Source organism: Hydrogenophaga intermedia (assembly GCF_000723405.1).
GTDB classification, from domain to species: domain Bacteria; phylum Pseudomonadota; class Gammaproteobacteria; order Burkholderiales; family Burkholderiaceae_C; genus Hydrogenophaga; species Hydrogenophaga intermedia.
On the sequence record NZ_CCAE010000021.1, the window covers coordinates 1 to 57,671 of the forward strand.

The following is a 57,671-nucleotide window of genomic DNA, read 5'->3' on the forward strand; positions in this document are numbered from 1 at the left end:
GGCGGCGGTGGCGGGGGCTTCAACAGCTCGATCTGCTGCACCGCCCGCTTCTTCGCCCCCTCGGCAGGCGAAGAAAACAGCTGGTACAGCCAGACCGCCAGCGAGATCAGCAGCGCCGCCAGCAGCGCGACGAGCGCCACACGGGCGATCAGCGCGTAGCGCCTGGGTCCTTCGGACATCGCTTGCTCGCTCAGGGGTTCGAGCGCTGGGTGACGAGGCCGATCTGGTTGAGATCGATCCGGCCCAGCAAGTCCAGCACCTGCACGACCTTTTCGTACTGCACGGCCGAATCGCCTTTCACGACCACCGGAAACTCGGGCGTGTTGGCCTTGAACTGCAGCAGCCTGGCTTCCAGGTCGGCCAGCGTGGCCATGGGGTAGGCGTCCAGGTAGAGCGCGCCGGTCTCGGTGATGGTGATGGCGCGCGTGGCCGGCTTGGCCAGGCTGGGCGTGTTGCTCGCGCGCGGCAGGTTCACCTTGATGCCCTGCACCGAGGCGGTCGTCATCAGGATGAAGATCACCAGCAGCACGTACGCCAGATCCAGCATCGGGGTGATGTTGATGTCGTCGTAGACCGCGCCGTCGTCCTGAACCTTGGCCATCTCAGTCTCCGTAGGTCTCGGCCATGCGCGTGACGAACTCGTCGACAAAGACGGTCATGTCGTTCGACAGCGTCTTGATCTTCGTCTGCAGGTAGTTGTAGCCAAACAGCGCGGGGATGGCGACGCCCAGGCCGGCCACCGTGGCCACCAGCGCGGCCGCGATGCCGGGTGCGATGGCGTTCACGTTCACGTCGCCGGCCGCGGCAATTGCCGCGAAGGTGATCATCACGCCCACCACCGTGCCCAGCAGGCCCAGGAACGGGCCGCCCGAGATGGCGATGGTCAGCAGCACCATGCCGCTGTCCAGGCGCGCGCGCTCGCGCGTCATCTGCGCGTCCAGCGCGGCGCGCACGGCCAGCATGGCGCGCTCGCTCACCGACGGCGCGACCACGCCGTCGTGCTGCACGGTGGCGGTGTTCGCCTCGCCCAGGTGAAAGCGCGACTTGAGTTCCTTCGCGCCCACTTCGTAGATGCGCATGAGCGGCGAGTGGCGGTACTGCGGCGCCTGCGCGGCAAGGCCGTCGAGCCGGCTGGCGTGTTCCTTCGCGCTGGCGTTGAGCGAGCGCAGTTGCGCGCTGAGCTGCTGGAACGCCTCGTTGAAACGCGGGTTGCTCTTCTCCACGCGCGACAGCAGCATGGCCTTGGCCCACATCACGTAGATGGCCACGAACAGCATGAGCACGCAGATGATGGTCACCACCCAGCCGTCCACCGTCAGGTTGTTCATGGTGGCCATGAAGTAACCCGTCTCGGCACCGCCTTCGGTGCTCTCCTCCTCGCCCTGGCGCACGAGCTTCGTGGCCATGCCCTGGTTGTCCACGAGCGCGGCCACCCAGGCGGCGGGGCGAGCGACGGTGGACACCTGCACCTCGTCGATCTCGCCCACCAGGCCAGCGCCGAGCGTGAGCGCCGGTGCGGCGGCGAAAGGCGCGGCGGCCGTGGCCACCGGCTGGCCGTTCACGTACAGCGTGAGCGCGGCGGCGTCCCAGCTCAACGCAATGTGGTGCCAGGCGTTGAGCGACAGCGGCGTGGGCGCGGCGGCGCGCGCGCTGCCCACGGTGACCACGGGCGTGCCTTGCGCGAGCGCGAGCGTGAGGCCGCCATAGGCCAGCAACTGGCCATCGATCTGTTCGGGCTTGATCCACGCCGACAGCGTGAAACCATTGCCCGCGGCCAGCGTGGGCGCGCCGGCCTGCAGGCCGCCGTCACCGGCCAGGCGCGCCGAGCCACCGATGAGACCGGCGGGCACGAAGCTCACGGTGCCACCACTCACGTGGTTGCCGGCGCTCGCGCTGTCCTGCGGCAGCCCGGTCTCTTCGGCCATTGACCACACGGCCCATTGCGACTCGGCGTACACCGGCATGGCTTGCGCGGGCGGCGCCGCGTCGTTGCCGTAGTACAGCCAAACGTGCTGGGCCGCGTTGCCAGCGGCCACGCGGGGCACGCGCACCCACACGAAGGCCAGTTCGTTGAGCGAGTCGAAGCGCTCGATGCGGTGCGCGAGCACGGTCTTGTCGTCTTCGGCGACGAAGCGCAGGTCGCTGCCATCTTCCTTGGCGCTGAGGAAATCGAAGCCGGCGGTGGACAGGCGCACGAGCACGGGCAGGTCCGTCAACTCGGCGTTGATACCGGCGGCCTGGGTGTCCAGCGTGATCTTTTTGCGCACGGTCCAGTCCTCGTTCCACCAGGCGTGGGCGGACAGGGGGAGCAGCATCGCGAGCGCGAACAGGGCGAAAAGGCGTTTCATGGTCGTGCGAAACAGAACCGCCGTGCGGCGGAAAAACGAAGAAGGTACGAAGGGATGGCGGCGGGCTTGTGTCAGAACGAAGGCATCACCCGATCGGACTATTCAGATGGGGGGCTCCTTCTCGGGTGGCTCCGGTCGGCGGTGATCGGGTGTCCGGCTCCGCGACTGTCCCCCGGAGCGGATCGCTGGCGCGCTCCGCTCCTCCTCCTTTATGTCGCTGCGCCGGACACCCGATCACCGCCGACCTCGTTGGCACTCGTCTGTTGGCGCGCCACCGCTTCTTTGGCTCGCGGACGCTGGGTGCCTTGTGTAGCGAAATAAAGGAGGAGGACGGCGCAGCCGTCCGGGGGACATTCGCGGAACAAGGCACCCAGCGTCCGCGAGCCCGCGAGGTGCAACGCACCAAACTTGCGAAGCGCCACCCGATGGCAAGCGTCCGTTCACTCTCCAAACCCCAGCACCTCGACGCGAACAACGGAAGGCCGCAGCGAGCTGGCGAGCTCTTGCGCGGCCCTGGCCGATTCGGCAGCGGCCTGATTGAGCGACTCCACCACGTCCGCGGCGTCGTTGCCACCACTGGTGGCGCCGGACGAGGCCGCCGTGACGGCGCTCGTGTCGGCCACCGGCGTGCCGGTGCTGGTGCCGCTCACCGAGATGTTGTCGGCCCCCAGCACCACCTGCGCGGCGATGTTGAGGTTGCCCGCGCGGATGCCCGCGTCGCCCGCGTTCACCGTGCCCTTGGGCGCGATCAGGTCGACGTCGCCGGCCTCGACTCCGGGGCTCTCGAGCGCGCCGATGCCCGAGCCCGAGGCGGCGCCCACCAGCTCCTGCGTCACCGTCCCCGTGCTCGGATCGACCTTGACGATCGGCGGCGGCACGGCCGAAGCCGTCTTCGCGCCCCGACCCGCGTCGATGTCGCCCTCGCTCGACCACAGCAGCACGTCGCCACCGCCCACGGTGAGCACGCGCGACTGGTTCACCAGCACGTCCTCGCGCGCCATGGCGCGCACATCACCCTCGGCCGCGGCGACGATGCCCAGCACGTTGTTGCCCACGTTGACGAGATTGGCCGGCGTGTTGGCCAGGCCCACCACGATGCCGCCGCCCGGCACCATGATGTCGATGTCGCCGCCGCGCTCGGTCTTGATGCGGCTGGCGAACAGGTTCAGATCGCCCTGGTAGGTGCCGTCGGTGCCGATGCCGGGGAACACCAGCTCGAGCGCGGCGTAGCCACGCGCGAAGTCGCCGGCGAAGCCGCTGCTGGCGTCGTTGGCGTCGCGACCGGTGGTGCGCAGCGCGGTGAACACGAATTCGCGCACGCGGTCGTGGCGCTGGTCGTCCGGCAGCCCGGCCACGGCCGCCACGGCGGCGGCGGCGCTGCCGCCCGTCAGCGAAGCGTCTCCCGTCAGCCAGCGCGCCAGCGCCAGATCGGTCTCGCTCGGCGAGCCAGAGGCCAGGCGCTGCTGCAAGCGGGCCAACGCGCCGTCCACGTCGAAGCCCTTGGGCCCCAGGCCGGCGAAGACCGCCAGATCCGCGCCGGTGGCCGGCAGGTTGGCGTTGTCCAGGTCGCCGCGGCTCAGGATGCCGCCCGAGGTGCCCAGGCTGATGTTGCGGCCGGCGGCCACGGTCATGCGGCCCTGGCCGGCAACGCGAAGGCCATCTGCATCGGAGCGAAGACCGCCATCGGCGTAGCGGATGTCGCGGCCGGCCTCCACCACGCTGCGGTCGCTGGTGTTGGCATGCTGCACCGCCAGGTTCAGGTTGACCACGTCGCGGCCCGCACGTACCTCGGCAGACTTGGCCAGGTCCAGTGAAATGTTCTGTCCGTCGGACTGCGACACGCCGCGCACGTCGCCCTGCACCGCATAGACCTTGGCCGTGCTGCTGTCGCCGGTGTGCACGGGCGTGTTGGCATGGCGCTGGCCCACCGTGGGCGACAGCACCGTCCCCGGCAGGTTCGTCGGCCGCCATGCACTGGCCACCTGCGAGGGATCGTTGTCGCTCATGACGAGGTTCACGTTGACGAGCACCGACTCCTGCGCCATCAACTCAAGCTGCCCGGTGGTCGACGGCATCATCGTGCGCTCGCTGCTCACCGCGGTCCTGGACAGCACCACGTCGCCATTGAACGCGGTCATGCTCATCGATGGCGGCAGGTAGCCCAGCAGGTTGCGATAGGCCTCGCGGTCGGTGATCTGCACCGTATCGCCATAGAGCGAGTAGGCCCGATACAGGGCGGAGACACCGTCGGTCGAACTGCCGGCGAGGTCGTGCAGCACGGTGTCGCCGTTGAGGCTGCTCACGCGCACGGCGCTGTCGCTGCCATAGGTGGAGAAGACCGATTCCCGCTGCGCGCCCTGGGCGTTGGAACGCACGTTGAAGTTGTCGTTGGCGCCATAAGACTGGATGACGAGCTGCGGGTTGATCACGCCGTGAAGGTTCACATCGCCCGTGGCGCGCACCTCGGCCGATGCATTGCCCAGCGCGATCACCGGATAGACCTTGCCGGTCAGCACGGTCTGGCCGCTGTCGATCGCGCCACCCGCGACCACGCGCACGGAGCCCTCGTCGGCCATGTACTGGCCACCCAGCACGTCGCCACCGGCCTCCACCGTCACATGGCCGCCGCCGGTCTTCACCAGCGCGGCCGCGTCGGGCGTGCCGGACGCCATGCGACCCTGCGTGGGCGCGCTGGCGGACACGTTGTTCACATTGCCCCCGGCGCGCAGGGACACGTCGCCGCCGCCCAGCGCGCCCACGCCCTGCGCGAACTGATCGAAGCGCACCCACCACGCCGGGGTTCCCTGCTGGCCGGTGAGGTAGCCGCTGCCATCCGCGTTCAGCCGGCCCTGGCGGAACAGCCACTCCGAGTAGAGCTGCGACGAGGCCACGCCGGTGATGTCGCGCCCCGCTTGCAAGGACACATCGCCGCCGCCTTGCGTGAAGTAGGCGCGCTGCAAGGTGATCGGTGGGGTGAAACCATCCAGCGCGGGCGAGAGCCTGCCCGCGGTGTAGATCGCCGAGGAGTTCGAGGCCAGCTTGATGTCCCGGCCCGCCGCCACGTCGATGTGGCCCGTGCCGGTGCGCACCACCTTGCCCGCCGCCACCGTCACGTCGCCCACGCCCGCGCGCGTCGACAGGGGATCGGCCGCGCTGGCGTCGGCCCCGGCCACCAGGCGGTAGGACCAGGAACGGCCGCCGCGCACGGTGTCGGGCAGCAGCGTGGACGGCGTGGTGCCGGTGATGGGCGCCGCGTTGGTGAAGCCGTCGGACAGGTGGCCATTGACCTGCAGGTTGCCCTGCGCGCGCATCGTGAGCACGCCTGGCTCATCGCCGGCCGTGGCGCTGGCCAGGTTCCAGTCGTTGGCCACCGTCAGGTCGCCGCTGGAACGCACCTCGGTGCCCGAGACGATGTGCACCGCCGGGTTGCCGTCCTGACCCAGGCGGGTCTTGATCGCGCCGTGGTTCGCGGCGTAGGCCGTGTTGTCGGCGTTGATGGACGTCAGGCTCAGGGTGCTGCCGCTGCTGCCGCCCGTGGCGTTGAGCGTGGTGATGCCCTCGTAGACGCGAACGGCTTCGATGTCGACCGTGCCCGCGCCCAGGATGGCGCTGTCCAGCGCGGTGACGGCCACGTCGTTGCCCGTGCGCATGGCGCGCAGGTTCACGCGCCCCGCCTCGCCACCTGCGCCAGCGCGCACGTCGATCGTCGCCCCCGCCGCGAGGTCCAGTGCGCCGCCGCTGCCGGTGCCCAGCTCCACGCGCCCGCCGTCGCCGCCGGCCTGCGTGGCCGAGGCTTCCAGGCGCGCGCCGCCGCGCAGCGTGAGCGAGTCGCCCGCATAGGCGCTGATGTGGCCGCCGTCCACGCCGTTCGCGTTCAGCGTGCCGAGGATGTCGATGGAGCCCGCGTCGGCCGACAGCGCGATGCGCTCGGCGCGCATGGTCTGGCCGGCGCCGATGCTCAGGTCGCCAGTGCGCGCGCGCAGCGAGCGTTCGCCGGTGAAGCCGTTGCCCAGGGCGGTGTTGATGGCGTCCGCATTGGCCAGGGTGTGTGCGTCAATACGCGCCACCGCCCCCTTGCCGGTCTTGCCTTGCGCGTCGGCCACGGTCTCGCCGCGCAGCGTGCCGGTGGGCAGGCTCACCGTGCCGTTCACGGCGGACACGTTCAGCGTGCCGCCGTCGGCGCCCGCCGCGCCCGATACATCGATGCGGGACGCCGCGTCCAGGGCCACGTTGCCGCTGTCGCTGCGCAGCGTGACCTGGCCACCCCAGGTGCCACGCTTCTCATCGAAGAAGGCCACCTCGCGGCCGGCCACGTTCACGTCGGCGCGATCGCCCAGTTGCACGTCACCGGTACGCGCGTGCAGCTCCAGCGAGCCGCTGGCCAGTTGCGCGCGTGTGTCGAAATCGATCGCGTCGGCGCGCAGCGTCCAGCTCGCGCCCAGGCCACCGGCCGCACCGGTGGGCGCGGCAGCGCCGCCGTCGCTCAGCGCCAGCGTGCCCAGACCGGCCGCCAGTTCGAGCGTCTGCTTCGCACCGGCCTCGCCCGTCAGGCGCGCGGTGGTCACTGTCGTGGCGGTGTCCAGGCGTGTGGTGCCCGCGCCCGAGGCGTTCAGGGTGTTGGCGTCGATGGCCACGCCCGAGAAGCCGCCAATGGTCTTGTCGCCCACGCCCAGAGTCAGCGTGTCCGCCTGCAGCGTGAGCGTGCCCGTGCCCGCCGCAGTGCCGGGGTTGTAGGCCGCGCCGGCCTGATTGCTCAGACTCAGTTCGCGCGCGGCAAGACGCACCTGGTCGCCCGCGCCGCCCGCGCCCGCGATGCCACCGCCCTGCAGGCTCAGGCGCTGCAGCGTGGGCTCACCGTTCGGATCGCGACCGCCCACGTCCACGCTGCCGTAGATGTCGAAGGTGGTGTAGCTGGACAGCGTGAGGCTGCGCAGGCCCAACAGGTCGTCGAGGTCGTCCTGCGAGAACGTGATGCCTTCCACGGCGCCGACGGGCGAGCCCAGGTTCACGCGCGCCGCGCCTACCGCGAGCTCGCCGGCCACCGGCTGGCCCTTGCGCGAAAAGCGCGTTTCGCCCGCAAAAGCGTTGTCGCGCGTGGCGTCGAGGTTGATCGAGCGCGCCGCCTGAACGACCGCGCTTTGTGCGGCGTTGAGCGTGCCCTGGCTGCGGTCCGGCGAGCCGGTGCGAGAGAAGGTGGCCGCGCTCGATGAGGCGCGCACGAAGGCGCCGTTGCCCGCGGTGGTGTAGTGGCCCGCGTCGCCATCGGCGCCCTGCGCGTCGATCGCGCTGCCTTCGGCCAGCGTGAGCGTGTCGCGCGCCGCCAGCATCACCTCGGGCCCGCGCAGCGCGGACGCGCCGCCAATGGCCAGCGTCAGGTCTTCGCTGTGCACGGTCAGCGTGGTGGTGTTGCCGCCGCGTTCGCGCGTGGCGCCCAGCAGCAGGCTCTCGGCACCCAGGGCATTGAGGTCGTCCACGTTCAGGCGCGTGGCGGTGGGATCGATGCCGGTCGCGTTGGCCCCGGCGATCACCAGGTTCGGCGCGGCGATGTCCACCGCCGCGCCCCGTCCACCGGCGGCCGGCGAGCCGATCAGGCGGCCGTCGAGTTCGAGCTGGCCCTGCGTGAGCATGGACAGGCGCCCGGCGTCCTGCGGCCGCAGCGTGTCGGTGCCAAAGAAGCCGGAGGCGCGCGCGAGCGTGAACTCCGAGCGCGCGCGCACCTGGTCCTGTGTGAGCACGTCGATGGCGCGCCAGCCGCCTTCGCGCGTGGCGCCCGCGCGGCTGTCGGTGAGGTAGCCCGAGGTGACCTGGATGCCGTCCTGGCGCGTGAAGGCCTCGGGGCGCACGGCCACGCTCTCACCCAGGCGAACCGCCATGGCGCCCGGCAGCAGCGCGTAGTGGGCGGGCAGCAGGGTGTAGGTGCCCGCGGGCAGGCCGGGCACACCCGACAGGTAGACCGTGGTGCCCACGGCCCGGTTCATGCCTTCCTGCGGATCGCCCGGCGCGAAGCCGCCCGCGTAACCCGGCACGATGGCGTAGGTGTTCGCAGCACCGAGGATGTCGCGCGAGCCGCCCGGGCCGACGGAGAATTCATAGCCCTGCACGTCGCCGCCGCCGGCCACGTTGATCGTCGCCCCCTCCTTCACCTGCACCGATCCACCGGACAGATTGACCGCCTTCTCGGGCAGCGCGTCCAGTTCCAGCTGACCGCCCGGCACGTCGGCCGGGTTGAGGTTGACCACCCACTGCGTGCCGTTCTGGATCTGACCCAGCGGCAGCACCTGGCCCGCGTCCGCCGCGACCGAGGTGAGGCTGCCCGCTTCAAGCTTGAGCTCGTTCTGCGCCACCAGGTCGATGCTGCCCAGCGGCGCGATGACGCGGCCGGCCTGCGTGATGTTCTGCGCCTCCACGCGCAGGCTGCCGGCGGCCGACCACACCGGCGCCGCCACGCCGGTGCTCTCGAAGCGCACGTCGCGGCCGGTGGCCTGGATCCTCACATCGGCGAAGCTGGTGGGCGAGACCGAACCGCCGCGCAGGGTGAGATCGCCGGTGGTGGCGATGGTGGCGCTGTGTTCATAGGCGCCAGCGGCGTCCAGGCGCGTCACGCCCGCCAGTTGCACGCGCTCGCTGCCGGTGAGCTCGCTGCGCTGCATGCCGCGCAGGCGGACGTTGCCCGCCAGCTCCAGCAGGTGCGCGTCGGCGCGCAGCACGCCGTTGTTCGCGCTGCTGCCTTCGGTACCCACGCGGCCGCGGTTGCTCGCGTCCCAATTGCCCAGTCGCACCGCGTCGGCCACCAAGTGGGCGTCGCCGCGCGTCTCGATGCGCGCCGCGTCGAGCTGGATCTCGCGCAGCGGCACCGCGCGGCCATCGCCCAGCGCCAGGCCCTGCTCGAGCACGATGCCGTCGCGGCTGGAAAAGCGCAGTTGCTCGAAGCCCGCGGCCTCCAGCGCATCGGTGCCGATGCTGGCGCGCACCTCGCCCGTGAGCGGCACGGAATCGCCGAAGTCGAGGCCCGCCGTCTGCGGCGCCACGGTGTTGGACAGGACCATGGCGCGCGCCAGGCTGTCGTAGCCGGTCTGCCCCTCCACGCGCGCGTTCTTCGACAGCGTCACCGACAGGGCGCCGCCCTGGTAGTCGGGCGCGCCGCCGCGCGCGGCCAGCGTGGCGTCGAACAGCAGGCCCTCCTCGGCGAACAGGTTCACCTGGCCCGCGCCACTGCCCACGGATTCGACGTGCACGCCACGCGCGTCGCGCGACACGTAGGCCACGGGCGCGCTGCCCGACACGTCGATCGTGGCTCCTTGCTCGGCCACCAGGTAGCCGGTGCGTGCATCGAGCTTGACCGTACCGCCGGCCAGCACCTCACCCTGCGTGAGGCCCTGGTCGTTGGTGGTGATGCGGGGCGTGCCACTGGCGTCCAGGCGCGCGTTGGCGCCCAACCAGAGGGTGTTGGTCTCGAGCGAGCCCGAGGAGAACCCCGAACTCCGGTCCAGGGTGAGGTCGATGGTGCCACCGCGCGCCACCAGCGCCCCCTCGACCTCGATGCTGTTGCGCGCCTCCAGTTCGATGAGGCCCCCCGGGTCCACATTGACCCGCGCGCCCTCACCGATGCGCAGCTCGCCGGTGCCCGCGCCCGAATCCCCGGCGCTCAAGGCGATCGAGGCCGCCGGCCGCTCCCAGGCATCGCGCGTGACCGGCGTGCCGATGGACGCCAGCGCGCTGCCCGTGGGCCGCGTGAGCGCGTCCGTGTCCGGATCGATCTGCTGCACACGCACGTCCACCTGCGCGCCGTCGACCACGTCCAGGCGCTGCAGGCCGCGGATGTCGTACTGCGCGAAGCCGCCGCGCTGGAAGGCGTCCGCCCCCAACACCAGCAGGCCATCGCCCTGCCCCGAGCCACCGATCTGCACGCGCTCGCTGGTGAGCGCCAGAGAACCACCCTGCTCGATGCCGTGCGCCTGCAGCGTGGCGCCGTCCAGGCCCTGCACGTGGTTGCCGCCGATGGTGATGTCGCCGCCACGCCCCGCGTGCAGCGCGCCACCCTGGCCCACCCGGCCGCCACCGTCGGCGTCGATGCGCACGCCCTTACCCAGCGCCACGGTGCCGCGCGAGAACACCAGGCCGCCGGAGGCCTGGCCCTCTGCCACCAGCGACACACTGCCGCCGTCGATGACCGGCGCCATACCGGCGCCGCCAGGCACGCCGCGGCGCTGGTTCACCCAGGCGCCCTGCACCTGCAGCGCCACGCCGTCGCGCACGCTCAGCGTGGTGTCGGCCACCACGTTCATGGCGTTGTTGCGGGCGGTGATGTCGATATGCCCGCCTTGCGCGGTGATGTCGGCGTTCACGTTCACCTGGCGCCCGGCGATGGTGACCCCACCGCCCTGCGGCGTGCGCAGCGCGTCGCGCACCTCGGCGGCCTGGTTCGTGAAGACCTCGAGCTGCGCCACGCGGCCTTCGCCCACCAGGGTGGCGTCCAGCGTGAGCGTGTCCTTCAGCGGATCGACCAGTGCCTCGTGGCGCGCGAACTGGCCCGGCAGCGGGCCACCGTTGGCGATCACCACGTTCTGGTTGAGCTTGTGGTCCTTCAAGGCGTCGCCCACGCCCTGCGTACCGAACGTGAGCGTGGCGCCACGGGGCAGATGGCCAGAGAGCTGCTGACGTTCGCCGGCCACGGTGCGTCCCTCGACGCTGCCGCCGAAGTACGCCGCACCCATGCTCTGCACGTTCATGCGCCCGGCGTCCTGTCCTTGCGTGTAGCCCTGAACCACGCGCTGGGCGCTGGGCAGTTCGATCACCTCCTGCTCGTTCCATTTGTCGTAATTCACGACATAACGGCTCACGATCGCGTCGTAGCGCGTGCTGGCGCTGGCGTCCGCCAGGTCGGTGAGCTTGCCCCGGCTGGAGAGCACCGTGGTCTTGGCCACGTCCTGGGTGTACTTCACGCTGCCGCCCGAGAGGTCGAAGCTGGCGCCCTGCTCGACGATGGTCTGGCCTTCGGAGCGAAGGCTGATGGTGCCGCCATGCGTGGAGCGCTCGGCGATGCCGCGCTCCAGGCGCGCGCGGTAGGCCAGCAGGCTGTCGCGTGCGATCAGCGTGTCCTTGCCGGCGTCCGAATTGGCCAGGGCCTGCTCGATGTCCACCCAGGCCTTCTGTCCGCGCAGCGGGCCGTTCTGGTTGACCGGAGAATCCTTCAACTCGTCGCCACGCAGTTCCACCTCGACCGTGTTGCGCGCGGCCGAGACCTCCACGTCACGCAAACCCGACACGTCGATGCGCGCGCCCTGGGCGATGTGGATGCTGGCCTGAGTCGAGGGCGCGCTGCCCGCGCCGTTGAGCGAACCGCCGGTGACCAGTGTCGTGGGGTTGTCCACCGCCGTGAACGCCACGTCGCCCGCGTTCGCGACGATGGCCGCGCCGGCGTCCATGTAGATCTTCTGTCCCAGCACCCGCACCTGCGATTTATCGGCCAGGCCCGTGCCGGTGTCGCCATCCTGCACGGTGGTCCTGTCGCTCAGGTCGGGCAGCACGTCGGTCACGCTGCCCGCGCCCAGCACCACCTCGCCACCACGGCTGGACGAACGCGACCCACCGACAGAGACGCTGGTGTCCTTGGCCATCAGGTAGACCGAGCCGTTCGCCAGCACCGAGCTGGTGGCCGTGGCGCGGCCCATCTGATTCACCGCGTAGCCCACCATGGTGACGTTGCCGCGCTCGGCCGTGAGCTGGCCGAAGTTGCTGGCCACGCTGCCACCGCCGGCCGGGCTGTCCACTTCCACCAGCAGGCCGCGAAGGTTGAGGTCGGCGCTGTCGTCGGCGCGCAGGAACACGCGCGAGCCGGCCGCCAGAATCACCTGGCCATCGGGCGCGCCGACGCTGCCGCGGTTCTCCACCCGCGGTGCGATCAGCATGACGCGGCCCTGGCTGGTGGCGCTGATCTTCGCGCCCTCCATCACCTGGATCGCGCCGCGCCCCTCGCCGCCGTCCAGTCCACGCTCGAACTGCGGCGCGTTGAGATCGCCCAGCAGCCCATTGATGATGTACTTGTCCGCGATGTTGAGCGTGCTCGCGGTGAAGCTGTTGAGGTTCACCTGCGAACCGCCCAGGAAGGCGATGCCGTTGGTGTTGACCAGGATGATGTTGGCCTTCTGACCGTCTGCCTGCGAAATGGCGCCCGCGATCACGCTGGGGTTGATGTCCCAGATGCGGTTGAGCGTGGTGAAGTTGGCGCCCTGCACCAGCTGGTTGGTGTTCAGGTCCTGCACCTGGCGGAACTGCACGCCATGGCCCGCGCCCACGTTGAAGCTCTGCCAGTTCAGGATGGCCTTGTTGCCGATCTGGTTCACGAAGGCCTGGTGGCCCGTGACCTGGTAAGCCGCCTGCCCTGCCGTCACGAAGTTGGGGGTGCCCCCTCCGGCGCTGGGCACTGGCAGGTTCTGCGCCCAGCCCGGTGCGGCGAACAGCAGCGCACCGGCCAGCGCCACCGCGCCGCGCGCGCCGCTGGCGGCCTTGCCCTGCGCCCGCGCGCACTCGGCCACGGCCACGAGCGCGCCGAGGTGCCGGCTGAAGACGATTCGATAGCGTTGGCGGTTCATGGTCGGGTTCTCCTGCTCACCACTCGTAGGCGAGGCTGAAATGCAATCGGTGGTCGCCGCGCGCGGTGTTGCCCAAGGCCTTGAGCGGGTAGGCCCACCACAGCGCGGCCTGCAGGCCGTTGTTGCCCTTGGCGCGCAGGCCCAGGCCCACGCTGGACAGCCCGTACTTGCTCGTCTCGGTGATGGGGTCGATCACACGCACATGGCCCGCGTCGACGAAGGCGAGCGCGCGCAGTTCGTTGAAGGCCTCGGCCACCGAACCCAGGCGGCTGTGCAAGCTCGGCGTGAGGGCCTCCAGGCTCAATGCGTAGCCCTCCTCGCCCAGCGCAGCCGATTCGAGGTAGCCGCGCACCGTGTCCGCGCCGCCGATGGCGAACTGCTCGTTGGAGATCAGCGGGCCACCCGAGAGCTGCCAGCTGCCGCGCCAGTTCAGGCCCCAGCCGTTCTCGAAGCTGCGCTCCTGCGAGGCGTTGCCGCGCAGGTACACGTAGGACGGTTTTCCCTTGAAGCGCTTGTCGGCGAACTCCTGTTCGCTGGCGCCCAGGCCACTGGTGTGGAAATTGAAGGAGACGCCCGCGCGCGTGGTTCGCTGCTCGGCGAGCCAGGTGCCGTCCCAGCCAATGGTGAACGGCGTGTAGGCGATGGGCGTGTTGAAGCCGCCGCTGCCGATGAGGTTGACGGACTGGTCGAAGTCCTTGTGGTCGATGCCGAAGCTGGCGCTGTGAAAGAAGCTGTCGCTGCCGGGCAGCGGGCGGATGTAGCGCGCGCCCAGGATGGTGCCTCGGCCCAGCACGTTGAGCGTGCCCACCGCCGAGACGTCCGAATCGGAGCGGATGCCGTACAAGGCCAGAAAGCCTCCACCAGAAAGCGGCCAGGTGTAGTTGAGCGAGAACACCTGGCTTTCGTCGGGTTCCTCCGGCGCGGTCTGCACGGTCAGGCCGATGCTGTGCTGGCGGCCCCAGAGGTTGTCCCAGCGCAGGCTGGCACTGGCGCGTGTCCGCGACGTGTCAGGGCTGTAACGGTCGTTCAGCTCGACGCTGCCGTGGAACGGGAAGCGGTCCTGCACCTTCAGGTCCACCTCCACCGTGCCAGGCGTCTTGCCGGGGCGCAGCACGGGCGTGATGCGACGGTCCGGGCTGCGGTTGAGCGCGGTGAGCTCGCCCTGCATGTCCTGGAAGTTGGGCACCTCGCCTTCGGCCAGCGATGGGGCGGCGGCCTTGATGTCCTCGGGGCTGAAGAAGCGCGACTCGGTGATCCGCAGCCGGTCCACCGGCGCCTCGGTCACCTGCAGGCGCACCACGCCGTCGTCCACGCGCTGCTGCGGAATGCTCACCAGCACCGTGAGGTAGCCGGCGCCGTGGTAGGCCTTCTCCAGCGCCTCGCGCGCCTGCTCCACGTCGGCCAGGGTTTTCTGCTCGCCCATGTGGGCGTACACCGCGCGCTCGATGGTTTGCGCGGGCAGCAGGGTGGCGCCTTCGACACGGAATTCGAGCACGTCGAAGCGCGCGTCCTGCGCGCGAGCCATGCCGCAGAGCGCGGCCAATCCCAGGGCCCAGGCCAGCCACCGGTGTTTGCTGTTCCTCGTCATCGTTGTTCTCGTCACCGGATGGGTCAACACAACACTGCGAAACAAAAACAGGCAAAACGCGGTCGCCCGCGTTTTGCCTTTGAACACCCCTCAGCCTCGCGGCCGAGAGGGAACAGCCATCACTTCAGGTTCAGCGGCGCGCACTGGTCGTTGCCGACGTAGGCCACGCGCTGGACTTGACCGGTGCCGGTCGGGTCAGGCGTGCCGTTGATGCCAGCGGCCACCCAGCGCAGACCGGACTGAGCGTTCAGCACCGCAGGCGAACGGGCGGCGGCGATGAAGTTCGCAGCCAGCGCGGCCTTGTTGCCGGTGGTGGAGCTGGGCAGGTTGAAGGAGATCCAGCCCTGCATGTCCCAGGTGCCGTCGATCAGGTTGGCCAGCGTGGGGTGCTTGCCGGTGCCGCTCACCACGGGCGGGGTGGCGATGGCGCCGGTCCAGGTGATCTCGCCAGCGCCGTCCAGCGAGCGGAAGCTCCAGTTGCTGGTGGTGGTCGAGCTGCTCAGGCTGTCCATCGACAGAACGCCCACGGCCTTGTGCGGGCGGCCGTCACGGAACAGCACGCGCACGGTGTTGCCGGCGCGGTCGGCCGTGTTGTAGGCGGTGTAGCCCGCTTCCGTGGCCGGGTTGGCGGCGGCGTTGAACGGCTTGCCTGCGGACACGGCGGCGGTGTCCAGGCAGGTGCGCACGTTGCCCGAGGACGAGTTCTCGACCACGTTCAGGGCGCCCGTGTCGCCTTCGACGACGAACTTGTTCACGAAGTCCCAGGCGGCGCCGGCTTCGCGGTCGGCCGGCACGTTCAGGCGGGTGCCCGTGTCGCAGGGGTAGTTGCCGTAGTACATGTTGGCCACGGCCTGGGTGCCCGAGCCGTTCACGCGGCGGCAGACCAGGATGTCGTCGGCGGGCAGCGCAGCGTCGATCTGGTTCCAGGTGCCGACGTTGCCGGTCATGATCGCGGCGACCTTGGCCTTGTTGAACGACACCGTGGTGGGCACGTTCCTGGTCACGGGCAGGCCGAAGGCCAGGGCGTACAGCGGCGAAGCGGTCAGCGTGGCCAGCTCGGACGGGCTCAGCGCGGGCTCGGCGGGTTCGCCTTCGGTGTTGAAGGCGCCATCGAACAGGAAGGGCGCCACGTCGGACACACCGGCGTCAGGCTTCTGCGTGGTCAGGGTGTCGCAGGTGAAGGGCGCGGCGGAGGTGCCGGAGCCGCCCGAGCAGGAAGCGGAGGTCACGGCCAGGGTCTCGATGACTTCGGCGCGGGCCACGGGGTTCACGCCCCAGACCGAGCCACCGCGGGCGCGGTTGACGATGATCACATTGGTGCCAGCGGCCCAGGTGCCGGCGGCGGTGGTCAGCTTGCCGGCGTAGGCGCGGTAGTCGCTGTTGCTGCGGCCGGTGGCGGCGGACGGAATGAAGAAGTAGTTGGTGCCAGTGAACAGCGAGCTGGCGATCTGGCCCAGGCCGCCTTGCACAGCGGAGGCGCCAGAGATGTACATCACGCGGCCGTTGGCCACGGCGTCGTCCACGATGGCCTTGGCGGCGGCGTTGGCGGGGTCGTTCAGGCCGACGGCCTGGGCGGAAACGGCGGCGCAGGCCACGGCGCAGGCAAGGCTCAGGTGCTTGAGTTTCATGGAAATCTCCAGGGGTAAGGGAAAAATGCGGAGGCGATCGCACCCCACCGAAGGCCCGCGTCGTGGCCTTCGGGGGGATACGAGGAGGGAGGGGCTCAGCCCTGCTGCTGGCGGCGGCGGCGGGCGATGGCGCCCATCAGGCCCAGGCCGGCGAGCAGCATGGCGTAGGTCTCGGGCTCGGGCACGGCGGCGACGGCGGCGATGTGCAGGGTGTAGTCGGGGCCGATGTAAACGCGCACCGGGCTCAGGGCGCCAGACAGGGGCGAGTAGATCGAGTTGGCGGTGCCGGTGGCCAGGAAGGCCATGCTCACGAGGCCCAGGCCCGACTCGAAGCTGTTGTTCGCCAGCGAGCCGCTGTTGTTGAAGTTCAGCAGGCCACCGTTGTTGGGACCGAAGGGGTTCTGGCCCAGCGGGTTGTTGGCGTAGCCGGGGGTGTTGGCCGCGAAGACGGCCGAGTTGGCGCTGCCTTGGGCGGTCATGCCGTTGTTGACCAGGCCGGCGAAGGCGCCGACGCCCGCGGCCATGGTGCGGCCGTTGTCGTTGGAGATGCCGGTGGGCGGCAGCACCGAGTACGTCTGGGTCACCGTGTCGGCGCCCTGCGTCTCGACGGCCGTCAGGTTCCACGACAGGCTGCCCAGGTTGGCGCCGGCGATGAAGCTGTTGAACAGGGCGTCAGACGCGAGGTTCAGGCTGAAGCTGTAGCCGGCGGGGTTGGCCAGGTCGGTGTTCAGCGTGTTCTGTTGCAGGTTCAGGTCGATGGTGTAGGAACTGGAGCCGTCCCACATCGTGAGGAAGAAATCGCCAGCGCCGTCGGTGCCGACGTCGATGGCAGCGTTGGCAGCGCCGGAGAGCGCCAGGGCGGCCGCGGCCGCAATCAGTTTCAGTTTCATGTGTCGGGTCCTGTCCTGAGGGTGTGGAAGTGAAGGAACTTCTTGCCGGTGCCAACTCAAAACCGCTGCGTGCAGGTTCTTCGTTGAACGAGATGGACTTTAGGAACCGAAGGTTGCGACCCGCCGCGCGGGTTCCGCGGCGCCAATAGTTCTTTCAGATGGTGATTGATGACAGGTGATCGATCAGCGTGCGACCTCTTGCAGGTCGGTGTGCGTCACCAGGCGCAGCGTGGCGCTCTTGCCCACTGCCTGCGCGCGGTTGTTGACGTTGAGCTTGCGCATGATCTTCTGCACGTGGTTCTTCACCGTGGGCGGGCTGATGCCCAGGATCTGGCTGATCTCGAAGTTGGTCTTGCCGTGGCGCACCCAATGCAGCACCTGGATCTCGCGCTTGGACAGGATGGTCACCGGCGCCATTTCGGTGGAGCTTTCATCGGCCTCGCGCTGGCGCATGCGGTGCAGCGCCAGGTGCATGTGCGGCATCAACAACTCCAGCAGGTAGGCGGTGCGCTGGTCGGGCTGGCGCTCCAGGCCGGCGAAGACGAAGAAGCTGCCGTAGTCGCCCTGCACCTCGCGCACGCCGTGCGCGGCCACGTGGTCGAAGCCGCAGCGCTGGAGGTCGCCGATGAGCTGGCGCCGGCCGGTCTGCTCGCCGCCTTCGCTGCTGAGCAGGCGCGGCGCGCGCCCGCCGCGCAGCCAGTCGTCCACCATGCGCGGCAGCACGCCGTCGGTGGGGTTGGTCATCTGGCTTTCCACGCGGGGGTTGATCACGCCACGCGCGAACATCTGCACCTTCAGGCGCATGGCGTCCACGTCGCCCCAGGCGCACCACAAGGCTTCGTGCGGCACGAAGCCCTGCAAGGCACCCTGTGCCCAAAGATAGAACTGCGTTCGGGTCTGCACCTCCAGCGATTTCTCGATGGTGATGAGCAGGTGCTCGAGGTCGCTGGCCTTGAGGCGGAAGAACGGGGTCGGGCTGCTGTTCATGAAGGTCCTCCGGGTGTGGTCGGCGTGTTGGTGTTGTTGGCGGGTGTGGCCACGGGCGGCGCCGCATCGGCCGCCCGAAAGACCCATTGCGAGTACGAGCCAAGCCCCGCGAGCTCGGCGTCGCGTTTGGCGAAGGCGGTGCGCAGGGGTTCGCGCTCGTCGCGGCTGTGCACACCCACGATGCGTCCGGCCGCCACGACCAGGCCCCAGTCGGTGCTGTCGCTCATCGGGTCGCGCCAGAGCCGTCGCAGGTGGCGCACCGGGGTGGGAAAGCGCCGGTCCTCCAGCAGCTCGGCCAGCGTGGTCGGCGCGGTGGGCGTGCCGGGTGGGCTGCGGTCGCGGTACGAGGCGAAGGCCAGCCGGAACTGGTGGCCCACGAAGAGGAGTTGCGTCTCTCGCTCGCGCTGCGCGCTGGCGGACCACACCTCACCGGTGCTGGCCAGGCCGATGCCGATGGCCGCGATCGCAAACAGCACGAGCAGGTAACCGACGCCGCGCTGCTGTCTGCCCCGCGACGCCAACGCGGCACGCCACAGAGGGTGTTCACCATTCGCCATAGGCCTTGCCCTCCACCTCGGCGCCGCTGCGCAGGTCCCACACGCCACCGGCCACGGCCTCGCCATCGGCGCGGCCCGGCGGCGGCAGGATCTGCCAGGTGTCGTTGCGTTCATTGACCGGGTCCATCGGCAGGCTGCGCAGGTAGCGCTTCTCCACCAGTTCCTCCAGGCTCGACGGGTAGCGGTCGTGGTCGCCATGGAAGCGGTCGATGGCCTGGCGCGTGACGGCCAGGGTCTCGCGCAGCGCGGCCTCGCGGGCGCGGTCCACCTGGGCGAAGTAGCGCGGCGTCACCAGCGTGAGCAGCGTGGCGATGATGGCCATGACCACCAGCAGTTCGATGAGCGTGAAGCCGCGCGCTTTCATCACCAGTTCCGGTAGGGTTCGCCGCGCAGCGAGCGGCGCGGCGAGAGCGAGTACACGTCGAACACGTCCTCGCCGGCCATGGGTGCGTCGGGCGGGCTGCCGTAGGCGCGCAGGCCCCAGGTCTGCGCGGCGGGCGTGTCGCCCTCGGCCGCAAAGGGATCGCGCGGGACGCGGCGCAGGAAGATGAGCTTGGCGCCCTCGGCGCTGCGCACGTCGGGCACGCCGTTGACCAATTCGTCGAGCGAGCGCGGGTAGCCGCTGGCGCCCACGCGGTTCTGGATCCGGCCCTCGCTGTAGGCGGCCTTGTAGGCGTCCAGCGCCTCGCGGATCTGGCGCAGCGCGCCGCGCAGCTCCACCTCGCGCGCGCGCTGGGCCTGCACCTCCACCAGGGGCACGGCCACGCTGGCCAGCACCGCCACAATGGCCACGGTGACCACCAGTTCGATGAGCGTGAAGCCGCGCGCGGGCCGGTTCATGGCGATTGCCCGGCGGGCGGGGCCGGTGTCAGTGGCGCCACCGGCGTGAGCGTGATGGATGAAGGCGTCGCGGGCGGAGAGGCCGGAGCGGCGGGCTCGGCAACGGCGGGCGGCGGTGCCGCGGCTCCGTCGGCGGCGGGCGCATCGCCCTGCCCTTGCGCGGCCGGATCCTGCTGGCCTGACTGGCCCTGCGCGGGCTGTCCGGCGGGCGCGTCGCGCACCTCACGGCCCGTGCCGTCGCCGGCCGGGGGAGCTGGCGCCGGTGCGGCCTGCGCTGCGGGCGGTTCGCTGGCCGGTGGCGCCCCACGCGCGCCGCCACTCGAACTCGACAGCGAGAGATTGCGCGGCGGCGTGCGCTTGAGCTGCAGCGGCAGCGTGCCCACGCTCGATTCGGAGCCGGCCGGCATCGCGGCGTCCGCGCTCTCGGGACGCGTCACGTTGCGCACCACGCGCGGGGTGATGAGCAGCACGATCTCCGTCTTGCCGTTGTTGTCGCGCGTGCTGGAGAACAGGCGCCCCACCACGGGCAGGTCGCCCAGCCCCGGCAGGCGGTTGGCGGCGCTGCGCTCCTCGTCGCTGATGAGGCCCGCGAGCACCTGCGTTTCGCCGTCGCGCAGGCGCAGCACCGTGCCCGCGCTGCGCGTGCCGATCTGGTAGGCCAGCGCGTTGGCCGGGCCGGTGATCTCGCGCACCACCGAGCTCACCTCCAGCGCCACCTTGATGCCCACCTCGTTGTCCAGGTAGACGTTGGGTTCCACGTCGAGCTTGAGGCCCACGTCGAGGTAGGACACCGAGGAGGACACACCGACGTTGGCGGTGGAGGTGGTGGTGAACACCGGCAGCTTGTCGCCGATGTGGATCTTGGCCTTCTCGCGGTTCTTCACGCGGATGCGCGGGTTGGCCAGGGTGTTGCCGCTGCCCGCTTCGCTGCGCAGGTTCAGCACCACCGCCGGGTTGGCCACGAAGGACGTGAGGCCGGTGCGGTTGCGCAGATCCACGAAACCCTCGGCCAGCTTGCCGCCGGGCGTGACGTTGCTCTGCGTGACGCCCTCGTTGACGATGGTGGTGCTCAGGTCCGGCGTGAGCCGGCCGTAGCTGATCTGGTCGGGGAAACGCAGACCCAGCTCCAGCAGCCGGTTGCGCGTGACCTCCAGCACCTCCACGTCCAGCATCACCTCGGGCTCGGCCATGTCGAGCGACTCGATGAGCTGCTCGGCCAGGCGAACGGCGTCGGGCGTGTCCTTCACCATCACCAGGTTGAGCTTTTCATCGATGAAGATGTCGCGCGTCTTCACCAGGGTGCGGATCAGCGTCTGCGCCTGCTTCACGTCGGCGTTGGCCAGGAAGAAGCTGCGCGTGACGAGCTCCAGGTACTCGCGCTTCTTCACTGGCGTGTCCGGGTAGATCATCAGCGTGTTCTGGTTGAGCAGCTTGCGCTCGAGCTGGTTCGTCGTGAGCACGAGGCGAATCACCTCTTCCACACTGGTGTCGCGCACGAAGAGCGTGACGCGGGTGTCGGCGCGCACGTCCTTGTCGAACACGAAGTTCAGGCCGGTGGTGCGCGCGATGAGGTCGAACACGGCCTTGATCTGCACGTCGCGGAAGTCGAGCGTGATGGGCTTGCTCAGGGCCTCGGACAGCGCCGTGGGCGGCAGGCTGGGGCGCGGCGCCTCGGCGCGCAGGCGATCGAGCAGGCGGCGCGCCTGCGCGTGGCTGGGGGCCATGCGCAGCACCTCGCGCAGCTTGCGCTCGGCGGCCTCGTTCTGCTGCTTGCCGATCAGCGCGCGCGCCTCGTCCAGGCCACTGGACACGCGGGCTTCGTTGTCGAGCACGATCAGGCCGTCGCGCACGCGCGGGCTGTTGGGGTCGATTCGCTGGGCGCGCTCGAACAGCGCGCGCGCGTCGGCGAGGCGGCCGTTGAGGCGCTCGGTCTCGGCCTGCGCCACCAGTTGCGCCGACACGAGATCGCGCTGGCGGTAGTAGGCGGCGCGCAGCTCTCGGTCGTTGCCGGCTTCGCGCATGGCGCTTTCCAGGCGCAGCACACTCTCGTCGAGCCGGCCCGAGGCGAGCAGCGCCTCGCTTTCCTCGATGGCGGGGTTCGCGGCGCAGCCCGCGAGCACGAACAGCAGCGGCGCCAGCAGCGACCAGGCGCGCGGGGACGCAAGGTGAGAAGGAGCGTTCAACGGGGCATTCATCGACACGGCATTCACGGGGTGCTTCCGAACAGCAGTTGCTGCTTCTGGTTGAGGGGCAGGTAGATCAGCGTCATGCCGCGCGCGCTGACTTCTTCGACCTGGTATTGCGAGATCCGGTCGCCCGCGCGCACCGCCAGCGGGCGGGCCTGCGGACTGGCGCCTTCGGCGAGAAACACGGTGGTGCCGCCCTCGCCGCCTTCCAGGCGGCCGAGGTAGCGGTAGGGCAGCGGCGGCGCCGTGGGCGGGGGCGGGGCCACGGCCACGGGCGGTGGTGGTGCGGGCGGCTGCCAGCCGCGCGGCGCCATCAGCGGTTCGCGCGGCGGCGCCATGCGTTCGCCGCGGGGCATGCTGAACGCAGTGGGCGCGGCCACGGCCACGGGCTCACCGGTCATCACCGGCGCAGGCACCACGCCCGTGGGCAGCGGACGCGCCGCTCGCTCGGGCACGCTCAAGGCCTCATCGGATGACTCGGTCGATTCCATGTCCGCCGCGTACCAGGTGGCCGCGAGCGTGGCGGCCAGCGCCGCCCACAGGCCGAGGGAAGACTTGTTGCGGCTCATGATGAAGGCGCCCGCAAATAGAACGACCAGCGCACGCGCGCCTGCACGAGTTCCTGCCCGGCCTGGTCGCGTGTGGCGCTCCAGTCGTCCAGGGACAGCGTGGGCCAGCGGTTCAGGGCCTCGGCCATCCACAGGCGCAGCGACATGTCGCCGGCCTGCGCGGGCAGGGTGATCTGGTACCGCTGCCAGCGGCCCGAGGCCTCGTCGACCAGGCGGTACTCGCCCGAGGCCAGCACCACGCCGTGCTGCTGCGCCAGGCGGTGCAGGTCCTGCACCGCCGCCAGGGCCGCGTCGCCGGCGGGCAGCGTGGCCACGAAGTCCTGCGCCTGGCGCTGCGCCGTGGCGGCGGCATCGGCCGGACGGCTCGCGCGTTCGCGCCGCGCCTGCTGCGCCTGGGCTTCCCACACGGCCGCTTGTTCGCGCATCGGGTCGGTCACCAAGGGCCCGGCGGCCACGGCCGCGAGCATGGCGGCCAGCCCGGCCCACATCGGCCAGCCGAGGCGACCGAGCCGGTAACGCCAGGCGCGCGCGCGCGGGTGGGTCCACCAATCGTTCACGCCCTGCTTCACGGCCTGGCCCCTCCCCACACGATCTCGACGGTGAAGCGGATCACGGGCACCCCGTCGGCCTCGCGCCGCTCGTGGCTGGCCAGCGTGGCCGTGCTCACCAGCGGCGAGCCGCGCAAGGACTCGACGTACGCCACCGCGTGGTTCATCTCGCGCGCTTCGGCGATCAGGCGCATCGGTGCCGCGCGACCCGGGGCCTCCACCGTGAGCAGCGCCACCGGTGCGTCGGCGCGCGACTCCAGCTCCGCCAGCAGACGGCCCCAGGGTTGATCCAGCGCGAGTTGCGCGCGTGCCGCGGCGCGGCTCGCCTCGGGCGAGGCCGGCGCCACCGGTGCGCGCGACCCGGTGCGCGCGGCGCCCGCCGGCGCCGCGTCGCGCTCGTGCGCCTCGCGCGCCTGCTGCCACTGCGCCTGTGCGCCCAGGTACTCGCCCAGGGCCAGGGCCAGGCCCACGGCGCCCAGGGCCAGCACCAGCCAGGCCCAGGGTGAGGTGGAGGGGCGCGCGCGCGCGAAGTCGATGTGAAGCGGCTTCATGGTCTTGTCGGGTTCAGATGCCGATGGCGAGTCGCGCGAGGCCCTGCGGCGCCGCCCGTCCCGTGGGCACGAGCGCGCGCCAGCCCGGCGCGCCGGCCGTGTCCGCGCCGGTGCCGGCCACGAACAGCGGCGCCTCGCGGGGCACGGGCGTCGCGGCTTGCAGCGCGAGTCGCGACTGCAGGCCCGCCAGGGCCTCGCGCCACGCGGCGCCTTCGGCGCAGCGCACCGTTCCCAGGCCCAGCCAGTGGCCGCGCGCGTCGAGCAGGGCCAGCGTAAGATGCCCGGGCTCCACCACGGCCACCCACGCCGCGTGGCCGCGCCACTGGCCGCGCCAGTGGTCCAGTGCCGAGGACACGTAGGGCCGCACCGACACGAGCCGCGCGTTCGCGCCCTTCGCCGCCTGCGCCAGCGCCGCGGGCAAGGCCTCGTCCACCGCGCACGCGGGCAGCGCCTGCCCCGGGCTGGCCACCGCGTGCGCCAGGCGCCAGGCCGCGCTGGCCGCGCCGTACACGCCCCGAAAACGCAAACGCAGAAAGGCCTGCAACTCGCTGTCGGAGCCCGCCTGCGCCGGCCAGTCCACAAGCTGCCAGCGCACGAACGCGGAGCCCAGCACCACCGACACGCGGCCCACCTGGCCTGGCTGCTGCGCCAACTGCTGCACCAGCGCCGCCACGGCGGGCCGCCACGCGGGCTCGTCCTTGGCCGGTGCGTCGGTCCCGGTCTCGCGCGCGGCCGCGCCGCCGAGCGAGCACACCAGGCGATCCTCCAGCAGCGCCACGCGCAGGTGGCGTGATTCAGCGGACCACACGCTGGATCTCCTGCCAGGTGGTCTCGCCCCGGCGCACCAGGTCCAGCGCGGCGTCGCGCAACTCGCGCGTGCCCTTGGCGAAGGCCAGTTCCTTCACGCGGCGCACCGGCTCGCGCTGCACGATGGCCTCGCGCAGCTCGTCGTCGAGCACCAGCAGCTCGGCCACGGCCTTGCGGCCCTTGTAGCCCGTGCCCCGGCAACTTGCGCAGCCGCGCGCGGCGCGCAGGCGCAGGTACTCGCCCTCCTTCGCGCCCAGGGCCACCAGGGTGTCGGCATCCGGCGTCTCTTCTTCCGCGCAGTCGTTGCACAGCACGCGCACCAGGCGCTGCGCCACGATGCCGTTGAGCGCGGCCATCAGGCTGTACGGGTCCAGCCCCATGTGCGTGAAGCGGCCCAGCACGTCAAACACGTTGTTGGCGTGCACGGTGGTGAGCACCAGGTGGCCGGTGAGCGCGGCCTGCACGGCGATCTGCGCGGTCTCGGCGTCGCGGATCTCGCCGACCATGATCTTGTCCGGGTCGTGCCGCAGGATGGAGCGCAGGCCGCGCGCGAAGGTGAGGCCCTTCTTCTCGTTCACCGGAATCTGCAGCACGCCGGGCAACTGGTATTCCACCGGGTCCTCGATGGTGACGATCTTGTCGTGGCCGTGGTGGATCTCGTTGATCGCACCGTAGAGCGTGGTGGTCTTGCCGCTGCCGGTGGGGCCGGTGACGAGCACCATGCCGTAGGGCTCGTTGCACAGGCGTCGCAGCGTGGCCATGGTGGTGGCGTCGAAGCCCAGCACGTCCAGGCGCAGGCCGCTCATGTCGCCGGCCAGGCGCTCCTTGTCGAGCACGCGCAGCACAGCATCTTCGCCGTGGATGCTGGGCATGATGGAGACGCGGATGTCGATGGCGCGACCGCGCGCGGCGACCTTGAAGCGCCCGTCCTGCGGCACGCGTCGTTCGGCGATGTCGAGTTCGGCCATGACCTTGATGCGCGAGATCACCTGGTCGGCGGTGTCGCTGCCCGAGATGGAGCCCACGGTGGCGAGCACGCCGTCGATGCGGTACTTGATGGCGATGCCGCCCGGGCCGGTCTCCAGGTGGATGTCGCTGGCGCCGGCCTTGAGCGCGTCGTACAGGGTGGAGTTGACCAGGCGCACCACGGGGCTGGTGTCTTCGTTGATGCTGCGCAGCGAGATGTCCTCGACACGATGGCCTTCATCGGCCTCACCGGTCATCGTGGACAGGCCGTCCATGGCGCGCAGGTCTTCTTCGTGCCGCGCGAGGTAGGCCTCGATGTCACCACGCGAGGCAACCACGATCGCCATGGGCCGGCGCACACGCTCTTGCGCCCAGGAGAGCAGGTCGTTGTCGAAGGGGTCGGCGACCACGAGCACGCCTTGGCCTTCGCTTTCTCGCATCAACAGGCACTCGTGCTGCATGGCCTCGGCGTAGGGCAAGGCATCGAAGGCGGGCACCATCGCGTTGAGGCGTTGGTGGTCGGCGAACGGCAGGCCGGCGGTGCGGGCGAGTCGCTGCGAGATCGAGTCGGCGTGTTCGCCCTGGGCTTCGAGGACGGCCGATAGAGGCAGGTTTTTTTGCGCTGCTTCCTTCTTGGCACGCCGCAAGTTTTCTGGGTCGAAGGCGGGGATCAGGGCTTGCAGGTCGGCGGGGGCGTTCATTTGTTTTTTGCCTTCCTGTTTCTCGTCGGCTTGGTTTGTTGACCGAGGCCACTGGGTGGACGGCTCCGCGAATGTCCCCCGGGCCGGCTGCGCCGGCCCTCCTCCTTTATTTCGCTACGCCGTCCACCCAGCGTCCTCGGTCCGCCCGCGCACAAGAACACCAACGACTTGTTGGCCGCCGTTGCTTGCTGATCGGGTGACAGGGCGCTCTGCGTAGCGAAATAAAGGAGGAGGACCGGGCGTGCCCGGTCCGGGGGACATTCGCGGAGCAGAGCGCCCTGGCGCCCGATCCCGCGAGGTGCCGGCATGAAACCGTCACGACCACCAAAACCGCAGCGAGTCATTGAATCGACTCCGCCAGTTGAAAGATCGGCAGGTACATCAGCACCACGATCGCGCCGATCAACACCCCCATCACCAGCATCAGCGCCGGTCCCACCACCCGCGTCGCCCACTCCGCCGAGCGCGCCAGCTCCTCGTCATGAAAAGCCGCCGCGCGCTCCATCATCTCGCCCATGTTCCCCGTGCGCTCGCCCACACTCAGCATGCGCAACGACACCGGCGTGGTCAGCCCGTGCGCCGCCAACGCCCCCGACAACGGCAAACCCTCGCGCACCTGCGCACTCGCGGCCGCCAGGTTCTCGCGCAGGCCCGGAGACAGCAGACCTTGCACCATCTCCAGCGCCGGCACCACCGCAATGCCCCCGCGCAGCAGCATGCCCACCGTGCGGTACAGCCGCGCCAGTTGAAACACCCGCAGACGATCACCGATCGCGGGCAGCGTCCACAGCTTCTGCAACAACGTCGCCCACGCACCACGCCCCAGCGGCGACGCCGCCAGCACCACCACGCCGGCCAGCGCCACCACCAGCGCCATGCCGTTCTGCTCCACCGCCTGGCCCCAGTGCAGCATCCAGCGCGAGGCCCAGGGCAGCTTGTCGCCCATGTCCTGGTACACGTTCGCAAAGCGCGGCACCACGTAGACCATCAGGAAGCCGATCACCAACAGGCTCACCAGCACCAGCATCACCGGGTAGATGGCCGCGTTGATCAACTTGCCCTTGATCTCGTCCACGCGGCGCGCGTAGTCCACGTAGCGCTCCAGCGCCTCGGCCAGGCTGCTGGTGCGCTCGCTGGCGCGCACCGTGGCCACGTACAGCGGCGTGAAGGCGTGCGGCTGCGCCTGCAGCGCGGCCGAGAAGGTCAGGCCCTGGCGCAAGGCGGCGCGGATGCGCTCCAGCACCTCGCGCGTGGCGGCCTTGCTCTCTTTCTCCACCAGCGTCTGCACCGCTTCCACGATGCCCACACCCGAGCGCAGCAGCGCCAGCAGCTCCTGGCTGAACAGCACCAAGGGAAACGCCGCGCGGCGACGGCCACCGCCCAGCGCCCCCTCGCCCGATCGCACCGAGACCACCTCGTGGCCGCGCTCACCCATCAGGCGGCGCGCCTCGGCCTCGTCGAGCGCGTCCACCGTCTGCGTGACGAGCCGAAGGTCGGGCTGGAAGGACTTGATGCGAAAGCGCATGGCAGTGCTGAGCGAAACGCTCACCAGCTCACGATGTCCTGGTTCTCACCGGTGCCGCCGGCCTGGCGGTCCTTGCCGTAGGACATCAGGTCGTATTCGCCATGCTCGCCAGGCGAGCGGTACACGTAGGCCTGGCCCCAGGGATCGGGCGGCGCCACCTTGCTCAGGTAGGGGCCGTTCCAGCGCGGGTCGCCCGCCACGCGCTCCACCAGCACGCCCAGGCCTTCGTCGCTGGTGGGGTAGCGGCCCATGTCGAGGCGGAACTGGTCGAGCGCCTTGCCGAAGGCCGTGATCTGCGCCTGCGCGGTCTTCACCTCGGACTTGCCGACCTGCGAGAAGAAGCGCGGCCCCACGAAGCCGGCGAGCAGGCCGATGATGACCATGACCACCAGCAGCTCGAGCAGTGTGAAGCCTCGGGCGACGGCGCGGGTGTGTCGTGCCCGCGCACGCAAGTTGTGAAACATGGGTACACCTTCCGAAGCGATGTCGTGCGCAAAGCTGCGCCGCTCATCCAAGCGTACGAACCGCTCGTGAAGATGGGGTTACACCGGGGCCTTTGGTGGAGGCTTCTGCCGCTTCTTGGGTCGGGGATGGTCCGAACGGACTACGCCGGCGGCGTCGCCTGAGGCCAGGGACCGGCCCGTCGGTGAGGGCCCGAACGTGCCCGGGTCCCTGTCAGTGATGCGCCAGCCATTCCCGCTGCCCGAACGGATCCTCGAACACCCAGCCCTTCTCAAGCAAGGGCTCGAGCCGCGGCCTCAGCTCCTTGAGGCTCTCCCGACTCAGCACGATCACCACCGGCGGCACCGGCACCGGCAGGGACGACAAGTGATCAATGTCCTCCGGTCCGAATCCGGTGTACTGGAAGTTGCCCGACGAGCCTGTGATCACGCGCTCCTGCGGCTCGGCGCCCCACTCGCTCAGGTCGAGCTTCAGCAGGCGTTTGCTGCCAACAAATGCCGACAGAAACTCCTTCCTGCCACCGTGCGCTGGCGACACCTCGGTGCGCTGGAAGGCCACCACCTCCAGACGGCATCCCTCTTGCTTCAGCACCTGGCGCAAACGGAGCCAGGACTGCCGGTCGCAATACGAATGCCTCGCTGTCGTGAACTCCAGGCGGGTGTTGCTGAATTCGCGCCAGGTGCGCAGGTCCACGCGAAGGTTCATATCAGATCGAATCAGTTGCTGCCACCACATGGCGCTGTAACGCGCCAACTGAACGTCATCCAGCGGACCCTCCAGGCGCGTGGGGCGATGCCAGTCCACGATGTCCAGTAACTGATCGAACGTCGTGTTCACGGGTTCCGAGATGACGTAGCAGGACACCGCAATCCCCAGGGCCTTGTTCTGCGGCAGGCGATTCAAATCGGATTGGCCCCAGCCTTTGAGGTGGACCTCCAGCGGCACGCGCCCCGACTGCCCCTTGCCTGGTTGGCCAAAGAGCGACTCGAGGTAACAGGGAACCGGCTCGCAGCTGAACCGAGTCAGCCCGAAACAACGCGCCACGGCAGGATGGCCGGGCGGTGGCAGCACCAGGGTCCGGACGGGGCAGGCGGGACTCGCCAGCACGCGCTGGAGTCCGGGCCACCCCTCTGAGTCCGCGGCCATGTCGGCCAGGTCCAGCTTGCGCATGTCCGCGAACCCGATATCAGCAAGAAAGGCATCTACCCGGCGTTGATCGAGGCCGCGGCTGACCAGCAGATCGTGGAAAGCGTGCTGGTGCATGTCCTCTCGCTCCCCAGCCAGGAGGCAGCTGAACACGAGTTCGACCTGCACCTTGGGCGTGTCGTCGTACCACACCCATGCTTCCCACTCCGCCGTTTGTCCCTCCAACATGTTTTGGCGGCCGACATACAGGGTCTGCAGCGGCGAGTGGCGATCGCACGCCAAAACCTGCTCTTTCAGCAAGTCCATCTGAGCGAAGGACGGCGGCACATACTGCTCGCCCCGCCGCACGCGAATGCGCGACACGTCCAATGCCAGGACACGCAGCTTCGGCAAGTGCCGGCAGAGAGCCTCGAAGTCGTCGATGCGCCCCAGGACCAAACACTTCATGAGGGGTTCATCGGACAGGCCGCAGGACGCGCTCAATGTGGACAGCAATCGGGTCAGCGCCTCCTGCGTCAAAGGGCCTTGCTGTGAGAGGTCCAGTCGGCCATCCGGCACTCGGCGCAGCGCGGCTGCCAGCTCTTCCCGGGAACTCGCCTGAGCTGCGTTCAGGAGATCCCAGATGGCCTTCGGCGCGTCCGCGCTCGCATCACCGCCACCTGGTTCTGCATGTGCCTGCGCGGTCGTCTGCGTTCCGCCAAGCCCTTGCCTCTTGTTGTTCCAGCCCTTTCCCCTCAAGCCCATCAGCATGGTCGATCCCCATCCAAAACGGCATCTGGGTGTGACTTCCCCCGATCGGGTTCCCTTGTTCAGTAGACCCAGGCAACGGCGATCCGCCACAGCGAGCCTTACCCGCCCTCGGCCAGCGCAAAGCTGTACCCACTCCCCCGAATCGTGCGGATCATGCGATCCAGACCCGCCGGCAGCAGCGCGTTGCGCAGGCGGCTGATGTGCACGTCCACCGTGCGGTCGTCCCCCACGAAGTCCGCCCCCCACACGTGGTCGAGCAGCTGCGAACGGCTGTACACGCGGTCCGCGTGCGTGATGAGGAAGTGCAGCAAACGGAACTCGGTGCCGCCGATGCTCAGCGGCCGGCCCGCCGCGCTCACCGTCATCGCCGCCGGGTCGAGCACGATGCCGGCCAGGCGCACCACCTCGGCGTTCGCCTGCGGCGCGCGCCGGCGCAGCACCACGCCGATGCGCGCGATCAGCTCGCGCGTGGAGAAGGGCTTGGTGATGTAGTCGTCAGCGCCCACTTCCAGGCCCGCGATCTTGTCGCGCTCCTCGTTGCGCGCCGACACCAGGATCACCGGCACCTCGCGCTGCTTCGGGTCGCTGCGCAGCACGCGGATCAGGTCCACCCCCGACATGCCGGGCAGCTCCCAATCCAATAGCAGCAGGTCGGGACGCCACTGCAGCAGCAGCTCGCGCGCTTCCTCGGCCCCGCCCACGCAGCGCACCGCGTGGCCAGCCCGCACGAGGTTCGCCGTGAGCAGCGTCTGGATGGCCGGCTCGTCTTCGACCACAAGGATTTGAGCAGCCATGTAGGGGTTCGTTCGAAAGTGGCGCGATCGTAGGAAGCCGGGGTGACGTTTTGATTGCATGCACCGCTGTCGCAGCCTGTGCCGGCATGAGCCGTATGGACCATGGGGGAGCGGCCCCGGTCACACATTTGACGTACTGGATTCCTAGACTGCCGCCCACCTGCTGCACCACCGCATGAAAGAAGACAGTCCCATGTTCGCGACTCCGATCCACACGACACGGGCCCTGTTGCTGGCGATGTGCGCGGCCGCCGCCATCGGCGCCAACGCGCAGGACATCACCGGCGCCGGTGCGACGTTCCCCGCGCCGGCCTACGCCAAGTGGGCCGAGGCCTTCAGCCGCGAGACGGGCATCAAGGTCAACTACCAGGCCATCGGCTCCAGCGGCGGCATCCGCCAGATCGACAGCCGCACGGTGGACTTCGGTGCCACCGACGCGCCGCTGAAGGACGAGGAACTCGAACGCAAATCGCAGCTGCAATTCCCCGCGCTCATCGGTGGCGTGGTGCCGGTGGTGAACCTGCGCGGTGTCAAGCCGGGCGAGCTGCGCCTCACCGGCGCCGTGCTCGCCGACATCTACATGGGCAAGCTCACGCGCTGGAGCGACCCGGCGATCAAGGCGCTCAACCCGAACCTGCCGCTGCCCGACGCCACCATCGCGCCGGTCTACCGCTCCGACGGCTCGGGCACCACCTTCATCTTCACCAACTACCTGTCCAAGGTCAGCAGCGACTGGCGCTCGCGCATCGGCGAAGGCGCCACCGTGGGCTGGCCGCTGGGCACGGGTGGCCGCGGCAACCCGGGCGTGGCCGCGCTGGTGGCCCGCGTGTCCAACAGCATCGGCTACGTGGAGTACGCCTACGTGCAGCAATCGCGCCTGACGCACGCGATCGTGCAGAACGCCGCGGGCCAGTGGGTGGCGCCCGGCACCGAGGCCTTCCGCGCCGCGAGCACGGGCGTGGACTGGAACGCCTCCAGCGGCCAGATGCTGACCCAGCAAACCTCGCCCGAGGCCTGGCCCATCACCGGCGCCACCTTCGTGCTGATGCCGCGCAAGCCCGAGCGTCCCGAGCAGGCCGCCAACAGCCTGCGCTTCTTCCACTGGGCGTTCCAGAACGGTGCCGAGCTCGCGCAGTCACTGGGCTACGCGGCCCTGCCGCCGGCCGTGGCCTCCACGCTGGTCACGCGCTGGGAAGGCATCACCGGTGCCGACGGCAAGCCCCTGTTCAAGCCCTGAGACACCTTTCCACGGCGCGACTGGCGCCGCGCCATCTCCCTTCAGGAGTCCTACCCATGAACACCATTCGCCACACCCCGGCGCCGTCGCGCCATCTGTTGAGCGCGCTGTGCGCCGCCTCCCTCCTGCTGCTGGCCGCCTGCGGCAACGCCGACGAAGGCGGGCCCGCGCAGGCCTCGCAAGTGGCCGCCAAGGTGGGCAGCAACGAGATCTCGGTGCACCAGATCAACCAGGTCCTCAGCCGCACGCCGGTCAATGCCAATTCGAAGGAAGCGGTGCAGGCCGCCAGCCGCCAGGCGCTGGAACGCCTGATCGACCAGCAGCTCGCCGTGGACCAGGCCACCGAGCAGAAGCTGCACCGCTCGCCCGACGTGGTGGCCCAACTGGAAGCGGCGCGCCGCGAGGTGCTGGCGCGCGCGTACCTGCAGCAGGTCACGTCGGCCGCGCCCAAGCCCACGCCCGAGGAGATCCGCAAGTACTACCAGGACAACCCCGCGCTCTTCTCCGAACGCCGCGTGTTCAACCTGCAGGAGCTGCGCATCAGCAACGCCACGCCCGTGATGGACACACTGCAGACCATGGCCAAGGAAGGCCGCCGCATGGAAGACGTGGTGGCCATGCTGCGCGAGCGTGGCATCGCCTTCACCGGTGGCAGTGCGACACGCTCGGCCGAGCAGGTGCCGCTGGACCTGCTGCCCAGGCTGCATGCCCTGCAGGACGGCCAGAGCCTGGTCGTGCCGGTCGGCGACAACGCCACCGTGATTCGCGTGGTGGCCTCGCGCAGCATGCCCGTGGGCGAGGACCAGGCCAGCGCCGGCATCGCCCAGTACCTGGGCAACCGCACCGCGGTCGAGGTCATGAACAACGAGATCAAGCGCCTGCGCGCGGCCACCACCGTCACCTACGTGGGCGAGTTCGAGCAGGCCGCTGCCGCGCCCGGCGAGACCGCGGCGACCGCACCGGCCTCGGTCACCGAAGATCCGAAGAAGGAAGAATCCAACGTTCTCGAACGCGGCATCCAGGGCTTGAAATGACCCGGCTGCTCCGCCTGCTCGCGCTGCTGCTGGTCTGCGCACCGGCCTGGGCGCAGTCGCCCTCCTCCGGCGACTACCCGCTCGCCGCCGGCGACGTGATCCGCATCCAGGTGTTCCAGAACCCCGACCTCGCGCTGGAAACCCGCATCACCGAAAGCGGCACCATCAGCTACCCGCTGATCGGCAGCGTGCGCGTGGGCGGGCTCACCGTGGCCACGGCCGAGCGGCGCATCGCCGAGGCCTTGCGCACGGGTGGCTTCCTGCAGAACCCGCAGGTCACCGTGCTGCTCACGCAGATCCGCGGCAGCCAGGTGTCGGTGCTGGGCCAGGTGGGCCGCCCCGGGCGCTTCCCGCTGGAAAGCCCCAACACGCGCCTAAGCGACATGCTCGCCAACGCGGGCGGCGCCAGCCCCGCCGGCGACGACATCGTCATCGTCACCGGCCAGCGCGACGGCCAGCCCTTTCGCGCCGAGATCGACCTGCCCGCCCTCTTCCTGAAAGCGGGCGGCGCGCAGGACATCGTGCTGCACGGCGGCGACGTGGTCTACGTGCACCGCGCGCCCACCTTCTACGTGTTCGGCGAAGCGCAGCGCCCGGGTTCCTTCCGCATCGACCGCGGCATGACCGTGATGCAGGCCCTGGCCCAGGCCGGCGGCCCCACGCCGCGCGGCTCGCTCAGCCGCCTGCGCCTGCACCGCCAGCAGGCCGACGGATCGATCCTGGAGATCGAGCCCGCCATGAACGACAAGGTGCAGGCCAACGACGTGCTCTACGTGCGCGAAAGCCTTTTCTGAAGCGGACCGCGCCATGACCCCTCATCAGTTCTTCCTCATCCTGCGCGCGCGCTGGCTCGTGCTGCTGCTCACCTTCGTGGCGGTGGTGGGCACCACCGCCGTGGTCTCTTTCATGGCCGACAAGCAGTACACCGCCACCGCCTCCGTGGTGCTGGACGTGAAGTCCCCCGACCCGGTGAGCGGCATGATGCTCGCGGGCCTGATGGCGCCGGGCTACATGGCCACGCAGGTCGACATCATCAAGAGCGACCGCGTCGCCAAACGCGTGGTGCGCAACCTGCGCATGGACAGCAGCGCCGCCATCCAGGCCCAGTGGGCCGAGGCCACCGGCAGCCGCGGCAGCCTGATCGACTGGCTGGCCGAGCTGCTCAAGCGCAACCTCGACGTGAAGCCCTCGCGCGAGAGCAACGTCATCAACATCGAATACATCGGCACCGACCCGAAGTTCGCCGCCGCCGTGGCCAACGCGTTCGCGCAGGCCTACGTTGACGTCAACCTGGACCTGCGCACCGAGCCGGCGCGCCAGTACGCCGGCTTCTTCGACGAGCAGACCCGCGGCGCGCGCGAGCGCCTGGAACGCGCCCAGCGCGCGCTCTCCGACTACCAGCAGCGCCACGGCATCACCTCCACCGACGAGCGCCTGGACTTCGAGACCGCCAAGCTCAACGAGACCAGCAGCCAGCTCACCGCCATCCAGGCCGCCACCACCGACAGCCAGAGCAAGCGCCAGCACAGGGACGGCGACTCCATTTCGGAGGTAATGCAAAGCCCACTGATCAACGGTCTGAAGGCCGACATCGCGCGCCAGGAAGCCAAGCTCACCGAGGCCAGCGTCAACCTGGGCGCGAACCACCCGCAGCACCAGCGCATGCAGACCGAGTTGAACGCGCTGCGCGAGCAGTTGCGTTCGGAGACCGACCGCATCACCGGCTCCATCACCACCACCTACGAGGTGAACCGCCAGCGCGAGGCGCAGTTGCGCGCGGCGCTGCAGGAGCAGAAGACGCGCGTGCTCGAACTCAACCAGCAGCGCGACGAGATGGCCGTTTTGCGCCGCGAGATCGAATCGGCCCAGCGCCTGTTCGACACCCTGAGCCAGCGCGCCTCGCAAAGCACGCTGGAGAGCCAGGCCAGCCAGACCAACATCTCGGTGCTCAACCCGGCGGTACCGCCCACCGAGCCCTCGGGCCCGCGCACGCGCCTGAACGTGGCCATCGCCATCTTCCTGGGCGGCCTGCTGGGCGTGTTGCTGGCCACCGCGCTCGAGTTCGCGCGCCGCCGCGTGCGCTCCATCGACGACCTCAGCGCGCTGGGCGACCTGCCACTGCTGGGCCAGGTGGGCTCGGCGCGCGGCATGATCCGCCCGCTGCGCTTCGGCCTGGGCAAGGGAGCCACCGCATGAACGCGCCCGAACGCATCCAGCCGGCCAGCGCCATCGGCGAGATCCTGGTCTCGCGCGGCCTGCTGCGCGAGCAGGACATCGAGCCCATCATCGAGCGCCAGCGCAGCAAGGGCGAGCCCTTCGGCGAGGCGGCCATCGCGCTCAAGCTCATCGCGCGGCCCGACCTGGACGCCGCGCTGTCCACCCAGTTCAACTACGGTTACCTGCGCGACGGACAAGGCACGCTCTCTCGCGAACTGGTCACGGCCTACAAGCCCTTTTCCAAAGTCGCCGAGCAGATGCGCGCGCTGCGTGGCCAGCTCATGCTGCGCTGGTTCACCGGCGACCCGCTGCAAAAGGTGCTCACCGTGGTGAGCCACCAGCCGCGCGACGGCCGCAGCTTCCTCGCGGCCAACCTCGCCGTGGCTTTCTCCCAGCAGGGCCAGCGCACGCTGCTCATCGACGGCGACCTGCGCAAGCCGCGCCAGCACGCGCTCTTCCACACCAGCCACAGCGCGGGTTTCGCCGGCATCCTCGCGGGCCGCGCCGGGCTGGAGGTCATCGAGAACGTGCCGGGTCTGCCGGGCCTGCGCGTGCTGCCCGCCGGGGCGGTTCCTCCCAACCCGCAGGAGCTGGTGGGCATGCCCAACCTGGCCGACCTGCTGGAGCACGCCATGGAGCAGAGCGACGTGGTGCTGATCGACACCCCCGACGCCAGCACCTGCGCCGACGCCGAGATGATGGCCGCGCGCACCGGCGCGGCACTGATGGTGACGCGGCGCCACCGCACGCCCCTGCGCGGCGCCAGCGAGTTCACGCGTCGCCTGCAAGACACGGGTGTGGCGCTCGTGGGCGCCGTGCTCAATGACGGCTGAGGGAGTCCTCGGAATGCAAGGCCTTCATCTCACGCCGATGCCACAGCACCGCGTGCACCGCCGTGCCGATGGCCGCGCCCACCGCGTTGGCCAGCAGGTCGTCCATGTCCAGCGAGCGCGTGGGGTCGAAGGCCTGCAGGCCTTCGTCAATGGCACCCACCAGCAGCGCCAGGCCGAAGCACAGCCACAGGTCGCGCGCGCGGCGCACGCCGATGAGCCAGCCCACGCACAGCGACACCACGGTGAACAGCACGATGTGCACCGGCTTGTCCCACGGCGACACCAGCACGTGCAGCACCGCGGCGTGAACGCGGGAACCCCCGACCCAGACCGCCAGGCAACCTGCCACGGCGGCCACCCACTTCAAGGCGCGGCGCGCCGTCGGATTTCGCGAGGTTGATGTGAACACGATCGGTCGTTCTCCCGGTGCGGCCAGCGGCACGCTGGCGCGTCAGTTGCTTGAATGGGCACCGATTCTGCTGGGTTTGTGTGTCCTCTATGTGCCAACCCTGGTGGGCCTGTTCACCGGCCCCTGGGCGCAGGACGACCAGTACCACGGTCCCATCGTGCTGGGCATCTCGCTGTGGCTGCTGCACCGCAACTGGCAGGCCATGGAAGCGGCCGCCGAGGGGCGCAAGGGAAACCCCTTCGGCTGGGTGCTGGTGGTGTTCGGGCTGTTCCTGTACGCCATCGGCCGCTCGCAGGGCATCGGCGTGTTCGAGTCCGGCTCGGTGATCTGGCTGCTGGCGGGTTTGATCGTGCTGCTGCGCGGCTGGGCCGCGCTGAAGGCGCAGTGGTTCGCGCTGTTCTTCATGCTGTTCATGGTGCCCCTGCCGCCGCAGGTGGTGGACGTGGTGACCATGCCGATGAAGATGGCCGTGTCCTACGCGGCCGAGAACATTCTCTATGCCGTGGGTTACCCCATCGGCCGCAACGGCGTGGTGCTGCAGATCGGGCAGTACATGCTGCTGGTGGCCGACGCCTGCGCGGGCCTGCAGACGCTGCTGACGCTAGAGGCCCTGGGCCTGCTGTACCTCAACCTGGTGCGGCGCGATTCGCTGTTCCGCAACGTGACGCTGGCGGTGCTGATCGTGCCGATCTCCTTCACCGCGAACGTGATCCGCGTGATCGCGCTCTCTCTCATCACCTATCACTTCGGCAACGAAGCCGGCCAGGGTTTCCTGCACGGCTTCGCGGGGATGGTGCTGTTCCTCAGCGCGCTGGTGCTGATCATCGCCTTCGACAGTTTCCTGCAGTTCGTCGAAGGGTTGCGCCGTGGACCTCCGCCACCTCCCTCCTCCACTTCTTCGGCGGCAGCGGCGTGATGAGTACCTTGCTCGCTAACACCTCGCCGGATGGCGGCGCCACGGCGCCCTGCTCCGCGAATGTCCCCCGCCAAGGGCTGCGCCCTTGGCTCCTCCTTTATTTCGCTGCGCAGGGCGCCGTGTCACCGCCATCTGCCTGCACGTTGGATCGCCGGCGTTTGCGCGCCAACTTGGTTGGTGGCCTGCGGACACTGGGTGGACGGCGCAGCGAAATAAAGGAGGAGGACCGGCGCAGCCGGTCCGGGGGACATTCGCGGAGCCGTTCACCCAGTGGCCGCAGGCAAGGAAGCAGCGCAGGCGCGAAACGCAACGAGAACCAAAAATGAAACAGAGCTGGAAACACCTGGTCCTCATGGCCCTGATGCTCACCTCAGCCGCCATGGCCGCCGTGATGCGCCCCACCGGCAGCCTCGCCGACGACCGCGCCCCCATCGATCTTGAGGCCATGGTCCCCACCCAATTCGGTGAATGGCGTGAACAGACCAGCGTCCCCGTGCAGATCGTCGATCCTGAAATGCAGCAAACCATCGACGCCATCTACACCCAGGTCCTCACCCGCACCTACATGCACGCCAGCGGCTACCGCGTCATGCTCTCCATCGCCTACGGCAAGGCGCAAACCGACAACCTGCAGCTCCATCTGCCCGAAGTCTGCTACCCCGCCCAGGGCTTCAAGCTCGAACGCATCGAGAAGGTGCCACTGACCCTCGGCAGCGACACCATCACCGCGCGCCGCATGCAGACCCACCTGGGCCAGCGCTTCGAACCCGTCACCTACTGGACCGTCGTCGGCGACCACATCACCGCCGGCGGCCTCGACAAGAAGCTCACCGAACTGCGCTACGGCCTGCGCGGCCGCATCCCCGACGGCATGCTCGTGCGCGTCTCCTCCATCGACCGCGACACGGCGAAGGCGCATGGCATGCAGGCCTTGTTCGCGAACGCCCTGGTGGGAGCGATCGATCCGGCGGTTCGGTCTCGGTTCGCGGGACTTCATGGAGTTCAACCGTGAGGCGCTCGTCGCCTGGTTGGCGAGCCTCGGGCTTGGGGCATGGGCTGGCGGGCTTCACTGCGCTGCCCTTCGCTTCGCGAAGGGTTCCCTGCGATGCTCGGGCAACCGACCGTGCGGCGGAACTCGCTGCGCGCGCTTCGCGCGCTCCGCTCAAACAGCCGCCGCAAGTCAGAGCACGAAGCGCGCTGCGCGCGCCGGCCGGTTGCCCTGCGCTTCTCGGCAGCGCACAGGCGCCCGCCAGCCCATGCCCCAAGCCCGAGGCCAGCGAGGTGCCAGCACACCAGCGCTTGAGTGCCAACCTGGCCTCAGCCCCCGCGACACCGACATACCCACGCTTGAGCGCCAGCCCTGTCTCAGTCAGGCCTGGGCCCACGGCTGCGCAGGCGCCTATGCGGCGCCGAGAAGCGCAGGACGGACGGCCGCGCGCGCAGCGCGCTTCGTGCTCTGACTTGCGGCAGCTGTTTGAACGGAGCTGGCGACGCCAGCGCAGTGAGTTCTGCCGCGGGCCGTCCGTCCGAGCATCGCAGGGAACCCTTCGCGAAGCGAAGGGCGCCGCATTTGAAGCCGGAGCAGCCGTGGGCCCAGGCCTGACACGCCAATCACGCAGGCAATAGACACAACGAAGCAGAACATGAGCCAGAAAACCGCACTCATCACCGGCATCACCGGCCAGGACGGCGCCTACCTCGCCGAGCTGCTGCTCGCCAAGGGCTACCGCGTGCACGGCATCAAACGCCGCGCCTCGTCCTTCAACACCGACCGCATCGACCACCTCTACCAGGACCCGCACGAGGCCGACCGCAAGCTGGTGCTGCACTACGGTGACCTCACCGACAGCAGCAACCTCATCCGCCTCGTCGGCCAGATCCGCCCCGACGAGGTCTACAACCTCGGCGCCATGAGCCACGTCGCCGTGAGCTTCGAAACCCCCGAGTACACCGCCGACACCGACGCCATGGGTACCCTGCGCCTGCTCGAGGCCATCCGCCTGCACGGGCTGGAGAAGACCTGCCGCTTCTACCAGGCCTCCACCAGCGAGCTCTATGGCCAGGTGCAGGAAATCCCGCAGAAGGAGACCACGCCCTTCTACCCGCGCAGCCCCTACGCGGTGGCCAAGCTCTACGCCTACTGGATCACGGTGAACTACCGCGAGGCCTACGGCCTGTACGCCTGCAACGGCATCCTCTTCAACCACGAGAGCCCGCTGCGCGGCGAAACCTTCGTCACACGCAAGATCACGCGCGGACTCTCGCGCATCGCCATCGGCCTGCAGGACTGCCTCTACCTCGGCAACATGAGCGCCCTGCGCGACTGGGGCCACGCGCGCGACTACGTCGAGATGCAGTGGCTGATGCTGCAGCAGGACAAGCCCGAGGACTTCGTCATCGCCACCGGCGTGCAGCACAGCGTGCGCCAGTTCGTCGAGATGGCCGCCGGCGAACTGGGCATCACCCTCAGTTGGGTGGGTGAAGGTGTGGACGAAGCCGGCGTGGTGGCCTCCGTGAACCGCACCGACCTGCGCGTGAACGAGGGCGACGTCATCGTGCGCGTGGACCCGCGCTACTTCCGCCCCACCGAAGTGGAGACCCTGCTGGGCGACCCGACCCGTGCGCGCGAGAAGCTGGGCTGGGTGCCCAGGACCGACCTGGCCACGCTGGTGCGCGAGATGGTGCTCACCGACTTCCAGATCGCTCGCCGCGACGCCATGGTCAAGCTCGCGGGCTTCCCCTCCTACGCCTACGAAGAGTGATGTGATGGACCGCGACGCCCGCATCTTCGTCGCCGGCCACCGTGGCCTCGTGGGCTCGGCCATCGTGCGCGCCCTGCGCGCCGCCGGCCACACCCACCTGCTGCTGCGCACGCGCGACGAACTGGACCTGCGCGACCCCGTGGCCACGGCGGCCTTCTTCGAGAAGGCGAAGCCGGATTACGTGTTCCTCGCCGCGGCCCGCGTGGGCGGCATCCTGGCCAACCAGCGCGAACCGGCGGACTTCATCCGCGACAACCTGCAGATCCAGACCAACGTGATCCACGAGGCCTGGCGCACCGGCGTGCAGCGCCTGCTGTTTCTCGGCTCCAGCTGCATCTACCCGCGCCTGGCACCGCAGCCGCTGCGCGAGGAGTACCTGCTCACCGGCCCGCTGGAGGCCACCAACCGCGCCTACGCCCTGGCCAAGATCGCGGGCATCGAGATGTGCTGGGCCCACAACCGCCAGCACGGCACGCGCTTCCTGGCGGCCATGCCCACCAACCTGTACGGCCCCGAGGACAACTTCGACCTCGACAGCAGCCACGTCATCCCCGCCCTGCTGCGCAAGTTCCACGAGGCGCGGGTCGCGGATGCACCCAGCGTGAGCATCTGGGGCAGCGGCGAGCCGCGGCGCGAGTTCATGCACAGCTTCGACATGGCGCAGGCCTGCCTGTTCCTGATGAACCTGGACGACGAACGCTTCGACGGCCTGCTGGGCAGCGACGAGGCCCTCACCGGCCGCTTCGAGCCACCGCTCATCAACATCGGCGTGGGCGCGGACATCAGCATCCGCGAACTGGCCGAGACCATTGCCGAGGTGGTGGGCTACGACGGCCTCATCGAGCACGACCGCAGCAAGCCCGACGGCACGCCGCGCAAGCTGATGGACGTGAGCCGCCTGAACGCGCTGGGGTTTCGCGCGCGCATCGAACTGAAGGACGGTCTGCGTCACGTGCACGAGGTGGTGTTCACCTCGTCGCAAGCGGACCCGGCCTGAGGCCGATGCCATGGACGTGCTCTACCTCGGCCCGCGCAGCGGCACCTGCCTGGACCGCGCCAACGCCCTGCGCCGACTGGGCGCGAACGTCGAGCACCTGAGCCTGCGCGAGCTGTTGCCGCCGTCTCGCTGGGTGGACCGCTGGACCTGGCACGTGGGCGGCCACTGGTTCGGCCGCTGGATCGACGCGGCCCTGGCCAAAGCCCTGCACGGCCGCGCCTTCGACCTGTGCCACGTGGACGGGGGCGAATGGGTCACGCCGGCCGTGATCGAGCGGCTGCGCCAGCACGCGCGCCGCGTGGTGAACTACAACATCGACGACCCCACCGGCCCGCGCGACGGCCCGCGCTTCGAGGCCTATCGGCAGGCCGCCCCGCACTACGACCTGCTGGTGGTGGTGCGAGAAGAAAACCTGCCCGAACTGGAGCGCCTGGGCGCGCGGCGCGTGATGCGCTTGTTCCGCAGCGCCGACGAGGTCAACCACGCGCCGCGCCGCATCAGCGCCATCGACGCACTGGCCTGGGCCAGCGAGGTGCTGTTCCTGGGCTCGTGGTTTCCGGAGCGCGGCCCCTTCCTGCTGGACCTCGCGGCGCGCGGCGTGCCGCTCACCATTCGCGGCCCCAACTGGCACAAGGCGCCCGAGTGGGACCGGTTGCGCGCGCACTGGGCGGGTGGCGCCGTGGGGGGCGACGACTACGCCAAGGCTCTGCAATGCGCGCGGCTCAACCTGGGCCTGCTCTCACGCGACAACCGCGACAGCCACACCACGCGTTCGCTGGAGATCCCCTCGCTGGGCGGCCTGCTGTGCGCCGAGCGCACGGCCGAGCACCAGGCGATGTACCAGGAAGGCGCCGAGGCCCTGTTCTGGGGCGACGCGCGCGAGTGCGCCGAGGTGTGTCTGGCCGCCCTGGCCGACGAGGACCGGCGCGCGCGCATCGCCCGCGCCGGCCACGAGCGCTTCCTGCGCGACGGACACCGCAATGAGCGCGTGATGCAGCGCATCGTGGACGCCGCGCTGGACGCCGAGCCGGTCGGCGCGTCGAACGGACGGGGTGGGCTGGAGGTGGCGGCGTGAACGGCTTCGTCGACACGGCCACCGCGCCCGGGCTGGTGCTGGACACGCCGCTTCGCGTGGGCATCCTCAACGCCGCCTGGAACGTGCAGCGCCACAACACCGACCACCGCTGCGTGCTCGACATGGCGAGCCTGAGCGCCTTCGACGCCTCGCTGGAGGTGGGCTTCGTGCCCGGCCCCTGGCAGAGCCTGCGCTGCAACGCCAACTTCGTGGCGCGCCGCCTCGGCGCACCGCTGCCGTTTCCGCGCATCCGACTGGCCAATTCGCAGCTCGGCAGCGACGTGCTCTACCAGTACGGCAGTGACCTGCGTGGCATCGTGCTGCCCAGCCGGCGCCGCGCGCCGCCGCTGATGGCCACCACCGGCTTCCCCAGCCTGCGCCGCGTGCTCGCGCGCGGCGCGGACTTTCTCGAGGCGCAGGCGCGCATCGTCGACGCCAGCGCGGGCCGCGCGGCGTTGCTGCACTTTCACACCGACACCATGCGCGAGCTCTACCTGGAGCGGCGCCCACATGACCGCCACCGCGCCCTCACCCTGCCCTTCTTTCTGCCGCACCTGCGCGTGCTGGACGAAGCGGCCGTGCGCGACAAGTTCGCTCGTGAAGAGACCCTGCTGCTCTTCGTCGGCGCCGACGGCAAGCGCAAGGGCATCGAGACCCTGTGCGAGGCGCTGGATGCGCACGCCGACACACTGCACGCGCGGCGCGTGCGCGCCGTGATCGTGAGCCGCGACACACCCGGCTGCCAGCGCTTCAAGGCCTTGCGCCACGAACGCCAGTTGCCGCGCGAACAGGTGCAGGCCCTCATGCGCGAGGCGCACCTCTACTGCATGGTGCCGCACCACGAGTCCTATGGCCTGGTGTTCGTGGAGGCCATGGCCGCGGGCTGCGCGGTGCTGGCCGACGACGACCTGCCGCGCCAGGAGATGCTGGATGGCGGACGCTGCGGCGCCCTGGTGCCCAGCGGCGACGCCGCCGCGCTGGGCGCGGCCCTGATGGGCCTGCTGGACGACCGCGAAGAACTGCTCGCGCTGGCGCTGCGCGCGCGCGAACGCGCGGCCCGGCGCCACCACCCGCTGGGCGTGGCCAGCGCGTACGCCCAGGCCTTGTCTCGCCTGCGGGGGGGCTGATCATGGGTCTGGCCAGGCGCGTTCTGTCCGGCAGCCTCGCGTCGTGGACGCGCATCGGCCTGACCGTGCTGGTGCAGATCGGCCTGGTGCCGCTGTACCTGTCGCACTGGACACTGGAGCAGTACGGCTGCTGGCTGGTGGTGCTGGCCGCCACAGCCTTCGTCAACATCCTGAGCCTGGCGCACCACAACGTGGTGGGCAACCGCATGCTGCAGGTGCCGCGCGGCGACGGCGCGGGCCTGGGCCGGCTGCTGTCGGCCGCGCTGCCGTACAGCCTGGGGCTGGGTTTGCTGGAGCTGCTGGTGCTGGCGGGACTGGCCGCGCTGGGGGCGCTGGCCGTGCTGTTCACGGCGCCCGAGGCGCTGCCGCCGGGGCTCATGAACGAAGCCCTGGCCAGCCTGCTGCTGGTCAGCACCGCCATCTGGCTCGGCGTAAGCACCAGCGGCCTCTACGGCCGCCTGGCCAGTGCGCTGGGCCACTTCGCGCGCGGCGCCTGGTGGGGCGTGGCGGTGCAGGCCGTGAGCGGCCTGGCGCCGGCCACGGCCGTGCTGCTGGGCGCGGGCCTGTGGCCCACGGCCTGCGCCCTGGCCGGCGCTCACCTGGCGGTGAACCTGCTGTACCAGGCCGACCTGTGGCGCCTGGCGCGCCGCCACGGCGTGCACCTGCAATCGCCCGACTGGGGCTTGGGCTGGCGCAACCTGCGCGGCTCCACCCTGCTGGGGCTGAGCTACGCCTGCGGCCTGCTGCGCCAACAGGGCCTGCGCGTGCTGGTGGGCGGCCTGCTGGGCGTGGGCGCGGCGGTGGCCTTCACCACGCTGCGCACGGCCAGCAACCTCTCGCTGCAGGGCATCGCCACCGTCACCGACCCGGTGTTCCCCGAGTTCATGGGCTTTCTGCGCGACCGCCAGCAGGCCGCCACCGTGGGCACCTTCGCCTTCCTGTGGCTCACGCTGGTCTTCCTTCTGGGCCCCGCGCTGGTGGTGCTGCAGGCCCTGGCGCCCACGCTGTTCGGGTGGTGGACGCAGGGCAAGCTGGCTTTCGACGCGACGGTGTTCGCGGGGTTTTCGATCGCGCTGCTGCTGTTCGCCATCGCGCGCCCGGCGGACGCGATCCTGCTCGGGCAGAACCGCCTGCACACGCAACTCGCGCTGGCGGCCTTCGCGGCGCTGGCCACGGTGCTCGGCGTGCTGGCGCTGGACGGCCGCGCGGGCCTGATGGGCATCGCCGCGGTGCTGGTGGCGGTGGAACTGGCGGTGATGGCCCTCACGGTGTCGCGCGCCGCGGCGTGGCTGAGCGCGCAGGGCCTGGCCTGGCCTTCGGCGCTGTTTCGCTTCGCGCTGGCGCAGGTGCTGGTCTGTGCCGCCGGCATGGCCTGGATCGCCGCGCACCCAGGAGACGGCGCGGCAACCGTGTCGGCCACCATGGCGCTCAGCGCCCTGCTGTTCGCGGGTTTCGTGATGCAACTGCCGCCCGGGCACCGGGCCTGGCTGGCGCAGCGCCTGGGCCGCTACACCGCGCGGCTGTGCGGACAAGACCGGGGGGCCGTGTGAACGCGCAACGTGCGACGCTCACCTACGGCGGCCTCGTGCAGATCGGCCTGTTCTGCGCCTGCACGCTGGCCCTGCTGGTGCAGATGGCGATCGGCTTCGACACCACCAACCTCGCCTCGGCCTGCACCGTGTTCGCGGCCTCGCTGGCGCTGCTGGCTTACCTGGCCAGCACGCCTGCCCTGCACACGCACCCCGTGTCCAGCTTCGCCTTGCTCGGCTTCGGCGTCACCACGCAGACGGGCGCACTCATTGGCCAGTCGGCCTTCCTCGTGCCCATCAGCGAGAACCTGCGCCAGCCCGTGGCCACCTTCCTGTGGCTCGCGGCCTTCCTGCTCGTGGCCATCGGCATGCACGCCTTCTACCGCTGGGTGCTGGCGCCCGCGGGCGCGCCGCACCCCTCCAGCCTGCGCGGCTGGCTCGACCGCATGGGCCTGTACACGCCGCCCGGCACGGGCACGTTGTGGTTCATGGGCTACCTCGGCCTCATGGCCTTCGTCATCGGCGCCGGCCGCGAAGGCGTGTTCGCCAAGACGCTGCAGGGCATGGCCTTCCTCACCTGGGCGCCCTTCCTCATTCCCATGTACGTGCTGCAGTTCGGCCAGGCCTACTGTCGCTGGCACCGCCAGGCCGTGCATCTGGTGTTCTTCGCGCTGCTGGTGGTGCTGCTGGGCCTGGCGGCCAACTCGCGCGGGGTCATGCTCTCGGGCTTCATGACGGTGTCGCTGTTCGCACTGCTGTTGCTGTTGCGCAGCCGCGAGCCGGTGCGCTGGGCGCGTGTGGGCCAGACGGCCGTGGTGCTGGCCCTGCTGGGCGCCATCGCCATTCCCGTGAGCGACCTGGCCACCGCCATGGTGGTGGCGCGCAAGCTGCGCGGCGGCGTGAACGCGGTGGAGATGGTGAGCGAGACCTGGCGCGCCTTCGGCCAACCCGAGCTGCTGGAAGCCGAACGCGCCGACCGGGCCGCGCGCGTGCGCCAGCAATACGACGAGCGCTACTTCGACAACCCGCTGCTCGCGCGCGTGGTGGAAACCAAGTTCCACGACAACTCGTTCACCTTCGCCGCCACCTTCACCGATTCGGACCGCGCCGAACTCGCCCGCCGCACGCTGGACCTGTTCGTGCTCACGCTGCCGCAACCCCTCATCAACAAGCTCGGCTTCGGCCTGGACAAGCGCGACCACCAGTACTCCACCGGCGATCTGCTGGCCCACCTGGCCCATGGCGGCCCGCTGGGTGGCTACCGCACCGGCTCCATGGTGGCGCATGGCGTCGCGCTGCTCGGGCCGGCGTACCTGGCGGTCTACGCCCTGCTGTGCCTGGCCGCCTTCGCCGTGCTGGACCTGCTGGCCGCGCGCCGCGCCGACGGCACCGTGCTGGTGTCGGCCGTGGGCATGTTGTCGCTGTGGGAACTGTTCCTCGGCGGCATCACCGGCGAGTCCGTTCACGGCTGGATCGTCTGGTACCTGCGCTACCTGCCGCAGGGCATCGTGATCTTCCTGATCGTCGCCACCTTCTGCCGCTTCAACGCCTGGCTGTTCGGCGGGCTGCACGTGCAGCCACGCGCCACCGCCGTGTCATCCATGCCGTCCACCATGCGGGCAAGCAAAGCCTGAGGCCATGCACATCGTCCTCATCACCCACCCGCCGTTCATGGCCTCTCAAAGCATGCCGCGCTTCGCGCGCATGCTGCAGGGCGCCTACGAGGCCTCGGGCCACGACGTCGAGCTGTGGTCGCCCGCGCCGCGCTGGCACCGCCGCTTCGCCGGCACGCCGCTGGCCAAGTGGGCGGGCTACGTGGACCAGTACCTGCTGTTCCCGCGCTGGCTGCGCCAGCAGGTGCGCCGCCAGCCGCCCGACACCCTGTTCGTGCTGACCGACCAGGCCCTGGGCCCCTGGGTGCCGGCGCTGCGCCAGCGCCCGCTGGTGCTGCACGTGCACGACCTTCTCGCCCTGCGCAGCGCGCTCGGCGAAGAGCCGCGCAACCCCACGCGCTTCACCGGGCGCGTGTACCAGCGCTACATCCGCTGGGGTTTCTCGCAGGCGCGTCACTTCATCTGCATCTCGCAGCGCACGCACGACGAGCTGCTGCGCCTGGGCCGTGTGGACCCGCTGAGCTGCGAGGTGGTGCACAACGGACTGAACGCCAGCTTCGCGCCCATGCCCGAGGCCATGGCCCTGCGCCAGCTCTACAGCGCCGGCCTGCCCGATGCGTCGCGCGGCATCGTGCTGCACATCAGCGGGGGACAGTGGTACAAGAACGTGGCCGGCGTGATCCGCATCTACGCGGCCTACGCGCGCGAGCGCACCGACCCGCTGCCCCTGTGGCTGGTGGGCGTGAAAACCGGCGCGGCCGAGCGCGCGGCGCTGGCCGAGGTGCCCACCCAGGGCCGCGTGTTCTTTCCCAGCGGGCTCGACCACGACAGCCTGCAGGCCGCTTACACCATGGCGCGCGCGCTGCTCTTTCCGAGCCACGCCGAAGGCTTCGGCTGGCCCATCGTGGAAGCGCAGGCCTGCGGCTGCCCCGTCATCACCACCGACGACGCGCCGATGAACGAGATCGGTGGCCCGGCCACGCGCTACCTGCCGCGCCTGCACGCCGGTGAGGACATCGGCGCCTGGGCTCGAGACGGCGCGCGCGTGCTGGCCGAGGTGCTGGACGCGCCACCCGCCGAGGCCGTGCGCCGCAGCGCCACCTGCGTGGCCTGGTCGCGCCGCTTCCTGCCCGAAGTCGCGATCCGCGCCTACCTCAAGGTCTACACCCAGGTGCTCGCGCACCACGGCATCGACCAGGCGGCCGTAGCCGCCCTGCGGGGCTGATCCCATGAAACTCCTGCACGTTCTCCCCACCGTCGACGCCCACGGCGGCGGCCCCATGGAAGGGGTTCGCCAGCGCGGCATCCGCCTGCGCGAACTCGGCCACGAGGTGGACCTCGTCACGCTGGACGACCCCGCCTCCCCCAGCGTCACGGGGCACCCGCTGCGCGTGCACGCCCTGGGCCCCACGGGCGGCAACTACGGCTTCAACCCGCGCCTGGCGCCCTGGCTGCGCGCGCACGCGGGCGACTATGACCTCACCGTGGTCAACGGCCTGTGGCAGTACCACAGCCTGGCCACCTGGCGCGTGTACCGCGCGCTGCGCCGGCCTTACGTGGTGTTCACGCACGGCATGCTCGACCCCTGGTTCAAACAGGCCTACCCGCTCAAGCACCTGAAGAAGTGGCTCTATTGGCCCTGGGCCGAGTACCGCGTGCTGCGCGACGCCTCGGCCGTGCTGTTCACCAGCGAGGAAGAGCGCCGCCTCGCGCGCGAATCGTTCTGGCTGTACCGCGCGCGCGAGCAGGTGGTGGCCTACGGCACGCGCCCGCCACCGGCCAATGGCGCGGCGCTGGCGCAGCGCTTCCTCGACCAACACCCCGAACTGCGCGGCAAGCGCCTGCTGCTGTTCCTGGGCCGCCTGCACGAGAAGAAGGGCTGCGACCTGCTGATCGACGCCTTCGGCCAGTTGGCGCACCGCCACCCGGGCCTGCACCTGGTGATGGCCGGCCCCGACCAGAACGGCCAGCTCGCCGCGCTGAAGGCGCGCGCCAAGGAGCGCGCGGTGGCGCACCGCGTGCACTGGCTCGGCATGGTGCAGGGCGACGACAAATGGGGCGCGCTGCACGCCTGCGAGGCCTTCGTGCTGCCCTCGCACCAGGAGAACTTCGGCATCGCCGTGGCCGAGGCCCTGGGCTGCGGCCTGCCGGTGCTCATCTCCAACAAGGTCAACATCTGGCGCGAGGTGGAGCAGGCTGGCGCGGGCTTCGTCGATGACGACGATGCGCGCGGCACCGCGCGGCTGCTGCTGCGCTGGCTCTCGCTCGACGCCGACCACCGCCAGGCCATGTCCGCCGCGGCGCGCGATCTCTTCGCCAGCCGCTACACGGTCGACGCCATGGCGCAGTCCATCCTGTCGCTGGCCGCCCAGCACGGCCCCCACGCACCCACGCACGCTTCACCATGAACACCAACGTCGTCGACCACTACGGCTGGGACTCGGCCGACCAGCCCACCTCGTGCGGCTACATCGGCCCGCGCGTGATCGAGGAGCTGGACGCGTTGCGCGTGCGCCGCGTGCTCGACCTGGGCTGCGGCAACGGCACCCTCTGCGGCGAACTCGCGCGGCGCGGCTACGAGGTCTGCGGCGTTGACCAAGACGAGGCCGGCGTGCGCCTGGCGCAGGAGCGCCACCCCGCGCTGCGCTTTCACCGCCTGGGTGTGCAGGACGAGCCGCAGCGCCTGGTCGACGCCGAGGGTCACTTCCAGGCCGTGGTCTCCACCGAGGTCATCGAGCACCTGTACTCGCCGCACCTGCTGCCGGCGTTCGCGCGCGCGGTGCTGGAGCCCGGCGGCCACCTGGTGCTCACCACGCCGTACCACGGCTACCTCAAGAACCTGGCGCTCGCCGTCCTGGACCAGTGGGACCACCACCACACGGCCCTGTGGCACGGCGGGCACATCAAGTTCTGGAGCCGGCGCACGCTCACCGAGTTGCTGAGCCAGCACGGCTTCGAGCTGGTGCGCTTCGGCGGCGTGGGCCGCCTGCCCTACCTGTGGAAGAGCATGGTCCTGGTGGCCAAACGCGTCTCATGATCCTCCCCGGCAACGACCCCGCCACGCAGCCCTCGTTCACGCTGGGCAACCGGGTGGCGCGCGCCACCTGGGGCGTGGTGTGGCTGCTGCTGTTCCGCACCAGCCCGCGCCCGGCGCACGCCTGGCGGCGCGCGCTGCTGCGCCTGTTCGGCGCGCGCCTGGGCGCGCACGTGCACGTCTACCCGGGCGCGCGCATCTGGGCGCCCTGGCAACTGGAGATCGGTGACCGCGTGGGCGTGGGCGATGGCGCCACGCTCTACAACATGGGCCCGCTGCGCATCGGCCACGACGCCGTGATCTCGCAAGGCTCGCACCTGTGCGGCGGCACGCACGACATCCATTCGCACAACTTCCAACTGGTCGCCCGCGCCATCGACATCGGCCCCCACGCCTGGGTCTGCGCCGACGCCTTCGTGGGCCCCGGCGTGCGCCTGGCGCCGGGCTGCGTGGTGGGCGCGCGCTCGGTGGTCATGAAAAGCATCGACGAGCCCTGGTCCGTGTGGGCCGGGCACCCCGCGCAACGCATCAGCGCACGCCAACGAGAGGCATCGCCATGACCCAGGTCTCCATCCTCGTGCTCACCAAAAATGAGCAGCAGGACCTGCCGGGCTGCCTGCGCAGCGTGGCCTGGTCGGACGACATCCACGTCTACGACTCGCTCAGCACCGACCGCACGCAGGAGATCGCGCGCGAGTTCGGCGCCACCGTCACGCCGCGCGCCTTCGACAACTGGGCCACGCACCAGAACTGGGGCCTGGCGAACATCCCCTTCAAGCACCCCTGGGTGTTCTACATCGACGCCGACGAGCGCATGACGCCCGAGCTGGTGGCCGCCGTGCGCGCGGCGGTGGCCAGCCCCGGCGAGCACGTGGCCTTTCGCGTGCAGCGGCGCGACTTCTTCCTGGGCACCTGGCTGCAGCACGTGCAGACCTCGCCCTTCTACCTGCGCCTGTTCCGCCCCGAGCGCATGCGCTACGAGCGCCTGGTCAACCCCGTGTCGCTGCCCGACGGCCCCGTCGGCCAGGTGCCGGGTTTTCTCGACCACTACCCCTTCAGCAAGGGCATCAGCCACTGGCTGGAACGGCACAACAGCTACAGCACGCTGGAGGCACGCCAGATCGTGGAGAACCGCCGCCAGCACGAGGGCTTCTCCATCGCCAAGGCCTTCACCGCGAAGGACTTCCACGAGCGCCGCTTTCACCAGAAGGAGCTGTTCTATCGGCTGCCGCTGCGCCCGCTGGTCAAGTTCACGCTGCTCTACGTGGCGCGCGCGGGCTTTCTGGACGGGCGTGCGGGCTTCACCTACGCGGTGCTGCAAAGCATGTACGAGTACATGATCCAGCTCAAGACCCGGGAGATGACGCGCGCCGCCCAGCAGGCCCCCGGAGGGCCCGACGCGCCGACGGCGCCCGATGGCCTGGGCGCGCGCCAGCCATGAAGCTGCTGATCGTCAGCGCGAACTTCGCCCCCGAGCCCGTGGGCATCGGCAAGTACTCGGGCGAGATGGCCGAGTGGCTGGTCGCGCAAGGGCACGAGGTGCGCGTGGTCTGCGCCCCGCCCTACTACCCCACCTGGCGCGTGGACGCCGCGTGGCGCTGGCCACCGTACCGCCACGAGGTCTGGCGCGGCGTGCGCGTGTGGCGCGCGCCGCTGTGGGTGCCCGCGCGGCCGGGTGGCCTCAAGCGCGTGCTGCACCTGGCCAGCTTCGCCCTCGCCTCATTGCCCAGCCTGCTGCGCCAATGGGCCTGGCGGCCCGAGGTGGTGATGGTGGTGGCGCCCGCGCTGCTGTGCGCGCCCATGGGCTGGCTCACGGCCCGCGCCACCGGCGCGCGCGCCTGGCTGCACGTGCAGGACTTCGAGGTCGACGTCGCGCTCAAGATGGGCTTGCTGCGCCAGGGCCTGCTGCGCCGGCTCGCGCTGGGCGTCGAGTCCTGGTTGCTGCGCCGCTTCGACACCGTCTCCACCATTTCGGGTCGCATGCACGAGCACCTGCTGCGCAAAGGCGTGTCGCCCGAGCGCGCGCAGCGCTTCCCCAACTGGGCCGACGTGCAGGCGGTTCGCCCGCTGCGCGGCGCCAGCGCCTACCACGCCGAACTCGGCCTGCCCGGCGGCGCGCGCGTGGCGCTGTTCTCGGGCAGCTGGAGCGCCAAGCAGGGCCTGGACACCGTGGTGCAGGCCGCGCGCGCCCTGAGGCACCGGCCGGACATCGTCTTCGTCGTCTGCGGCCAGGGCGCCCTGCAGGCCGAGCTGGAGGCCGCCGCGCGCGAGCTGAGCAACCTGCGCCTGCTGCCCCTGCAGCCCCTGGAGCGCCTGGGCGAGCTGCTGGGCCTGGCCGACGCGCACCTGCTGCCGCAAAGCGTGGAAGCCGAGGACCTGGTGCTGCCGTCCAAACTCACCAACATGTTGGCGAGCGGGCGCCCCGTGGTGGCCACCTGCCGCGCCGGCACCGAGCTGGCCGAGGTGGTGGGCCACTGCGGCGTGGTGGCGCCGCCGGGCGATCCGTCCGCGCTGGCCCGCGCCATCGAGGCGCTGATGGACGACCCGGCACGCCGGGAAACCCTGGGCCGGCGCGCGCGCGAGCACGCCGAGCGGCACATCGACCGCGAGGCCGTGCTGCGCACGCTGGAGTCGCAACTGCTCGCCGGCCAGGCCGGCGACGCCACGCGCGTGACGCCATGAAAGCCGACCCGCCCTTCATCACACCGGGCATCGCCCCCCTCTCCCCCGGGGAGAGGGCCGGGGCGAAGGGGCCGCACACCAGCACCTCTTTCCCCGCCCCCGGCGAAGCCGTCATCTTCCAGCCCGAGTTCGTCGAATTCGGCGGCGAAGAGCGGGTGATCCTCGCGCTCAGCGAAGGCCTGCACGCCCGCGGCCTGCCGCACAGCGTGCTGTGCTACCGCGACCACATCGACCTCGCGCGGCACGCGCGGCTGCCGCTGCGCGTGCACCAGTTGCGCCCCTCGGGCCCCGGCCTGGCGCGCGCGCTGGCCCTGCGCGCGGCCCTGCAGCGCTTGCACGCGATGGGCTCGCCAACGCCGGTGCTGTTCAACATCCAGTCGGCCCTGCACGCGGGCTTGAGCGGTGCGCGCCGCTACCACCTGCGCATCCCCGACACCTACAGCCTGCTCACGCCCGCCCGCACGCCGTTCTGGGACCCGCTGGACCTGCGCCTGGCCCTGCGCGACTGGGCCACCGGCCGCGGCGTGCGCGGCGCCGAACAACTGCTCACCAACACCCGGGCGCTCTCACGCGAGATGGGCCAGCTCTACGGCCGGTCCGCGCGCGTGCACTACCTGGGCGGCCACGGCCACACCGCGGCCGAGGCCCCCGCGCGCAACCAGCGCCTGGTGCACCTGCTCAGCGTCTGCCGCCTGCAGGCGAGCAAGCGCGTGGACTGGATGCTGCGTGCCCTGGCGCAGGAAGACGGGCAGCGCGACCTGGGCGATTGGCGGCTGCACGTGGCCGGTGCCGGGCCGCAGCGCGACGCCCTGCAGGCGCTGGCGCTGCAACTGGGCATCCACGATCGCGTGAGCTTCCACGGCTTCGTGAGCGACGAGCAACTCGAGGCCCTGTACCGCCAGGCGCACATCTTCCTGATGCCCGCGCGCCAGGGCTTCGGCCTGCCCGCGATCGAGGCGCTGTACCGGCACAGCGCGGTGGTGCTCAACCGCGAATCGGGCGTGTCGGAGATTCTGGAAGGCACGCCCTGGGTGCTGATCGCCGAGGCGGGCGAACGCGCCTTCGCCGGCGCGCTGCGCGCCATGCTGCGCCGCGTGCGCGAGGACGGCTTCTTCGCGCAGCCGCTGCCCGCCCTGCCCGACATGCAAGCCTGGGCCGACGACGTCATCGAGACACTGGGATGGTGAGCGCAGCCGATGCCAGCGCCCTGAGCAAGCCCCCGCATGGCGGGCCGCGGCACGCGGTGCGGCGCTCCCGCTGGCGCTTGCCCCTGGCCCTGGCGCTTGCACTCGCGCCCACCCTGGTGCTGGCCCGGCTGCTGCTCTACCTGGGCCTGCAGTTGCCCGCGCCGGTGGGCGACGGCGTGCTGTTCGCCTCGGTGGCGCAATACCACTGCGGCACGGGCCGCTTCGAGACGCCGATCTTCCCGCTCGACCCGACGGGCGCGTACCGCTACATCTGGCACGGCATCGGCTGGCCCTGGCTGCTGTCGCTGCTCAACCCCACCTGCTCCATCGAAGGCAGCTTCCTGTCCTTGTCGCTGGTGATGGCCGGCACAGCGGCGCTGGCCTGGTGGGCACTCGCGCGCACGCATGGCCGACTGGTGTGCGCCGCATTCGCGCTCGTGGTGTTCGCGCTGCAGGCGAAGCTGATGTTCCGCCCCGAGGTGCTGGCCATCGCGCTGGTGGTGGCGGCCGAGGCCCTGCGCGCACGCGAGCGGCTGTGGTCCTGGGCCTGGCTGCTGAGTCTGCTGGCCTGGGTGCAGCCCACGGTGTTCCTCATCGCCGCCGCGCACGCCGCGCTGGCGCTGGACAGGGCGGGCTGGCGAACGCTGTGGCGCGACGCGATCCCGGGCCTGGGGCTGGCATTGGCCCTGCACGGCGCCATCGCGGCGGCCTACCCCTTCCCCCTGGCGGACCTGCTGCACGGCCTGTCGTTGCAAGGCCAGAGCTTTGCGTCGCGCGACGATGGCAGCCTCTTCATCTACTACCTGCGCAGCGACTTCTTTCCCGCGCTGGGCCTGGCCATGCTCGCCGCGTTCGCGCTGGCCGCGTGGCGACGACCCGCGCTGCTCTTGCTGCTGCCCCTGATCGTGTACTTCGGCCTGCGCGTGCCGCCGGCGTTCTACAACCTGGTGCCGTTGTTCGTGGCCTTGTTGATGGGGCTGCTGGACAAGAGCCACACCCCCGTGCAGGCCGGCGTTCGCCGGCATGCGCTGATGGTGCTGACGCTCACGGCCGCGTTGGGCGCGTTGGGACTGGCGCAATCCGTCGCGCGCGATGCAGTGGGTGTCTGGCGCCAGCACGCACCACCTGAAACAGCCCTGGCCAGCCTGCAAGCCGCGCAGGCACGGCCTCAAGGGGTGTGTGGTGTGCCGTCGTGGTTCACCTTGCTGTTGCCCGCCGATGCGTTCGAGCCGAACCACCAACCGGTGCTGCGCACCTGCCCGGCGCAAGGGGGCGTGGATCTGGTCGCCGCCACGGCGATGGCGAACCATGCCCGCGTCACCGAATGCCAGCGCCACGCGGTGAATGCGCTGCCGCCCTGGCTGGAAAGAACGGCCGGCCGCCTGTTTCGATCCAGCACCGGCTACGTCGTGGAGTTGTGCCCGGCGGGGTAACGCGCCGGGCGAATGCCTGTGCCTACTGCTTCACTGGCGCGATTTGCCCATTGTCGAGCAGGTGCATGACGCGATGGTCTCGCGGCTGCGTCGAGTCTTGCCTCGGGCGAAGTATGGGCGCAGGTCGCCGCCTTTGATTCTCGATCCTCTTGTCGACCCTCTCGAACATATCGTTGGTGTCGCTCTCGCGCTCCGACACGCCGTCGATCGGGGCATTCTCCTCATTGCTCCCACTCACGTCCTCTGTCCCGGGTTTGGCCTGGTTCGGAATCGGGAACTCGATCCCATTCATTGCATCGTGGCATGCAGCGCTCCAGTCGAACTCCTCCTCCGACGTGCGATGCGATGGCGCAACGTCCTTGGACGAGACACCCGATTGCACATCGCCGCCGAAGTCTTTGATGAGCTGGGCAAACGTCCAAGTAGGTATCTTGACCGGCTCAACCTCGACCGACTCAACCTCGACCGACTCAACCTCGACCGACTCAACCTCGACCGACTCGACCTCGACCGACTCGACCGCAGGACGGCCCGCTGGCTTGGCCTCGGTCAACTGCTTCAGCCACTCTCGAACTTTTTTGTTCTCGGCACCACCAGGGGACCGGCACCAATTGAGCAGGTTGTCGGCGACCTGCTGCAGTTGCCCGCCAAATTTGCGGTGATTCATGTCCTCCACGAGAGTGTTCGCCAGAAGATCCCTCGTTTTCGCCCGCAGGTACGTGGGAGCGGTCCTCGGCTTCTTGGAACTGCCATTCACGAAGCGGTTCAGTTCCTGGAGATTCAGCGTATTCCTATCGGCATCGAAAACATTCCGCTTGATCTCGAGGCGTTTCTGGTAGTAGCGAACGGGATTGAACATGGTGCGTTGGCCCCAAGGGCGGGTTGGATACGGGCATCGGGTGATCGGCATCACCTCGAACATCGCCCTGAGTGCATCACCCGGTCTGTCCGGGTCCCCAAACAGATGACCGAGACTACATACCCGACCACCAGGGTCGTAGGCCAATTGACCAAGGCCTGGACTCGCGCACGGCCTTCGCTACCAGAGTCGCCTGAGACCGGCGTGGCTAGACGGGCTTGCTGTCAACAACTGCCAGCCCATCGCCCGTACCAGGCATCACTTGAGGCTCCCCCGCGGCGGAGCCTTCCGATGCAGTGCCCCCCTGGCTACCTCAGAGTGGGTCCACCGGTGTCCCAACCAGCACACCATGTTCCCGCAGCGTGTTGATCGCCCGCGATGAACCCTCGGCCTTCACGACGACCACCGAACCGTCAACCGGCTCGCCGGCCAATCGCAGCACGACATCCTCACCGCCCACGCGCAGATACAGCGCGTTGGAGACTTGGCTCCAGTACCCTTGAATCCGCTTCGATCCGTCTTTAGACAGATCCAAGGGCTTGCCGCCTCGGCACTTGAACATCTCGTCGATGCGCGGGTGAATCACCCTTTCCGGCCCGCCGATGGTGGGCGTGTTTGGCATCCCTGGTGAGGCGACAGCAATCGCCGGGACCTGAGCAATCTGACTCTCACGCGCGACACCACTGCTCACCGCCACGGGGGTCGGCAAAGGCTTGCCAGTGAAAATGCCCATTGCTTGAAGCTTCTTCATGGCGGCTTTCGAGCCATCCACGGTCAATACATGGACGACGTCACTGTTCGGAAGACGTTTCAGCACGACGTTGACCTCTTCGTGTCCGTCCCGAAGACAGAGGGTGTCAGAGATCCCGCTCCACGTGCCCGTCAGTAGCTCGGACAGCTGCACTGTCCCGCCACGCTCCCTGTACATGGCGGCCACCCAGCTGTGCGAGGTGTCGAGGCGCACGCCAACGCATGTGGCCGCAGCTGGCGGCAATGGCTTGTCGCCGCGGGCCTGCTCGAGGAAGCCCTGCTTTTCCAGTGAGTCCAGCGCATTCTTCGACCCTTCCAGCGACACGATGGCGAGGGTGCCATTCCATGGCTCTCCCGTGAACACGATCGTCACGTTTTCATCCTCCACCCGAAGCACCACGGTGTTCCCCACTGGGTTCCAACGGCCCCTCACCTTCAGCGACAGGCGGAAGGAAGACCCGGGTGCTTCAGAGAACATGCGTGCCACCTCAAAAGTGTTCATACGCATGCGGACATTGGTCAACGCTGCCGAGGCGGGTGCGCACCTTGCTGTCGTTGCTGGCTCCTGTACGAGCGTCGTCACGCCGCTCAGCACCGCCGCGATCGCCATGGCCATGTCTCGGTCACGAGCGTCAATGACGCCATCCCCTTCAACTTGTGCGGCCACTTCATTCACCCGCTCCCAGCCCACGTAGCCATCCAGTTGCTCGTGAAGCAGTGCTTTCTCCATGTCACTCAATACTCGGCCTCTGCGACATTGCAGGGCGTCGTCCAGCAGGACCACCTGGCCATCGTCTGCCACCACAGCTGGGGGAATGCCTCCGCCCTCCGTCACTGCGCAGTAGGCCAGCAGCAGGCCGAAAGCATTCACCCCGGCGAGCATGGGCAAATGGTCGCTCAGGCAATCGACTTGAGCTCCGGCGGTTGTCTCCTCTGCGGGCGACAAAACGACCAGCACGGAGCCCCTGGGCAAGAGGTGGGCATGCTTCAGTGCCCCAGCCCCATAGCAACTGGTCAAAAAAATCTCGACGGGTCCTTCGTGGCATTCGGTGATGGCCTGGAACAGCTCGGCCACCGGCAGCCAGACGCCCATGTCCAACTGGATGCAGAAGACACCTTTCTCATAATCTCCGTGGGCCTGGACGAAGAGCAAGGTGCGTTCCACGGGGGATTTCGCCAGGGCCAGCAAAAGGCCGTCCTTGACCGGCTCCTGCCCCACCAGGGACTTGTCGCCGGACACGATGGCTTGCGTATTCTCCAGACGGGTGGCGAGTCCCTTCGCAATGGACCGGGTGTCATCAGCGGTGAACGCTGTGCCACCCGGCCCGCCGACCACGATGGTGCGCTCGACATTCATCGCGGGTGTTCCCCGAGCGGCGGGAGGCACCGTGCCCGAAGCCCGCTTCGGATGGACAGGCGTCATGAATCGCGTGGACGACAGCGTGGTGTGATTGGAGCCACTGGTCTGGGATGGAGTGGGGAATGAGTTCCGAATGGCCATGGGGAGTCGGGTATCCAGGGGTGAACCAGCGACATCGGACT

General features: G+C 69.8%; 44 protein-coding genes. 21 read left to right on the forward strand and 23 right to left on the reverse strand.

The window, feature by feature from the left end; all coding sequences use genetic code 11:
- Positions 1-190: 190 nt before the first annotated feature.
- The 20 genes from BN948_RS13360 to BN948_RS13455 all read right to left on the reverse strand — a co-directional run bounded on the left by BN948_RS13360 (position 191) and on the right by BN948_RS13455 (position 30,435).
- Positions 191-601 (reverse strand): ExbD/TolR family protein, encoded by a 411-nt coding sequence (locus tag BN948_RS13360; RefSeq protein ID WP_009518421.1) that lies wholly within the window; start codon positions 599-601, stop codon positions 191-193.
- Between the two features lies 1 nt (position 602).
- On the reverse strand, positions 603-2,348 hold the full coding sequence (locus tag BN948_RS13365; RefSeq protein ID WP_009518422.1) for a MotA/TolQ/ExbB proton channel family protein: 1,746 nt from the start codon (positions 2,346-2,348) through the stop codon (positions 603-605).
- A 440-nt stretch (positions 2,349-2,788) separates the two neighbouring features.
- Positions 2,789-12,940, reverse strand: coding sequence for a filamentous haemagglutinin family protein (locus BN948_RS13370; protein WP_009518423.1), 10,152 nt, complete (start codon positions 12,938-12,940; stop codon positions 2,789-2,791).
- A 16-nt stretch (positions 12,941-12,956) separates the two neighbouring features.
- Entirely contained in the window at positions 12,957-14,528 is a 1,572-nt protein-coding gene (locus tag BN948_RS13375; protein ID WP_009518424.1) for a ShlB/FhaC/HecB family hemolysin secretion/activation protein, read from the reverse strand.
- A 119-nt stretch (positions 14,529-14,647) separates the two neighbouring features.
- Positions 14,648-16,156, reverse strand: coding sequence for a hypothetical protein (locus BN948_RS13380; protein ID WP_009518425.1), 1,509 nt, complete (start codon positions 16,154-16,156; stop codon positions 14,648-14,650).
- 95 nt (positions 16,157-16,251) lie between these two features.
- A complete protein-coding gene (locus BN948_RS27280) occupies positions 16,252-17,046 on the reverse strand; it encodes a PEP-CTERM sorting domain-containing protein (RefSeq protein ID WP_009518426.1) in 795 nt (264 codons plus the stop codon).
- 183 nt (positions 17,047-17,229) lie between these two features.
- The gene (gene epsA / locus BN948_RS13390; RefSeq protein WP_009518427.1) at positions 17,230-18,033 is read right to left on the reverse strand and encodes an XrtB/PEP-CTERM-associated transcriptional regulator EpsA; all 804 of its coding nucleotides are present in this window, start codon (positions 18,031-18,033) and stop codon (positions 17,230-17,232) included.
- On the reverse strand, positions 18,030-18,509 hold the full coding sequence (locus BN948_RS13395) for a type II secretion system protein (RefSeq protein WP_138820036.1): 480 nt from the start codon (positions 18,507-18,509) through the stop codon (positions 18,030-18,032). The genes epsA and BN948_RS13395 overlap by 4 nt, the downstream gene beginning before the upstream one ends.
- A 67-nt stretch (positions 18,510-18,576) precedes the next feature.
- Positions 18,577-18,954, reverse strand: coding sequence for a type II secretion system protein (locus BN948_RS13400; RefSeq protein ID WP_009518429.1), 378 nt, complete (start codon positions 18,952-18,954; stop codon positions 18,577-18,579).
- A complete protein-coding gene (locus BN948_RS13405; protein ID WP_009518430.1) occupies positions 18,954-19,430 on the reverse strand; it encodes a type II secretion system protein in 477 nt (158 codons plus the stop codon). The genes BN948_RS13400 and BN948_RS13405 overlap by 1 nt, the downstream gene beginning before the upstream one ends.
- On the reverse strand, positions 19,427-21,613 hold the full coding sequence (locus tag BN948_RS13410) for a secretin and TonB N-terminal domain-containing protein (protein ID WP_202901772.1): 2,187 nt from the start codon (positions 21,611-21,613) through the stop codon (positions 19,427-19,429). Before BN948_RS13410 ends, BN948_RS13405 begins: the two co-directional genes overlap by 4 nt.
- A gap of 23 nt (positions 21,614-21,636) precedes the next feature.
- Positions 21,637-22,185 (reverse strand): hypothetical protein, encoded by a 549-nt coding sequence (locus tag BN948_RS25690; protein ID WP_009518432.1) that lies wholly within the window; start codon positions 22,183-22,185, stop codon positions 21,637-21,639.
- Positions 22,182-22,742 (reverse strand): hypothetical protein, encoded by a 561-nt coding sequence (locus BN948_RS13420; RefSeq protein ID WP_138820034.1) that lies wholly within the window; start codon positions 22,740-22,742, stop codon positions 22,182-22,184. Before BN948_RS13420 ends, BN948_RS25690 begins: the two co-directional genes overlap by 4 nt.
- 8 nt (positions 22,743-22,750) lie before the next feature.
- Positions 22,751-23,284, reverse strand: a complete 534-nt coding sequence (locus BN948_RS13425; protein ID WP_009518434.1) for a PilN domain-containing protein — start codon at positions 23,282-23,284, stop codon at positions 22,751-22,753.
- A 13-nt stretch (positions 23,285-23,297) separates the two neighbouring features.
- Complete coding sequence (locus tag BN948_RS13430; RefSeq protein ID WP_009518436.1) at positions 23,298-24,092, reverse strand: hypothetical protein; 795 nt, start codon at positions 24,090-24,092, stop codon at positions 23,298-23,300.
- Positions 24,079-25,758: a GspE/PulE family protein gene (locus tag BN948_RS13435; RefSeq protein ID WP_009518437.1), complete on the reverse strand. Its 1,680-nt coding sequence runs from the start codon at positions 25,756-25,758 to the stop codon at positions 24,079-24,081. Before BN948_RS13435 ends, BN948_RS13430 begins: the two co-directional genes overlap by 14 nt.
- Positions 25,759-26,098: 340 nt before the next feature.
- Positions 26,099-27,307, reverse strand: coding sequence for a type II secretion system F family protein (locus BN948_RS13440; protein ID WP_236953861.1), 1,209 nt, complete (start codon positions 27,305-27,307; stop codon positions 26,099-26,101).
- A complete protein-coding gene (gspG, locus tag BN948_RS13445) occupies positions 27,304-27,747 on the reverse strand; it encodes a type II secretion system major pseudopilin GspG (protein ID WP_009518439.1) in 444 nt (147 codons plus the stop codon). The genes BN948_RS13440 and gspG overlap by 4 nt, the downstream gene beginning before the upstream one ends.
- 211 nt (positions 27,748-27,958) lie before the next feature.
- On the reverse strand, positions 27,959-29,641 hold the full coding sequence (locus tag BN948_RS13450) for a hypothetical protein (protein ID WP_009518440.1): 1,683 nt from the start codon (positions 29,639-29,641) through the stop codon (positions 27,959-27,961).
- 98 nt (positions 29,642-29,739) lie between these two features.
- The gene (locus tag BN948_RS13455; protein WP_009518441.1) at positions 29,740-30,435 is read right to left on the reverse strand and encodes a response regulator; all 696 of its coding nucleotides are present in this window, start codon (positions 30,433-30,435) and stop codon (positions 29,740-29,742) included.
- 193 nt (positions 30,436-30,628) lie between these two features.
- Between BN948_RS13455 and pstS the strand changes: the two genes are divergently transcribed.
- The 5 genes from pstS to epsG are packed head-to-tail and all read left to right on the forward strand — an operon-like array spanning position 30,629 to position 35,756.
- Positions 30,629-31,672, forward strand: coding sequence for a phosphate ABC transporter substrate-binding protein PstS (pstS, locus tag BN948_RS13460; protein ID WP_035622087.1), 1,044 nt, complete (start codon positions 30,629-30,631; stop codon positions 31,670-31,672).
- A gap of 56 nt (positions 31,673-31,728) precedes the next feature.
- Positions 31,729-32,706, forward strand: a complete 978-nt coding sequence (locus BN948_RS13465) for an EpsD family peptidyl-prolyl cis-trans isomerase (protein WP_009518443.1) — start codon at positions 31,729-31,731, stop codon at positions 32,704-32,706.
- Positions 32,703-33,500: a polysaccharide export protein EpsE gene (gene epsE / locus BN948_RS13470; protein ID WP_009518444.1), complete on the forward strand. Its 798-nt coding sequence runs from the start codon at positions 32,703-32,705 to the stop codon at positions 33,498-33,500. The genes BN948_RS13465 and epsE overlap by 4 nt, the downstream gene beginning before the upstream one ends.
- Before the next feature lie 13 nt (positions 33,501-33,513).
- Positions 33,514-34,902, forward strand: coding sequence for a chain length determinant protein EpsF (gene epsF, locus BN948_RS13475; protein WP_009518445.1), 1,389 nt, complete (start codon positions 33,514-33,516; stop codon positions 34,900-34,902).
- Positions 34,899-35,756 carry a chain length determinant protein tyrosine kinase EpsG gene (gene epsG / locus BN948_RS13480; protein ID WP_009518446.1) on the forward strand — a complete coding sequence of 286 codons (858 nt, stop codon included), beginning with the start codon at positions 34,899-34,901 and terminating at the stop codon, positions 35,754-35,756. Before epsF ends, epsG begins: the two co-directional genes overlap by 4 nt.
- On the opposite strand, the gene BN948_RS25695 is transcribed toward epsG, so the two are convergent.
- Complete coding sequence (locus BN948_RS25695; protein WP_158515841.1) at positions 35,743-36,165, reverse strand: VanZ family protein; 423 nt, start codon at positions 36,163-36,165, stop codon at positions 35,743-35,745. The two genes, epsG and BN948_RS25695, sit on opposite strands and share 14 nt — an antisense overlap.
- Between BN948_RS25695 and xrtB the strand changes: the two genes are divergently transcribed.
- The 16 genes from xrtB (at position 36,158) to BN948_RS13565 (ending at position 54,520) form a co-directional block, all read left to right on the forward strand.
- The gene (gene xrtB, locus BN948_RS13490) at positions 36,158-37,081 is read left to right on the forward strand and encodes an exosortase B (protein ID WP_009518448.1); all 924 of its coding nucleotides are present in this window, start codon (positions 36,158-36,160) and stop codon (positions 37,079-37,081) included. The two genes, BN948_RS25695 and xrtB, sit on opposite strands and share 8 nt — an antisense overlap.
- A 322-nt stretch (positions 37,082-37,403) precedes the next feature.
- Positions 37,404-38,093, forward strand: a complete 690-nt coding sequence (gene epsI / locus BN948_RS13495) for an exosortase-associated protein EpsI, B-type (protein WP_009518449.1) — start codon at positions 37,404-37,406, stop codon at positions 38,091-38,093.
- Between the two features lie 631 nt (positions 38,094-38,724).
- Entirely contained in the window at positions 38,725-39,843 is a 1,119-nt protein-coding gene (gene gmd / locus BN948_RS13500; RefSeq protein WP_009518450.1) for a GDP-mannose 4,6-dehydratase, read from the forward strand.
- A 4-nt stretch (positions 39,844-39,847) separates the two neighbouring features.
- Entirely contained in the window at positions 39,848-40,840 is a 993-nt protein-coding gene (locus BN948_RS13505) for a GDP-L-fucose synthase family protein (protein ID WP_009518451.1), read from the forward strand.
- 10 nt (positions 40,841-40,850) lie between these two features.
- On the forward strand, positions 40,851-41,915 hold the full coding sequence (locus BN948_RS13510) for a CgeB family protein (RefSeq protein WP_009518452.1): 1,065 nt from the start codon (positions 40,851-40,853) through the stop codon (positions 41,913-41,915).
- Entirely contained in the window at positions 41,912-43,042 is a 1,131-nt protein-coding gene (locus BN948_RS25700) for a glycosyltransferase (protein ID WP_009518454.1), read from the forward strand. The genes BN948_RS13510 and BN948_RS25700 overlap by 4 nt, the downstream gene beginning before the upstream one ends.
- Before the next feature lie 2 nt (positions 43,043-43,044).
- Positions 43,045-44,592 carry a hypothetical protein gene (locus tag BN948_RS26670; protein WP_009518455.1) on the forward strand — a complete coding sequence of 516 codons (1,548 nt, stop codon included), beginning with the start codon at positions 43,045-43,047 and terminating at the stop codon, positions 44,590-44,592.
- Entirely contained in the window at positions 44,589-46,205 is a 1,617-nt protein-coding gene (locus BN948_RS13525; protein ID WP_009518456.1) for a hypothetical protein, read from the forward strand. Before BN948_RS26670 ends, BN948_RS13525 begins: the two co-directional genes overlap by 4 nt.
- Before the next feature lie 4 nt (positions 46,206-46,209).
- Positions 46,210-47,409 (forward strand): glycosyltransferase, encoded by a 1,200-nt coding sequence (locus BN948_RS13530; RefSeq protein ID WP_009518457.1) that lies wholly within the window; start codon positions 46,210-46,212, stop codon positions 47,407-47,409.
- 4 nt (positions 47,410-47,413) lie between these two features.
- A complete protein-coding gene (locus BN948_RS13535; protein ID WP_009518458.1) occupies positions 47,414-48,592 on the forward strand; it encodes a glycosyltransferase in 1,179 nt (392 codons plus the stop codon).
- Complete coding sequence (locus BN948_RS13540; protein WP_009518459.1) at positions 48,589-49,221, forward strand: class I SAM-dependent methyltransferase; 633 nt, start codon at positions 48,589-48,591, stop codon at positions 49,219-49,221. Before BN948_RS13535 ends, BN948_RS13540 begins: the two co-directional genes overlap by 4 nt.
- A complete protein-coding gene (locus tag BN948_RS13545) occupies positions 49,218-49,778 on the forward strand; it encodes an LbetaH domain-containing protein (protein WP_009518460.1) in 561 nt (186 codons plus the stop codon). The genes BN948_RS13540 and BN948_RS13545 overlap by 4 nt, the downstream gene beginning before the upstream one ends.
- Entirely contained in the window at positions 49,775-50,659 is an 885-nt protein-coding gene (locus tag BN948_RS13550) for a glycosyltransferase family 2 protein (RefSeq protein ID WP_009518461.1), read from the forward strand. The genes BN948_RS13545 and BN948_RS13550 overlap by 4 nt, the downstream gene beginning before the upstream one ends.
- Positions 50,656-51,900 carry a WcaI family glycosyltransferase gene (locus BN948_RS13555; RefSeq protein WP_009518462.1) on the forward strand — a complete coding sequence of 415 codons (1,245 nt, stop codon included), beginning with the start codon at positions 50,656-50,658 and terminating at the stop codon, positions 51,898-51,900. The genes BN948_RS13550 and BN948_RS13555 overlap by 4 nt, the downstream gene beginning before the upstream one ends.
- Positions 51,897-53,087, forward strand: a complete 1,191-nt coding sequence (locus BN948_RS13560) for a glycosyltransferase family 4 protein (RefSeq protein WP_009518463.1) — start codon at positions 51,897-51,899, stop codon at positions 53,085-53,087. The genes BN948_RS13555 and BN948_RS13560 overlap by 4 nt, the downstream gene beginning before the upstream one ends.
- Positions 53,081-54,520, forward strand: a complete 1,440-nt coding sequence (locus BN948_RS13565; RefSeq protein WP_009518464.1) for a hypothetical protein — start codon at positions 53,081-53,083, stop codon at positions 54,518-54,520. Before BN948_RS13560 ends, BN948_RS13565 begins: the two co-directional genes overlap by 7 nt.
- A 22-nt stretch (positions 54,521-54,542) precedes the next feature.
- On the opposite strand, the gene BN948_RS13570 is transcribed toward BN948_RS13565, so the two are convergent.
- Positions 54,543-55,442, reverse strand: coding sequence for a hypothetical protein (locus BN948_RS13570; RefSeq protein WP_035622091.1), 900 nt, complete (start codon positions 55,440-55,442; stop codon positions 54,543-54,545).
- A gap of 250 nt (positions 55,443-55,692) precedes the next feature.
- Complete coding sequence (locus BN948_RS13575; protein WP_009518466.1) at positions 55,693-57,486, reverse strand: hypothetical protein; 1,794 nt, start codon at positions 57,484-57,486, stop codon at positions 55,693-55,695.
- Positions 57,487-57,671: the final 185 nt, after the last annotated feature.

Coding starts and splice junctions, on each gene's coding strand:
- BN948_RS13545 (WP_009518460.1), top strand. CDS start 49,218: ATGATCCTCCCCGGCAACGACCCCGCCACGCAGCCCTCGTTCACGCTG.
- BN948_RS13565 (WP_009518464.1), top strand. CDS start 53,081: ATGGTGAGCGCAGCCGATGCCAGCGCCCTGAGCAAGCCCCCGCATGGC.
- BN948_RS13370 (WP_009518423.1), bottom strand. CDS start 12,940: ATGAACCGCCAACGCTATCGAATCGTCTTCAGCCGGCACCTCGGCGCG.
- BN948_RS13365 (WP_009518422.1), bottom strand. CDS start 2,348: ATGAAACGCCTTTTCGCCCTGTTCGCGCTCGCGATGCTGCTCCCCCTG.
- BN948_RS13505 (WP_009518451.1), top strand. CDS start 39,848: ATGGACCGCGACGCCCGCATCTTCGTCGCCGGCCACCGTGGCCTCGTG.
- gspG (WP_009518439.1), bottom strand. CDS start 27,747: ATGTTTCACAACTTGCGTGCGCGGGCACGACACACCCGCGCCGTCGCC.
- BN948_RS13550 (WP_009518461.1), top strand. CDS start 49,775: ATGACCCAGGTCTCCATCCTCGTGCTCACCAAAAATGAGCAGCAGGAC.
- BN948_RS13510 (WP_009518452.1), top strand. CDS start 40,851: ATGGACGTGCTCTACCTCGGCCCGCGCAGCGGCACCTGCCTGGACCGC.
- BN948_RS26670 (WP_009518455.1), top strand. CDS start 43,045: ATGGGTCTGGCCAGGCGCGTTCTGTCCGGCAGCCTCGCGTCGTGGACG.
- BN948_RS25690 (WP_009518432.1), bottom strand. CDS start 22,185: ATGAGCCGCAACAAGTCTTCCCTCGGCCTGTGGGCGGCGCTGGCCGCC.
- BN948_RS13425 (WP_009518434.1), bottom strand. CDS start 23,284: ATGAAGCCGCTTCACATCGACTTCGCGCGCGCGCGCCCCTCCACCTCA.
- epsA (WP_009518427.1), bottom strand. CDS start 18,033: ATGAACAGCAGCCCGACCCCGTTCTTCCGCCTCAAGGCCAGCGACCTC.
- BN948_RS13455 (WP_009518441.1), bottom strand. CDS start 30,435: ATGGCTGCTCAAATCCTTGTGGTCGAAGACGAGCCGGCCATCCAGACG.
- epsI (WP_009518449.1), top strand. CDS start 37,404: ATGAAACAGAGCTGGAAACACCTGGTCCTCATGGCCCTGATGCTCACC.
- BN948_RS13465 (WP_009518443.1), top strand. CDS start 31,729: ATGAACACCATTCGCCACACCCCGGCGCCGTCGCGCCATCTGTTGAGC.
- BN948_RS13380 (WP_009518425.1), bottom strand. CDS start 16,156: ATGAAACTCAAGCACCTGAGCCTTGCCTGCGCCGTGGCCTGCGCCGCC.
- BN948_RS13435 (WP_009518437.1), bottom strand. CDS start 25,758: ATGAACGCCCCCGCCGACCTGCAAGCCCTGATCCCCGCCTTCGACCCA.
- BN948_RS13375 (WP_009518424.1), bottom strand. CDS start 14,528: ATGACGAGGAACAGCAAACACCGGTGGCTGGCCTGGGCCCTGGGATTG.
- pstS (WP_035622087.1), top strand. CDS start 30,629: ATGTTCGCGACTCCGATCCACACGACACGGGCCCTGTTGCTGGCGATG.
- epsG (WP_009518446.1), top strand. CDS start 34,899: ATGAACGCGCCCGAACGCATCCAGCCGGCCAGCGCCATCGGCGAGATC.
- BN948_RS13560 (WP_009518463.1), top strand. CDS start 51,897: ATGAAAGCCGACCCGCCCTTCATCACACCGGGCATCGCCCCCCTCTCC.
- BN948_RS13570 (WP_035622091.1), bottom strand. CDS start 55,442: ATGTTCGAGGTGATGCCGATCACCCGATGCCCGTATCCAACCCGCCCT.
- BN948_RS13360 (WP_009518421.1), bottom strand. CDS start 601: ATGGCCAAGGTTCAGGACGACGGCGCGGTCTACGACGACATCAACATC.
- BN948_RS13540 (WP_009518459.1), top strand. CDS start 48,589: ATGAACACCAACGTCGTCGACCACTACGGCTGGGACTCGGCCGACCAG.
- BN948_RS13450 (WP_009518440.1), bottom strand. CDS start 29,641: ATGCTGATGGGCTTGAGGGGAAAGGGCTGGAACAACAAGAGGCAAGGG.
- BN948_RS13555 (WP_009518462.1), top strand. CDS start 50,656: ATGAAGCTGCTGATCGTCAGCGCGAACTTCGCCCCCGAGCCCGTGGGC.
- BN948_RS13535 (WP_009518458.1), top strand. CDS start 47,414: ATGAAACTCCTGCACGTTCTCCCCACCGTCGACGCCCACGGCGGCGGC.
- epsF (WP_009518445.1), top strand. CDS start 33,514: ATGACCCCTCATCAGTTCTTCCTCATCCTGCGCGCGCGCTGGCTCGTG.
- BN948_RS13405 (WP_009518430.1), bottom strand. CDS start 19,430: ATGAACCGGCCCGCGCGCGGCTTCACGCTCATCGAACTGGTGGTCACC.
- BN948_RS13575 (WP_009518466.1), bottom strand. CDS start 57,486: ATGAATGTCGAGCGCACCATCGTGGTCGGCGGGCCGGGTGGCACAGCG.
- BN948_RS13530 (WP_009518457.1), top strand. CDS start 46,210: ATGCACATCGTCCTCATCACCCACCCGCCGTTCATGGCCTCTCAAAGC.
- BN948_RS13400 (WP_009518429.1), bottom strand. CDS start 18,954: ATGAAAGCGCGCGGCTTCACGCTCATCGAACTGCTGGTGGTCATGGCC.
- epsE (WP_009518444.1), top strand. CDS start 32,703: ATGACCCGGCTGCTCCGCCTGCTCGCGCTGCTGCTGGTCTGCGCACCG.
- BN948_RS27280 (WP_009518426.1), bottom strand. CDS start 17,046: ATGAAACTGAAACTGATTGCGGCCGCGGCCGCCCTGGCGCTCTCCGGC.
- gmd (WP_009518450.1), top strand. CDS start 38,725: ATGAGCCAGAAAACCGCACTCATCACCGGCATCACCGGCCAGGACGGC.